This window comes from Oceanobacillus limi (assembly GCF_900111445.1).
Lineage (GTDB): Bacteria > Bacillota > Bacilli > Bacillales > Amphibacillaceae > Ornithinibacillus > Ornithinibacillus limi.
Map to the genome: position 1 here is coordinate 1 of NZ_FOHE01000001.1, position 57,671 is coordinate 57,671.

General features: G+C 37.7%; 52 protein-coding genes, 22 tRNA genes, 1 rRNA gene and 1 other annotated feature (1 of these 76 running past the window's edge). Of the genes, 58 read left to right on the top strand and 17 right to left on the bottom strand.

Features of this window, described 5'->3' with window-relative positions:
• The 23 genes from rrf to BMX40_RS00115 form a co-directional block, all read left to right on the top strand.
• Positions 1-94 (top strand): 5S ribosomal RNA (gene rrf, locus BMX40_RS00005); the annotation flags it as partial.
• Positions 95-104: 10 nt separating this feature from the next.
• Positions 105-179, top strand: a tRNA-Glu gene (locus BMX40_RS00010).
• A 4-nt stretch (positions 180-183) separates the two neighbouring features.
• Positions 184-259, top strand: a tRNA-Val gene (locus BMX40_RS00015).
• Between the two features lie 20 nt (positions 260-279).
• Positions 280-356, top strand: a tRNA-Asp gene (locus BMX40_RS00020).
• Between the two features lie 189 nt (positions 357-545).
• A tRNA-Thr gene (locus BMX40_RS00025) sits at positions 546-621 on the top strand.
• 53 nt (positions 622-674) lie between these two features.
• Positions 675-747, top strand: a tRNA-Lys gene (locus tag BMX40_RS00030).
• A 7-nt stretch (positions 748-754) separates the two neighbouring features.
• Positions 755-839, top strand: a tRNA-Leu gene (locus BMX40_RS00035).
• Between the two features lie 27 nt (positions 840-866).
• Positions 867-941, top strand: a tRNA-Gly gene (locus tag BMX40_RS00040).
• 6 nt (positions 942-947) lie between these two features.
• A tRNA-Leu gene (locus BMX40_RS00045) sits at positions 948-1,036 on the top strand.
• Positions 1,037-1,039: 3 nt separating this feature from the next.
• Positions 1,040-1,116, top strand: a tRNA-Arg gene (locus BMX40_RS00050).
• Between the two features lie 4 nt (positions 1,117-1,120).
• Positions 1,121-1,197 (top strand) — tRNA-Pro (locus tag BMX40_RS00055).
• A gap of 13 nt (positions 1,198-1,210) precedes the next feature.
• Positions 1,211-1,283 (top strand) — tRNA-Ala (locus tag BMX40_RS00060).
• 19 nt (positions 1,284-1,302) lie between these two features.
• A tRNA-Met gene (locus BMX40_RS00065) sits at positions 1,303-1,379 on the top strand.
• A 19-nt stretch (positions 1,380-1,398) separates the two neighbouring features.
• Positions 1,399-1,474, top strand: a tRNA-His gene (locus tag BMX40_RS00070).
• A gap of 9 nt (positions 1,475-1,483) precedes the next feature.
• Positions 1,484-1,557, top strand: a tRNA-Ile gene (locus tag BMX40_RS00075).
• Between the two features lie 25 nt (positions 1,558-1,582).
• Positions 1,583-1,675 (top strand) — tRNA-Ser (locus BMX40_RS00080).
• A gap of 96 nt (positions 1,676-1,771) precedes the next feature.
• Positions 1,772-1,847, top strand: a tRNA-Phe gene (locus BMX40_RS00085).
• Between the two features lie 18 nt (positions 1,848-1,865).
• A tRNA-Tyr gene (locus BMX40_RS00090) sits at positions 1,866-1,948 on the top strand.
• A 28-nt stretch (positions 1,949-1,976) separates the two neighbouring features.
• Positions 1,977-2,050 (top strand) — tRNA-Gly (locus tag BMX40_RS00095).
• Positions 2,051-2,060: 10 nt separating this feature from the next.
• Positions 2,061-2,134: transfer RNA gene (locus tag BMX40_RS00100), tRNA-Ile, on the top strand.
• 123 nt (positions 2,135-2,257) lie between these two features.
• Positions 2,258-2,348: transfer RNA gene (locus BMX40_RS00105), tRNA-Ser, on the top strand.
• Between the two features lie 5 nt (positions 2,349-2,353).
• A tRNA-Gln gene (locus tag BMX40_RS00110) sits at positions 2,354-2,428 on the top strand.
• An 18-nt stretch (positions 2,429-2,446) separates the two neighbouring features.
• Positions 2,447-2,519 (top strand) — tRNA-Ala (locus BMX40_RS00115).
• Positions 2,520-2,604: 85 nt separating this feature from the next.
• Here the strand turns inward: BMX40_RS00115 and BMX40_RS00120 are convergent.
• The 4 genes from BMX40_RS00120 to BMX40_RS00135 form a co-directional block, all read right to left on the bottom strand.
• Complete coding sequence (locus tag BMX40_RS00120) at positions 2,605-3,162, bottom strand: nucleoside/nucleotide kinase family protein (RefSeq protein WP_090865565.1); 558 nt, start codon at positions 3,160-3,162, stop codon at positions 2,605-2,607.
• A gap of 158 nt (positions 3,163-3,320) precedes the next feature.
• The gene (locus BMX40_RS00125) at positions 3,321-3,857 is read right to left on the bottom strand and encodes a GNAT family N-acetyltransferase (RefSeq protein WP_090865567.1); all 537 of its coding nucleotides are present in this window, start codon (positions 3,855-3,857) and stop codon (positions 3,321-3,323) included.
• A gap of 227 nt (positions 3,858-4,084) precedes the next feature.
• Positions 4,085-4,795 carry an RluA family pseudouridine synthase gene (locus BMX40_RS00130; RefSeq protein ID WP_090865569.1) on the bottom strand — a complete coding sequence of 237 codons (711 nt, stop codon included), beginning with the start codon at positions 4,793-4,795 and terminating at the stop codon, positions 4,085-4,087.
• Positions 4,796-5,057: 262 nt separating this feature from the next.
• A complete protein-coding gene (locus BMX40_RS00135) occupies positions 5,058-5,378 on the bottom strand; it encodes a YciI family protein (RefSeq protein WP_090865571.1) in 321 nt (106 codons plus the stop codon).
• A gap of 245 nt (positions 5,379-5,623) precedes the next feature.
• Here BMX40_RS00135 and BMX40_RS00140 point away from each other — a divergent pair, with 245 nt between their 5' ends.
• The 6 genes from BMX40_RS00140 to BMX40_RS00165 all read left to right on the top strand — a co-directional run bounded on the left by BMX40_RS00140 (position 5,624) and on the right by BMX40_RS00165 (position 12,324).
• A complete protein-coding gene (locus BMX40_RS00140) occupies positions 5,624-6,853 on the top strand; it encodes a hypothetical protein (protein ID WP_090865574.1) in 1,230 nt (409 codons plus the stop codon).
• 66 nt (positions 6,854-6,919) lie between these two features.
• Positions 6,920-8,080, top strand: a complete 1,161-nt coding sequence (locus BMX40_RS00145; protein ID WP_090865576.1) for a hypothetical protein — start codon at positions 6,920-6,922, stop codon at positions 8,078-8,080.
• 81 nt (positions 8,081-8,161) lie between these two features.
• Positions 8,162-9,058, top strand: coding sequence for an ABC transporter ATP-binding protein (locus BMX40_RS00150; RefSeq protein ID WP_090866416.1), 897 nt, complete (start codon positions 8,162-8,164; stop codon positions 9,056-9,058).
• Between the two features lie 25 nt (positions 9,059-9,083).
• Positions 9,084-9,764, top strand: a complete 681-nt coding sequence (locus tag BMX40_RS00155) for a hypothetical protein (protein ID WP_139177891.1) — start codon at positions 9,084-9,086, stop codon at positions 9,762-9,764.
• A 332-nt stretch (positions 9,765-10,096) separates the two neighbouring features.
• Entirely contained in the window at positions 10,097-10,819 is a 723-nt protein-coding gene (locus tag BMX40_RS00160; protein WP_090865580.1) for a cytochrome c biogenesis CcdA family protein, read from the top strand.
• Between the two features lie 236 nt (positions 10,820-11,055).
• Positions 11,056-12,324, top strand: coding sequence for a hypothetical protein (locus BMX40_RS00165; RefSeq protein ID WP_090865582.1), 1,269 nt, complete (start codon positions 11,056-11,058; stop codon positions 12,322-12,324).
• Between the two features lie 77 nt (positions 12,325-12,401).
• Here the strand turns inward: BMX40_RS00165 and BMX40_RS00170 are convergent, their stop codons facing one another.
• On the bottom strand, positions 12,402-12,986 hold the full coding sequence (locus BMX40_RS00170; protein WP_090865584.1) for a TetR/AcrR family transcriptional regulator: 585 nt from the start codon (positions 12,984-12,986) through the stop codon (positions 12,402-12,404).
• Between the two features lie 175 nt (positions 12,987-13,161).
• On the opposite strand from BMX40_RS00170, the gene BMX40_RS00175 reads away from it, so the two are divergent.
• On the top strand, positions 13,162-13,923 hold the full coding sequence (locus BMX40_RS00175; RefSeq protein WP_090865586.1) for an SDR family oxidoreductase: 762 nt from the start codon (positions 13,162-13,164) through the stop codon (positions 13,921-13,923).
• Between the two features lie 364 nt (positions 13,924-14,287).
• Here BMX40_RS00175 and BMX40_RS00180 read toward each other — a convergent pair whose 3' ends face one another.
• The 3 genes from BMX40_RS00180 to BMX40_RS00190 form a co-directional block, all read right to left on the bottom strand.
• Positions 14,288-14,644 (bottom strand): hypothetical protein, encoded by a 357-nt coding sequence (locus BMX40_RS00180; RefSeq protein ID WP_090865588.1) that lies wholly within the window; start codon positions 14,642-14,644, stop codon positions 14,288-14,290.
• Positions 14,645-14,847: 203 nt separating this feature from the next.
• Positions 14,848-15,111 (bottom strand): hypothetical protein, encoded by a 264-nt coding sequence (locus tag BMX40_RS00185; protein WP_090865590.1) that lies wholly within the window; start codon positions 15,109-15,111, stop codon positions 14,848-14,850.
• Positions 15,112-15,346: 235 nt separating this feature from the next.
• Entirely contained in the window at positions 15,347-15,802 is a 456-nt protein-coding gene (locus BMX40_RS00190; protein WP_090865592.1) for an SRPBCC family protein, read from the bottom strand.
• 390 nt (positions 15,803-16,192) lie between these two features.
• Between BMX40_RS00190 and BMX40_RS00195 the strand changes: the two genes are divergently transcribed.
• The 5 genes from BMX40_RS00195 to BMX40_RS00210 all read left to right on the top strand — a co-directional run bounded on the left by BMX40_RS00195 (position 16,193) and on the right by BMX40_RS00210 (position 19,037).
• Entirely contained in the window at positions 16,193-16,390 is a 198-nt protein-coding gene (locus tag BMX40_RS00195) for a hypothetical protein (protein WP_139177892.1), read from the top strand.
• A gap of 143 nt (positions 16,391-16,533) precedes the next feature.
• Positions 16,534-17,544, top strand: coding sequence for a DUF1646 family protein (locus tag BMX40_RS00200; RefSeq protein ID WP_090865596.1), 1,011 nt, complete (start codon positions 16,534-16,536; stop codon positions 17,542-17,544).
• A gap of 145 nt (positions 17,545-17,689) precedes the next feature.
• Positions 17,690-17,863 carry a hypothetical protein gene (locus BMX40_RS19995; protein ID WP_170840606.1) on the top strand — a complete coding sequence of 58 codons (174 nt, stop codon included), beginning with the start codon at positions 17,690-17,692 and terminating at the stop codon, positions 17,861-17,863.
• A gap of 126 nt (positions 17,864-17,989) precedes the next feature.
• Positions 17,990-18,418 (top strand): hypothetical protein, encoded by a 429-nt coding sequence (locus BMX40_RS00205; protein ID WP_090865598.1) that lies wholly within the window; start codon positions 17,990-17,992, stop codon positions 18,416-18,418.
• A gap of 52 nt (positions 18,419-18,470) precedes the next feature.
• On the top strand, positions 18,471-19,037 hold the full coding sequence (locus BMX40_RS00210) for a DUF4256 domain-containing protein (protein WP_090865601.1): 567 nt from the start codon (positions 18,471-18,473) through the stop codon (positions 19,035-19,037).
• Between the two features lie 108 nt (positions 19,038-19,145).
• Here BMX40_RS00210 and BMX40_RS20000 read toward each other — a convergent pair whose 3' ends face one another.
• Positions 19,146-19,286 carry a hypothetical protein gene (locus BMX40_RS20000; protein ID WP_170840607.1) on the bottom strand — a complete coding sequence of 47 codons (141 nt, stop codon included), beginning with the start codon at positions 19,284-19,286 and terminating at the stop codon, positions 19,146-19,148.
• 241 nt (positions 19,287-19,527) lie between these two features.
• On the opposite strand from BMX40_RS20000, the gene BMX40_RS00215 reads away from it, so the two are divergent.
• On the top strand, positions 19,528-20,127 hold the full coding sequence (locus BMX40_RS00215; protein ID WP_090865603.1) for a hypothetical protein: 600 nt from the start codon (positions 19,528-19,530) through the stop codon (positions 20,125-20,127).
• A gap of 196 nt (positions 20,128-20,323) precedes the next feature.
• Here the strand turns inward: BMX40_RS00215 and BMX40_RS00220 are convergent, their stop codons facing one another.
• Entirely contained in the window at positions 20,324-21,397 is a 1,074-nt protein-coding gene (locus BMX40_RS00220) for a DUF4097 family beta strand repeat-containing protein (protein ID WP_170840608.1), read from the bottom strand.
• 396 nt (positions 21,398-21,793) lie between these two features.
• Here BMX40_RS00220 and BMX40_RS00225 point away from each other — a divergent pair, with 396 nt between their 5' ends.
• Both BMX40_RS00225 and BMX40_RS00230 read left to right on the top strand, forming a co-directional pair.
• On the top strand, positions 21,794-23,035 hold the full coding sequence (locus BMX40_RS00225) for a DUF418 domain-containing protein (protein ID WP_090865607.1): 1,242 nt from the start codon (positions 21,794-21,796) through the stop codon (positions 23,033-23,035).
• A 166-nt stretch (positions 23,036-23,201) separates the two neighbouring features.
• A complete protein-coding gene (locus BMX40_RS00230; RefSeq protein ID WP_090865610.1) occupies positions 23,202-23,660 on the top strand; it encodes a hemerythrin domain-containing protein in 459 nt (152 codons plus the stop codon).
• Positions 23,661-23,931: 271 nt separating this feature from the next.
• Here the strand turns inward: BMX40_RS00230 and BMX40_RS20575 are convergent, their stop codons facing one another.
• Both BMX40_RS20575 and BMX40_RS00240 read right to left on the bottom strand, forming a co-directional pair.
• Positions 23,932-24,039 carry a putative holin-like toxin gene (locus BMX40_RS20575; RefSeq protein WP_244513288.1) on the bottom strand — a complete coding sequence of 36 codons (108 nt, stop codon included), beginning with the start codon at positions 24,037-24,039 and terminating at the stop codon, positions 23,932-23,934.
• 220 nt (positions 24,040-24,259) lie between these two features.
• On the bottom strand, positions 24,260-24,973 hold the full coding sequence (locus tag BMX40_RS00240) for a DUF2161 domain-containing phosphodiesterase (RefSeq protein WP_090866418.1): 714 nt from the start codon (positions 24,971-24,973) through the stop codon (positions 24,260-24,262).
• A gap of 368 nt (positions 24,974-25,341) precedes the next feature.
• Between BMX40_RS00240 and BMX40_RS00245 the strand changes: the two genes are divergently transcribed.
• From BMX40_RS00245 to BMX40_RS00270, 6 genes are all read left to right on the top strand, one after another.
• A complete protein-coding gene (locus BMX40_RS00245) occupies positions 25,342-27,876 on the top strand; it encodes a ThiF family adenylyltransferase (protein WP_090865614.1) in 2,535 nt (844 codons plus the stop codon).
• Between the two features lies 1 nt (position 27,877).
• Entirely contained in the window at positions 27,878-29,134 is a 1,257-nt protein-coding gene (locus BMX40_RS00250) for an MFS transporter (protein ID WP_090865616.1), read from the top strand.
• Between the two features lie 119 nt (positions 29,135-29,253).
• Positions 29,254-29,505 (top strand) — a binding site (T-box leader).
• Positions 29,506-29,557: 52 nt separating this feature from the next.
• Entirely contained in the window at positions 29,558-32,653 is a 3,096-nt protein-coding gene (gene ileS / locus BMX40_RS00255) for an isoleucine--tRNA ligase (protein WP_090865618.1), read from the top strand.
• A gap of 574 nt (positions 32,654-33,227) precedes the next feature.
• Complete coding sequence (locus BMX40_RS00260; protein ID WP_090866419.1) at positions 33,228-34,469, top strand: MFS transporter; 1,242 nt, start codon at positions 33,228-33,230, stop codon at positions 34,467-34,469.
• Positions 34,470-34,656: 187 nt separating this feature from the next.
• Positions 34,657-34,839 carry a hypothetical protein gene (locus tag BMX40_RS00265; protein WP_090865620.1) on the top strand — a complete coding sequence of 61 codons (183 nt, stop codon included), beginning with the start codon at positions 34,657-34,659 and terminating at the stop codon, positions 34,837-34,839.
• A 208-nt stretch (positions 34,840-35,047) separates the two neighbouring features.
• On the top strand, positions 35,048-35,314 hold the full coding sequence (locus tag BMX40_RS00270; RefSeq protein WP_244513289.1) for a hypothetical protein: 267 nt from the start codon (positions 35,048-35,050) through the stop codon (positions 35,312-35,314).
• Between the two features lie 321 nt (positions 35,315-35,635).
• On the opposite strand, the gene BMX40_RS00275 is transcribed toward BMX40_RS00270, so the two are convergent.
• Complete coding sequence (locus tag BMX40_RS00275) at positions 35,636-36,739, bottom strand: branched-chain amino acid aminotransferase (protein ID WP_090865623.1); 1,104 nt, start codon at positions 36,737-36,739, stop codon at positions 35,636-35,638.
• A 276-nt stretch (positions 36,740-37,015) separates the two neighbouring features.
• On the opposite strand from BMX40_RS00275, the gene BMX40_RS00280 reads away from it, so the two are divergent.
• The 3 genes from BMX40_RS00280 (at position 37,016) to BMX40_RS00295 (ending at position 41,022) form a co-directional block, all read left to right on the top strand.
• Positions 37,016-38,461 (top strand): carbon starvation CstA family protein, encoded by a 1,446-nt coding sequence (locus BMX40_RS00280; RefSeq protein ID WP_090865625.1) that lies wholly within the window; start codon positions 37,016-37,018, stop codon positions 38,459-38,461.
• 755 nt (positions 38,462-39,216) lie between these two features.
• The gene (locus BMX40_RS00285) at positions 39,217-39,648 is read left to right on the top strand and encodes a VOC family protein (protein WP_244513290.1); all 432 of its coding nucleotides are present in this window, start codon (positions 39,217-39,219) and stop codon (positions 39,646-39,648) included.
• 438 nt (positions 39,649-40,086) lie between these two features.
• Entirely contained in the window at positions 40,087-41,022 is a 936-nt protein-coding gene (locus BMX40_RS00295) for an NADP-dependent oxidoreductase (protein WP_090865631.1), read from the top strand.
• Positions 41,023-41,253: 231 nt separating this feature from the next.
• Here BMX40_RS00295 and BMX40_RS20580 read toward each other — a convergent pair whose 3' ends face one another.
• The 3 genes from BMX40_RS20580 to BMX40_RS20585 all read right to left on the bottom strand — a co-directional run bounded on the left by BMX40_RS20580 (position 41,254) and on the right by BMX40_RS20585 (position 42,825).
• Positions 41,254-41,361, bottom strand: a complete 108-nt coding sequence (locus BMX40_RS20580) for a putative holin-like toxin (RefSeq protein ID WP_244513291.1) — start codon at positions 41,359-41,361, stop codon at positions 41,254-41,256.
• Between the two features lie 199 nt (positions 41,362-41,560).
• On the bottom strand, positions 41,561-42,412 hold the full coding sequence (locus tag BMX40_RS00300) for a DegV family protein (protein ID WP_090865633.1): 852 nt from the start codon (positions 42,410-42,412) through the stop codon (positions 41,561-41,563).
• Positions 42,413-42,717: 305 nt separating this feature from the next.
• On the bottom strand, positions 42,718-42,825 hold the full coding sequence (locus tag BMX40_RS20585; protein ID WP_244513292.1) for a putative holin-like toxin: 108 nt from the start codon (positions 42,823-42,825) through the stop codon (positions 42,718-42,720).
• A 581-nt stretch (positions 42,826-43,406) separates the two neighbouring features.
• Here BMX40_RS20585 and yiaA point away from each other — a divergent pair.
• From yiaA to BMX40_RS00330, 6 genes are all read left to right on the top strand, one after another.
• The gene (gene yiaA, locus BMX40_RS00305) at positions 43,407-43,817 is read left to right on the top strand and encodes an inner membrane protein YiaA (RefSeq protein WP_425287837.1); all 411 of its coding nucleotides are present in this window, start codon (positions 43,407-43,409) and stop codon (positions 43,815-43,817) included.
• Between the two features lie 219 nt (positions 43,818-44,036).
• On the top strand, positions 44,037-45,047 hold the full coding sequence (locus BMX40_RS00310) for a helix-turn-helix transcriptional regulator (protein WP_090865637.1): 1,011 nt from the start codon (positions 44,037-44,039) through the stop codon (positions 45,045-45,047).
• Between the two features lie 74 nt (positions 45,048-45,121).
• Positions 45,122-45,796, top strand: coding sequence for a DUF4352 domain-containing protein (locus BMX40_RS00315; RefSeq protein WP_090865640.1), 675 nt, complete (start codon positions 45,122-45,124; stop codon positions 45,794-45,796).
• Positions 45,797-46,133: 337 nt separating this feature from the next.
• Positions 46,134-47,333: a DUF6361 family protein gene (locus BMX40_RS00320; protein WP_170840609.1), complete on the top strand. Its 1,200-nt coding sequence runs from the start codon at positions 46,134-46,136 to the stop codon at positions 47,331-47,333.
• On the top strand, positions 47,326-49,107 hold the full coding sequence (locus BMX40_RS00325) for a phospholipase D family protein (protein ID WP_090865642.1): 1,782 nt from the start codon (positions 47,326-47,328) through the stop codon (positions 49,105-49,107). Before BMX40_RS00320 ends, BMX40_RS00325 begins: the two co-directional genes overlap by 8 nt.
• Positions 49,104-52,373, top strand: coding sequence for a helicase-related protein (locus BMX40_RS00330; protein WP_090865644.1), 3,270 nt, complete (start codon positions 49,104-49,106; stop codon positions 52,371-52,373). The genes BMX40_RS00325 and BMX40_RS00330 overlap by 4 nt, the downstream gene beginning before the upstream one ends.
• Positions 52,374-52,564: 191 nt before the next feature.
• Here the strand turns inward: BMX40_RS00330 and BMX40_RS00335 are convergent, their stop codons facing one another.
• On the bottom strand, positions 52,565-53,122 hold the full coding sequence (locus tag BMX40_RS00335; RefSeq protein WP_244513293.1) for a restriction endonuclease: 558 nt from the start codon (positions 53,120-53,122) through the stop codon (positions 52,565-52,567).
• A 239-nt stretch (positions 53,123-53,361) separates the two neighbouring features.
• On the opposite strand from BMX40_RS00335, the gene BMX40_RS00340 reads away from it, so the two are divergent.
• The 5 genes from BMX40_RS00340 to BMX40_RS00360 all read left to right on the top strand — a co-directional run.
• On the top strand, positions 53,362-53,883 hold the full coding sequence (locus BMX40_RS00340; RefSeq protein ID WP_244513294.1) for a restriction endonuclease: 522 nt from the start codon (positions 53,362-53,364) through the stop codon (positions 53,881-53,883).
• A gap of 32 nt (positions 53,884-53,915) precedes the next feature.
• Positions 53,916-54,245, top strand: coding sequence for a nucleoside triphosphate pyrophosphohydrolase (locus BMX40_RS00345; protein WP_090865646.1), 330 nt, complete (start codon positions 53,916-53,918; stop codon positions 54,243-54,245).
• Positions 54,246-54,264: 19 nt separating this feature from the next.
• Complete coding sequence (locus tag BMX40_RS00350) at positions 54,265-55,251, top strand: HNH endonuclease (RefSeq protein ID WP_090865648.1); 987 nt, start codon at positions 54,265-54,267, stop codon at positions 55,249-55,251.
• Positions 55,252-55,486: 235 nt separating this feature from the next.
• On the top strand, positions 55,487-56,734 hold the full coding sequence (locus BMX40_RS00355) for a DNA cytosine methyltransferase (RefSeq protein WP_211753603.1): 1,248 nt from the start codon (positions 55,487-55,489) through the stop codon (positions 56,732-56,734).
• Positions 56,715-57,671: the 5' portion of a DNA cytosine methyltransferase gene (locus tag BMX40_RS00360; RefSeq protein ID WP_090865652.1), read on the top strand. It continues 597 nt past the right edge of the window; only the first 957 of its 1,554 coding nucleotides appear in the window; it begins with the start codon at positions 56,715-56,717; its stop codon lies off the right edge, out of view. Before BMX40_RS00355 ends, BMX40_RS00360 begins: the two co-directional genes overlap by 20 nt.

Consider the following 57,671-nt stretch of genomic DNA (forward strand, 5'->3'; position numbering starts at 1 on the left):
TCACACCTGTTCCCATGCCGAACACAGAAGTTAAGCTTCTCAGCGCCGATGGTAGTTGGGGCTTTGCCCCTGCGAGAGTAGGACGCCGCCAGGCATTTTATATTGGCCCGTTGGTCAAGTGGTTAAGACACCGCCCTTTCACGGCGGTAACACGGGTTCGAATCCCGTACGGGTCACCACTGTGGAGGATTAGCTCAGCTGGGAGAGCACCTGCCTTACAAGCAGGGGGTCGCAGGTTCGAGCCCTGCATCCTCCACCATAATGATTAAAACTAAATATGGTCCGGTAGTTCAGTTGGTTAGAATGCCTGCCTGTCACGCAGGAGGTCGCGGGTTCGAGTCCCGTCCGGACCGCCAGATTTATTCCTTGTAGAATATCTTAAGTCTTTTTATTACATGCCGGCCTAGCTCAATTGGTAGAGCAACGAGCATCACATCTACCGAATAAGCTACGAGTAACCCCGAAGCACGAAACATCTTGAATATGCTAGTAGATGTAGGGGTAGCCAAATGTAAAAACTTAATTTTAAATTACCTTTTAATTATGCCGGCCTAGCTCAATTGGTAGAGCAACTGACTTGTAATCAGTAGGTTGGGGGTTCAAGTCCTCTGGCCGGCACCACTTATTCTTAAACATTTATTTAAGATATAGGGGTCATCTTAAACGATACACATGAGCCATTAGCTCAGTTGGTAGAGCATCTGACTTTTAATCAGAGGGTCGAAGGTTCGAATCCTTCATGGCTCATCTTTTTGCGGGTGTGGCGGAATTGGCAGACGCGCTAGACTTAGGATCTAGTATCTTCGGATGTGGGGGTTCGACTCCCTTCACCCGCACCACACATATTAAAAAACTTCTGTTCAAGTGCGGAAGTAGTTCAGTGGTAGAACACCACCTTGCCAAGGTGGGGGTCGCGGGTTCGAATCCCGTCTTCCGCTCCATTATTTGCCGGGGTGGCGGAATTGGCAGACGCACAGGACTTAAAATCCTGCGATAGGTAACTACCGTACCGGTTCGACTCCGGTCCTCGGCACCATATGCGCCCGTAGCTCAATTGGATAGAGCGTTTGACTACGGATCAAGAGGTTAGGGGTTCGACTCCTCTCGGGCGCGCCATGTACGGGAAGTAGCTCAGCTTGGTAGAGCACATGGTTTGGGACCATGGGGTCGCAGGTTCGAATCCTGTCTTCCCGACCATCTTAATAATTACGGGGCCTTAGCTCAGCTGGGAGAGCGCCTGCCTTGCACGCAGGAGGTCAGCGGTTCGATCCCGCTAGGCTCCACTTATCTTCATTTAATTTTGGCGGTGTAGCTCAGCTGGCGAGAGCGTACGGTTCATACCCGTGAGGTCGGGGGTTCGATCCCCTCCGCCGCCACCAATATTTTTGTCATTAGATGGCGGTCGTGGCGAAGTGGTTAACGCACCGGATTGTGGCTCCGGCATACGTGGGTTCGATCCCCACCGGTCGCCCCATTTAAATCTGGACCCTTAGCTCAGTTGGTTAGAGCTATCGGCTCATAACCGATCGGTCGCAGGTTCGAATCCTGCAGGGTCCATCTGAAGGATTTAATTTGATATTATGGAGGTATACCCAAGTCTGGCTGAAGGGATCGGTCTTGAAAACCGACAGGGGTGTCAAAGCCCGCGGGGGTTCGAATCCCTCTACCTCCTCCATATAATACTTAGTAACATTCGGTAGAGTAACAAGCAAACCATCCACCGAATTAGTTAGTAGATTTAAGGTTCAGAACAAAAACTATTATACAATAAGGCTCGGTAGCTCAGTCGGTAGAGCAAAGGACTGAAAATCCTTGTGTCGGCGGTTCGATTCCGTCCCGAGCCACCATTTATTTTACAACTAAGTGGAGGGATAGCGAAGTTGGCCAAACGCGGCGGACTGTAAATCCGCTCCCATCGGGTTCGTAGGTTCGAGTCCTACTCCCTCCATCATTATATTTCTTCTTATAAACAAAATGCGGGTGTAGTTTAGTGGTAAAACCTCAGCCTTCCAAGCTGATGTCGAGGGTTCGATTCCCTTCACCCGCTCCATTTATTATGTGGGCCTGTAGCTCAGCTGGTTAGAGCGCACGCCTGATAAGCGTGAGGTCGGTGGTTCGAGTCCACTCAGGCCCATTACTACATTAATATCTTCAATGTTTCAAATTCCATACAAGAGTATGTTATAATATAGTAGTAAATTAAAAACATTCTACAATTAAGTTGAATGTTATTTTCAATTCTATTTTGAAACCATGTGGAGAAGTACTCAAGTGGCTGAAGAGGCGCCCCTGCTAAGGGTGTAGGTCGCGTAAGCGGCGCGAGGGTTCAAATCCCTCCTTCTCCGCCATTCATTGGGCTATAGCCAAGCGGTAAGGCATCGGGTTTTGATCCCGTGATTCCCAGGTTCGAATCCTGGTAGCCCAGCCATTATTTTATATATTTCAAGGGGCCTTAGCTCAGCTGGGAGAGCGCCTGCCTTGCACGCAGGAGGTCAGCGGTTCGATCCCGCTAGGCTCCATCTTAAAAAGCTCACAAGTAGATTGTTACTACTTGTGAGCTTTTTGTAGTAGATGGAAAATGATCATATTTAACTTATTAATCAATTAAAGGTTGCTGCATTTCCATGTTTGTATTTTCTCATAAATGAGTTCTGCTATTTCAGGAATTGGTAATGTACCGTCAACGATAATGTCAGAATTTGGTTTGATGGTATTTATCATTTCAAGATAACCACGTCTGCCAAAGGAAACATAGTTTTGAATATTTGTGAAGATTTTTTCTTTAGAGCTATTCTTATAGTCTCTAGTTATTCGACGTGCCATTGCAATATCCAGTGGTGTATCAATATAAACGGCAAGGTTAATGTAATGGATAGCTTTAGTATGTTTGTAGGCAAACGGGTAATCAATCAATATGTATTCTAAAGGTTTTTTCAGTAGTAATTCTACATCGTTAAGCAGCGGGGATAAATTCCATTCGTCATAATCTGCACCACGATCCACCCAATCAATAATGTTCAAAGGACCATCAAAATCGTAATCATCAAAATAAAGTGCTTTTGAATTCTGAAGTCTTTCTTTTAAATATTTCGTAATAGTAGTTTTTCCTCCACCAGAGATTGCAGCAATTGTAACAACGAGTGGAGGGGTTGCTGTTTGCATGATATTGAATTCTCCTTATAAATAGTTATTGTTAAATTCCTTTCTATCCCCTTATCAAGATAATAGCGATTTAATCTTGAATAGGGATGTAACTGGAAGAGGACAATACATATGAACACCTCAATTAATTGTACTGTGATTATTGTTGTATTAGTTTTTTATTCTTTCTTCCGATATTCTTCTGCTAACATCCCCATATGGATAATGTCATGCCATTGACCATTTCGATATAATGCTTGACGGCTAGTCCCTTCTTTTTGAAAACCAAGTTTTTGATATAGATGAATGGCCTTTTCATTGAAGGCAAATACTCTAAGCGATATGCGGTGCAAATGTAGTTCTTGAAATGCGTAGTGGATTAATATGTGTAGGGCTTCGGTTGCGTAACCCTGTCCCCAATATTCTGTTTCACCGATATCAATAATACATTCGGCATTTCTATTTTTGTAATCAATATTTATTAATGAGGTAATTCCAATTGGTGTGTCTTTCTCGGTTTCCATGATGATGTAGCTTTTAGATGAAGTGGAATTGATGAGTACCTCTTCAACAAATTCTCTCGTATCTTCAAGGGAATATTGATCTAATGATGGATTGGTAGATACCATCACCTCCGTATTGTTTCTCCAGGAATGATATTGTTCGATATCTTTCTTTTCTACTTTACGTAAGGCAATTCTATTAGATGAAAACATAAAGTAACCTCCAATCTATTATTTTTCAATTCTTCTTAAGAATTATTATCCTAATATACGAATATGGAAGGAATCGGTTTCACATAGATAAATAGAAAAACGCTGCAACAGTTTTTTCCAATGTGAATTAGTCGTATTAGTAGATATATTGGGACAGTGAACCTGTCCCCTTGTCCCACGCAGTAGCAAAATGAATAGTAGATTGAAATAAAAAATACACAGTAGAATTACTGTGCATTTTTTTGTTGGGACGATGAACCTGTCCCCCTGTCCCAAAGGTTCCATGGGTATTGGTTTGGTGGTTTGGATTTGATTTTTATTTCTTCTTTTTTGGTTGGGTGTTCTACTGCTAGTGTTTGTGACCATAGGGCGATTTGTTGTCCAGTTTGGTTAACTTTCTTTCCGTATTTTTGGTCGCCATACAAGGGCAGATTACGAGAAGAAAGTTGGACTCGTATTTGGTGTGGTCTTCCGGTGTGTAGGTCGATGGAAAGGAGGCTTAAGCCTTTCTTTTGTCCGAGGACCTCGTATTCCAGAACGGCCTTTTTCGCTGCTTTTGTATTTGGATCGGCGGTATATACTTTGTTTTCTTTTTTATCCTTCACCAAGTAATCCTCAAGTACACCGTGACTTTTCTTTGGTTTACCTCGCACAATGGCCAAGTATTTTTTATCAACGGCTTTTCTTCTTATCGCATCCGATAGGCGAGAGGCAGCTTTGGAAGTCTTGGAAAATACCATAACACCACCAACTGGACGATCTAACCGGTGGGTAAGTGCGAGGTAAGCATCACCTGGTTTTTGATAACGGACTTTCAAATCCTCTTTTAAGATAGAGAGTAAATCGTCATCCTTGGAGCGATCCTCTTGAACTGGTACATTAACTGGTTTCTCGACAAATAGTAAATGATTGTCCTCATATAAAATCGGGACGTTCATCAATTGAAAAACTCCTTTAATTTAAAGAATCTATTATCATGATAACATAGTCATTTGGTGTATCAAGGGGCAATCATGTTGATAGATTTTTAGAATGGAAAAACAAAAACGCACATGGTAGTGATTGTACTATCATGTGCGCAGTTGATCTATCTTGTTAAAGAGGTGTATAACCAGCAACTGTATAAGTGGTAGTACCTGTAATACGTAAGTATAGTTTTAACTTTCATCTATGTTATTAAGAAAATAGATTCAGCATCGTTTATTCCATTAAATTACTTTTCGTTTGAGGTATATCAATTAACCAATTATTCGCTTCGTTTGCTTCAAAAAATTCCTTTATCTCGTAGGATTGATAGTATGCCTCTTCCATGAAGGGATCCTTACTAACTAATGCTGTTACTTCTTCGAGACTATGGGACTGAAAAATCATCATGGCACGATCATTCTCCGTAAAGGGACCACATAACTTTAAAGAACCACTTTTACTGAGCAGCTTCAAATAGTCCACGTGTCTATTTAACAAATCCTCACTTAGCTCGCCTTTGGTTTTATCCTTGTATGTCACTAAGTAATTCTTCATAAAAAATCCCCCCTAACAGAATATACGTTCCCATCCATTATATAAGATAATTCCGATTATTGTCAAACCAATCCGGTGCCAGGCACCGACAATAATCGACAAATTATGACGGGTGCCTGGCACCGTTCTTGTTTTATTTACATTTTTTGTTTTATTATTTATACTAGATTAAATTGGTATAATTTTTTGTAAGTTTCAACTTGCTTTATATATATAAGAGAAGGTAGACCTAAAGGGGAGTCAAGATGAATCGAGCGATGTTTGTACATGAATTCAAAATGATGAGTAAAAGCAGGAAAAATGTCCTGTTTATTATTGCATTAATAAGTTTAATTTTAAGTTATTGCTTTTTAGTTCTTCCGTCAAAAGAAACCTCTGACTCTTTTCAACCAGAAGAGATGAAGAAAGAAATCAGTAATCTTGAGGCAGTTCAACAAGGCATGATTAATCGAGGAGGAACAGGCTTCGTTCAAATGGCAGGTCGGGGGCCGTATGCAGAGAGCGTGTATGAGCAAAAAATAAAATCACGATTGGTTACTGCATTTGAAGATGGGGATATGAGTCGTTTTGTCCAATTAAGGATGAAAGGAAATGTCTTTAATGAGATGCAGCAATCAAGGGATTGGATGTTAATTTCCGGTGCTCCTTTTCCAGCACATGATCAAAGTCGTAATATTAGTCTTCGAAATCTTCGCTATCAAGGGTATTTAGATGCGGATGTTCCAATTACATATGAAATGATTGAACAAAAGACAGCATTACAAACGATCCAAAATTTTCTTATTGGAACGACTGCGTTCATGGTATTATTTTGTGCCATTTACTTTAGTAGCGATATGATTTCCAAGGACAGGCAGCATCGGTCTGTTTTACAGGGGGCTCCGATTGGCTGGTACCGAGTCATTAATATAAAATCATTTGTAGCATTTATGTATACACTTTTGGTATTAATTGGGATATTTGTACTTGCCTTGGCTATTATATCGATTCAAAACGGCTTGGGATCTTTCAAGCTATCCATACCAATAACTATACCGAGTACGGAACCAGATGACTATTTTGGTTACCGATTTAGCGAATATGAAACCATAACGATGTTGAAATTCTTCCTTCTAGTTCTTGGAATAATACCAATACTTGTTTATCTATTCATTCGGTTGAATGCTATTTTAAGCCTATTATTTAAGAATTCCTGGTTGGTCCTTATGATTAGTTCAGCAATTTTGTTTTCCGAGCGAATCTATTATTCTAGGACACTAACGGAGCTGTTTGGGTTCGAAATTAGTAATTTTCCACAGACATATTTTGACTTTGGAAGGATTATATCGGGTGAAAAATATTACTTGGTTCACCTAGAGTCGATTTCGTATCAACAAGGGATTCTCGTTTTATTGATTACGGTATTCATTCTAGAAATTATTCTTTTGATCGTTTCAAGAATCATGAATAAGCGTCGTTTTTATCAAGGTGCTTGATTTCACTTTAAGAAACTACGTGTACTTGCTAGGAATTCTTAGCGATCTACAGAAAGGAAAGTCGATATGTTTTGGAAATATACGCGCTTTGAAGCAAAATTAGTAACCCATAATCGGAAAATTTGGTTTGTCTCTGCGTTCCTAATGCTCTTTTTCCTCTTGTTTTTTATGTACTATCAACAAGATGAGCCGCCTTCTTTAGTGGAACAAAAACGCGTGGAGAAGGGGACAGTTTACTCTACCTTTGATTATCTCGATAATTTACGTCACGATGTACCTGAAGTTGCCGAGGTTTATGATCACATGACGGAGATATCATCATTGGTCAATTTCCAGGTTTGGTATATCGGACAAGGAGATGATAGTGAGCAATATATCGAAAACGGACTGGAAGCAAATGAGCTACGACTTAAAGTTCACGAGTTAGGAAACGAAGGGATCCCTGACCACCTAATTATGTCTAGGGAAGACATTTTAAAGGACACGGCCTTATTGCAATATATTAAGGATAAGGATTTACCAATCGAGTCGGACTCTTTTGCCACCAATCATTACTATACAAAAGCTATCCATGCCATTTCTGGATTACTATTTCTCGTGATCGTTTTAATTGCAGGAAATGAGCTGCTTGTATATGAACAACGACATCGAACGATTATGAGAGGTTTTCCAATAGCCTTTTTGAAAAAAGTTTCAAGCAAGGTTTCCATTCATTTTGTGCTCGTGTATACCTTTTTACTTCTGGGATTTGTCATTGGCAGTATGTATGTTGCCGAAAAGTTTAACGCAGGTGAATTTTCATTCCCGGTATTAATTTATAAAAATGAGGGATATGTTGCGGTTTCAACCCAGGAATACCTTCTCTATATCTTTTTAGGTTTTGCGCTGGTTACGGTTTTTCTTTTGTTTTTATCAATTTTATTAAACATGCTATTTAAGAATGCTTTTGCAAATATATTAGTCGGCCTATCTATCTATTTGCTGCCAGATTTATTTATGGCAGCTGGCTTTAAAGCGACTTTCTTTCATCCGTTAAAATATATCGATATAGCAAATGTCTTATCTGGTGATCTTGCTGTGGAATTGGGGAACCGATCGATTGATTACGGGAATGCGATGATTTCTTTAGGGGGGATGACGATTCTGTTAATTGGGGTAATCTATGCGATTAACCGGTTCACTTATATTCGAGTTCCAAAGGATGCCCCTTTAGAGAAAGCTTTTTAACAGACGTCATGCAATTAACGTTCGTTGATCATTCATGAGGAATGATACACCTAGGAGACTATAATAGAAATGAGGATTGAGATGCTTAAATTAGAAAATATCTCGGTTAGCTATAAGGACAAGGTCGTTTTAGATAATCTATCTTTTTCTGCGAGTGATGGGGAAATTATCGGGGTAGTCGCCCCAAACGGGACAGGGAAAACGACATTATTTAATGTAATGGCAAATTTTTTAAAACCGAATAAAGGGACTGTTACGATTAACGATCGCTTGCAATACAAAAAGGAGAAAAATGAACTAGAAATTCATAAACTACTAGCAACATTTCCAGAACAGAGTGATTTATTTGAGGAATTATCTGGTGTCGATCATATGAAGCTTTATGCCAATATGTGGAAGGGCTCCACCAAACATGTGAAAGAGATATACAAGCAACTACAAATGGAGAGCTATGTAAAGAAAAAAGTAAAGACGTATTCGTTAGGGATGCGACAACGACTATGCTTTGCAATGATTGCTGCAGCAGATACGCCTATTATGCTGATGGATGAGGTGATGAATGGGCTTGATGTTGCCAATGTTTCGCTCCTGTCCAATCATTTAATGCAAATGAAAAAAGACGGCAAACTAATTTTCGTTGCTTCCCATTTATTAGAAAATCTCGATTTATATGCAGATCGTGTGATTTATTTAAGGGATGGGAATATTGTTCATGAACAAAAACTAAATGATACGGATCAAGAATATATCAAAGTAGAGTTGACTCCAGAAAAGTATGAAACGTTTAGCAAAAAGTATGCCTTACCAAATCACCACCTCTATATTGCGGAGCGTTTATGCTGCCTCCCAATAGCAGATATGGATGCTGCAGAACTAGAGGAGTGGATTCAACGGTTATTGCCCTTCAAGGAAAAGGAGATAACCATTGGGCCGCTTGGTACGGTGGAGAATTATGAAAAATATTATCATGAAAGCTGAAAAACCAGTTCGAGGAGGGGAAAAAATGAAACGAATGATAATCACTATCTTTATAATTAGTTTATTCGTTTTAGTTGGCTGTCAGCAAAATCCCTCGGAAAAGGTATTACACTACGAAGCGAACAATGAAATCATCGGAACGGAAAAGGATGAAATTATTGGCGATGTGAGTGATACCATTTACGAATCAATCGACCGCAGTAACTCGGAGGCAGAAGAAATGATGGTTGGGCCAGTTGAAAGAGAAGGTGAGGAGGTCACCCCTTCAAAAGGTAGGTATACAATTAGTGGTGGTTTGTCAGGACGCGTAGTCATTTCAGATGAACAGGGAAATCTGTTATTAGAAGAAATCCTCGATCAAGCTTACGGAGTACAAAGTGTTACCGTTGATCTCAATGGTTCACACAGCGTCTATTTTGATGGAGTCGAAGAAGCGATGATATCTCCTGCTCAAACGAATTTTTCGAATGAGCTATCCGCAGGAATATGGGAAGTTGGAAAGGATATAGAAGCAGGGGACTATTCCGTCATGGCCGCCTCTGAGCAGGCTTTTGGGGATTTAATGATTTTTGAAGAAGGGGAGTCAACAAGACTATACGAAATCATTGATACCTCACCTGAATCAATGATTGAAGTTAGCTTAGAGGATGGACAGAAAGTAAAGATTAGTGGGTTAGCTTTTCTTGAGTTTAAGCCTAAATCTTAGGGAATTGGATACGCTAGGAAGTTTTGGTGGATAAATACATATGAAATCGAAGACCAAATCGAATCTGATTTGGTCTTTTCGTTAACCATCTATCCAATCATTGAATCCTTAACAAGGAAACTCAACTAATAGTTTTGTGAGCTATGAATATCCTTTCGATTCCTTTAATTATTCGTAGCTTTCAAGAAATACGTAGCTGTGTTGCTCAATTTATCCTGCATATAATTGGCTGTAATACTCCCACTGATTGAAGATTACCTTTATAATAGGAAATGACCTAGTGGATAAGCAGCATACGTTTATTTATACTTGAACGATTTGGGGGATTAGTTGTGGAGACGGATATTTCTATATTACTTGCATTTGGTGCAGGTGCATTAACTTTTGTTTCACCATGCGTGTTTCCGTTGTATCCAGCATTTTTATCCTATATCACTGGATTGAGTGTATCAGATATACAGAGTGGAAAAATAAGAGAACAGCGGAAAGCTATTATTCATACAATTTTCTTTTTACTAGGATTTTCAATAATCTATTTCGTTCTGGGATTTGGATCAGCAGGAAGTGCAACTTTCATAGAGACTTGGTATGTTCAATATGGTGATTTGATACGACAATTAGGCGCTATTTTAATCGTTTTCTTTGGTTTGGTAACTGTCGGAGTGCTTCAACCGAAGTTCTTGTTGAAGGACCATAAACTAAACATTCCAAATAAACCATCTGGTTATCTTGGTACAATGTTAATTGGCCTTGCTTTTGCAGTAGGATGGACTCCTTGTATGGGCCCAATATTGGCAGCTACACTAGCGCTTGTTGGCACAAATCCATCACAAGGTTTATGGTACATGTCGTCGTATATTTTAGGATTTAGTATTCCGTTTTTCTTAATGGCATTTTTTATTACTAAATTTACTTGGATAAAGAAATATAGTGGCATGTTCATGAAATTTGGTGGCGTCATTATGATCGTGATGGGAATTATTTTGTTTTTTGATAAATTTTCCATCATCAATTCATTATTGTCACCGATTTTTGGAGATTTCCAAGGGTTTTAAGGCGAGAGTTTCGTTGAATAGGATAATAATTTGGACTGCGCATTTACCTATATGCGTGGTCCTTATTAATTTCGAAATGCTACATTTGTTATATTTTAGACAGATGTTAGCTATAGAAGCATGGCACCAATATAGCAGGTAAACAAAAATAGGTAAACAAAGAGGAGGGAACTGAATAACATCGTTGCTTTTTTGGTATGTTATAAAAGATTTCAAGCCGAAAGAGAGCGATACCTATGCCGCATCAGAAGTTTCAATCCTCTACGATAGTACCTCGCTATGCCAAGGGAGCCATATCTACATTCGGAACCAACTCTTTCTATCCCCGTATACCATGGGTTGCAGCGTGGTGGTCGTTTACTTTCCCGGGGTTTGGTCATATCTATTTAGGTAGGTACCTGCCTGGCTTTGTTTTAATTATTTGGGAGCTTGTCGTAAACACGCAAGCTAACTTAAACATGGGGATCGCCTTATCGATGCTTGGAAGGTTTGAGGAAGCAAAGACTATCATAAACGAGGAATGGGTTTTGCTTTATATAGCTGTTTACATATTTAGTATTTGGGATAGTTACCGCTCTGCAGTTGAAATTAGTAAAAGTCACGTTCTCTCAGAAGTGGAAGATGCTCCGGTTGTTCCTTCTAATGTTAGTGCTGTGGACATTGTTATGATGGACAAGAGAAAACCATGGCTAGCAGCGGTATGGTCGACGTTATCACCTGGATTAGGTCAATTATATAGTGGACATACAATTGCAGGCACATTTATTTTGGCGTGGTGGATTAGTGTTACATACAAAGCGAAGACAATTGGTACCTGGTTTCAATCGTCCATTGGGAATTTTAGCAGTGCAACCGATTTAGCGGACTGGCAGTGGTTTCTTTTCTTACCTTCTATGTACGCGTTCGCAATCTATCAAGCATATACTGCTGTGATTGAAAATAATACATTGTACGATATTGAACAAATACGCTACCTTAGAGTGAGGGATGAAAAATTGGCACAACAAAGGCAAAACAATCTAGAAAACGATACGGTACAAATCTTTGCCACGTTTGAACATTCCCCCTTTGTCGAGATGGCTATTCATGACATGGAAACGATCGGAGTACAATCGAAAGATATTGTGGCATTGCCTTTTGAAAACTTAGAATCCCAAACCTATGTTATTGATACGATTCATCGCGTCGATGGCAGAAGTGTTTTGGACGGTGCGATGGTAAGTGGGACGATTTTTATGCTTCTCGGAACAATTTATGGATTTGTGTTGCACTGGGGACCTGTCATTTGGGGATTGATTGGCTTAGTGGTTGGTTTCTTCTTGGGCTTGATCATCGAACTCGCTTTTCATAAAAAGAAAATAAAACTTTTTGCGAATCGTAAAGATGAAGTTTTTATGCAGATAACTTGTCATACTTCTATGGAGGAGCGCCTCATAAACGTGCTGAAAGCAAGAAAGGCGAATAGTTACGTGGTTATGCCACAGCGGGTTGTGTCTGATACATGAATGAAGGTGTTCGCATTACGGTAAGAAAAACCGACTGTATTGGAAAATCGGTTTTTCTTTTTCTAATGCTAAAAAAATTATCCCTGCTTCAGCTTAACGTCGGCACCTGGAAACGTGACGATCGCTATCAGCTGTTCTGCCATATAGGCCGGAGTGTATTTAAAACCACTATTGATCCACTCTAGTATTAAGCCAAGTAGTGCATGGGCATAATAGCTGGATACAAAGTCACGATCAACATTACTCGTTGTACCAAGGATTTCCATATCATCCCGTGACAGTTGTTTAAAGACATCCGAGATTTTATGCTGGATGCCAGGGACAGCATTGGAGGACACGATCGCACGGTAAAATTTTGAATAAGAATAGACATGCTCAAAAATTTTAATTTTAGAAGCGGTTAGCTCTTTGATAACCAGTGCATCGGAATGAAGATAAGGGGCTCGATAAGATTCTATTAAATCACACATCACATCATCAATTAGTTCCTCTAGTAACGCTTCTTTTGTGTCGTAATGTTTATAGAAGGTCCCTCGATTGAGGTTCGCGTGTTGAACAATTTCTGTAATGGTAATTTTTTTGAAATCAGATGTTTCCATCCGTAAAATTAATGCATCCTTTAATGCTTGTTTTGACTTATTAATTCTTCGATCGGTTGCCATCAACAAACCACCACCAATTTGTTCATTTCTATCTACTAATTGTACAAAACTATCAAATCTATTGATTTATCAACATTTCTACTCATTTTGATGATTGCTCTCTTTAAGTATAATCGATTAAACTTAAGGTGTAAAAGGTAAGGAAATAATGAAGAGAATAGAGGAGGTTGTTTACATGAGATTAGAAGGAAAAGTAGCAGTGGTTACGGGAGCAGCTTCTGGAATGGGAAAAGAAATTGCTGAACTCTATGCAAAAGAGGGAGCAAAAGTTGTTCTAGCTGATTTAAATCGTGATGGTGTCGAGAGTGTATCCGAAGCAATTACGAAAAACGGTGGAACAGCGACAGCAGTTAAGGTCAACGTAGCGGAATTAGCTGATGTGGAAAATATGATTGATACGGCAATCAAGCAATATGGAACGTTAGATATTTTAGTAAATAATGCTGGGATTATGGATAGCTTTGAACCAATTGGAGATATTTCCGATGAAAAATGGGATCTTCTTTTTGATGTTAATACAAAAGGTGTTATGCGTGCGATGAGAAAAGCGATTCCGATCTTCTTGGAAAAGGGAAGAGGAGTTATTATTAATACGGCATCCACTGGTGGTTTTAGTGGAGCGCACGCCGGTGTTGCTTATGGTGCATCCAAGCACGCGGTGATCGGAATGACAAAAAATACTGGCTATATGTATGCCAAAGAAGGAATTCGCTGTAATGCGATTGCACCAGGTGCCGTTGAAACCAACATCGGTTCAAGCATGAAAGGTGTCAATGAATTCGGAATGGGACGAGCAGGCTTAGCCCATGCAGTATCACCTCGTACAGGTCAGCCAGAAGAAATCGCACAAGCAGCATTGTTCTTAGCATCTGATGAGTCTAGCTTTGTGAATGGGACTGTACTTACTGTTGATGGTGGGTGGACTGCTGCGTTTTAGGTGTAAAGTCAACTAGTACAAAGCTTTAGGTATCTGTTCCGAAGTGGAAATATAAATTCTTATTAGTATTTAAGTTGGTCAAGTTTCTAGCAGCTTTATAGAGAAATTATAGAAAAACGCTTTGAGTTGAATTCAGAGCGTTTTTAAGTTTTTATTGTTGAATTAGAGGAGCTGTTAGCTTACTAAATAGCAGGATTATTAAATGGTTCGCCATCAGGAGTTAGTTGAATCCGTTATCCCCTAGAAAAAGTATGAGTACATTAGTGCTTTTTCATCAACACAGGATAGTTGCCCCCTGTTATTCAAGTATCGGTGAAGCATTTTCTTATTGCGCTAACCTGTTAATTTTGAAGTAATGCCATCGTTAATGCAATAAGGTTATTTCCTTTGCTTCTACTGTTCGACTATTAAAATCCTTTCGCAAAAAGCTTCTTTTTGTAAGCGTTACTGAGACAGAATCTCCTATTTCAATATTACTTAAAGATAGAACCTTTCCATTATCATTAGTTATTACCGTATTGTCAGTTAAATGAACTTTACACTGATATGCTATAGCATCGCGTGCACCAAAATCTGGTACTGGACAATCAACTATTATGTGTCCATTTTTATTTATTTCAGATACGCTTCCTTCAAATGAATTTGTACTTAGCGTAAAATAAAAAAGAAGCGCTACAAGTACAATAAGCAAAATAATAAATGAAATGATTAGTTTTTTCATATCATCTTCCTATTCGGTTCATTTTTGTTAGTTATGTTCATTCCCTTTTGTTAAACAATCCTGCTTGTTACTTTAAGTACAATTGCTAAGGATTAAAGTCGACGCATTATTCGAATAACTTGATTTAATCTTTGTAAGACATCACCAATAAATTTACTCTCTTCTTGTTGTATTAAACCCCCCGTTAATGCAAAAGAGAAGGTTTAGTTTTTAGCTTGAAAATATATAAATGTTTTTCTTACCAAAAATACAGCTAATATCGGAATAAGTATATAAACCCCTAATCTAAAAACGTCTAAATATGCCATTGTAAACCCTATAATCATTACAATTAGTGATACTAAAAATAAAGCCTTAACAATCGGTCTGGACACATTCTTGAACCCTTTATTTTTCTTCTCTAAATTCCATACTACTAATCCTAAAACCACTCCTATTGAAAATAGAAATAAATAAGTTAAAAACACCAAACCCCTCCATAAATAAGTTGTCTTTCTTACAAACTAGCATATAATACTCTATGCTAAAGACAATCGTTGTTAAACTAAACTGCTTCGTTTGTTCAACAAGATAAACGCACCCGATCGATTTGTTTAAGACGTTTAATATTGTTAGGTTTATTTCCATTTATCACCGCAATTTCTATATCAATCTCTCCTTCTGCATCTGTTGAATTATCTCTCCCAAGATAGTTCAACAATGCTATTTTGCACTTTCTGCAATCTTTTTAAGTGCTTTTGCACGAGAAATGATAAAGTCTGTCATATACTTTTCCAAAAATATTTTGTCCGCAATAATTCCAAATGGTCCAAAAGGTGACTTATACTCAAACGTATCCATCATTAAAGTCCCGCTTTTTTCTTCTTTGAATTGATGGGTATGTGTAAAAGAACTAAAAGCTCCTTTCACCATAACATCAACAAACACAAGGGGCTTTTCCATATGGATTACTTTTGCTGTTAGCCTTTGCTTAATACCAAAGTGAGTAGCTTGCCAAGTAACAGTATCGCCCTTTTCTAACAGTCCATGTGTAACTCCACCAATCGCTTTTTCCTTAGTCTGAGCAGTTGTTTTCGTATGTATATCTACGTTTCTAGCAAGGTCAAAACACACTTTAACAGGTGCTTGAATAAATTGCTGATGCTTAATAATCGGCATATGCTATCTCCTTTGTATGTACAATTCTTATTCAATATTATTCTGTTTCTTGTTGCACATACCTGCTACTATGTTTTAAAAACAATCCTCTACTTTAGTATATCAAGTTTTACCAATTCGCAGCACCTTTTTGGTGCCAGGCACCAAAATAATGGTTTCGCAAACCTAGTAATACTGGGGGTTCGACAAGCACTACGGGGTGCCTGGCACCGAATTTAGATCGGAAGCTGGATTGTGTGAAAATGATTCATTAGACAACCTATGATGAGCATAGTTTTTAGGGCGAAGCTTCTTTGAGGGTGGCATCTCTCTTGGAGTAGTAGGTTGTGTCCTAATATAGATAAAGGAATGGGACTTGAGTTTACAATTTATTTGATGGAGGGGAATGTAATGTACGAGATAGGTGAGCAACGAATAAGATCTGGTGTGTTCCAATTTAGCAGGACGGTTCATGGTAAACTGGAATATCAAGAATTAATTCGAAATGTAGAACAAGCAGGAGCTCGTATTATTAATGAAACACCTCTAGACAATCAAAAGCGAGTTAACGTTTTACTAGAAGTAGATAGGAGAAAGCGGCAATACTAACATACAATTGGACAGTTGGAATGATATAAAAATCGACAGGTGCCTGGCACCTGTTATTTTTATTTTCCTTGAATAATAGGGGGTTAAATAAAATAAGTATAGGTAGACAAGTTCTTTAAACCAACTATAAAGGAGACTTCACGTTGACACTTGCTTTAGTACTTATTTTATTACTTGTATTGTTCTTGCCTTTTATGGTCAAGCTGATTGAACGAAATTTAGAGGCTTTTTTATTTTTGATGGGATTAATTGCCGCTACCCTTAGTGGCGTATTAGATAGTACGTTATGGATGAAAGCACTTAAAAATCCAATCCATATTACGATTGTCGTATTCATAGCGAGTTTGTTGTTTAAATGGCTAAGAAACCCAATCCGAATGTTGATTCAAAAAGCTACTCGAATCCTTGATATCAAAGTATTTCTAACATTGATGATTGTATCATTAGGACTATTATCCAGTGTGATTACAGCAATTGTTGCTGCTATTATTTTAGTATTTATGATAAGCATGCTTCGGATCGATCGAGAAACAGAGGTCCGTGCTGTAATTTTGTCCTGTTTTGCTATTGGATTTGGTTCTGTACTTACACCAGTTGGAGAGCCATTGGCCACCATAACAACAACGAAATTAAATCAGGATTTTTCCTTTCTATTTCATTTAATTGGCTTAGAAGCCATCGTTGGGGTTTTATCGATTGGCATCTTCGCGATATTTTTTCTAAAGCCGAAGCAATTAGAGGAAGCAGAGGGAGGAAAAGCCTACGAAAGTTACTCCCATATTCTTTCACGCGCCATAAAGATCTATTTATTTGTGATGGGGTTAACCATGCTTGGTTCTAGTTATGAAAGTCTTGTAAATCAGTATTTGCTAGATCTTAATACGGGCATTCTATTTTGGGTAAACATGTCGTCGGCTGTTCTGGATAATGCGACGTTGGCAGCAGCAGAAATAAGTCCAGCGATGGAAGTCGGAACAATTCGATTTATTTTGCTTAGCTTAATTATTAGTGGTGGAATGCTTATTCCGGGTAATATCCCAAACATCATTGCAGCAAATAAACTAGGAATCACGAGTAGGGAATGGGTGAAATATGGGGTTCCTTTAGGTTTGGTAATGATGAGTTTCATGTTTGTATATCTGACATTTAACTAGTTGAAGCTATGTTAATTTTGGTACACTAAGAATAAAGGTATCTCGACATGATTTAGGGAAGATGTCGATATTTCCCGGGAAATGTTAACAGTGATTTCGATGAATAACGAGGGAATTTGCTTTGGAGTTGTGGAGGCGAACACGTATGAAACGACAAACAAAGATTCATATAATTGGATGGATTTTAGGCAGCATTCTAGGGTTTCTTAAATGGCAATATCCTGAGGAATCCTCTATAATAACATCTGGTTTAGGTGGACTTATTGCTGTGATGATCGTTTGCTATTTGATTATTTATGAGCCAAAAAAGAAGAGTTGAGTTTCTCTATAAATAATGAGAAGGGATGTGATCTGTGGAAGGTCACATTTTTCTTTTTGAGGGCAATTATCAAGAAAAATTATGGTAGTATTGTTTTATAAGAGATATTTGGTGGGTGGGATGACAATGAAACGATTTGTAACAGCGTTACTAGCAACGGTTGTATTTGCAGCTATATTTTCAGGCTTTTCATATGTACCTACTTCTCAACGTGAACCGAACGTTTACTATTTTGGATTTTTTGAAACAATGGTATTTGTCATCATTTATGCGTCACCAGTCTATTTTCTCGTTGGATTACCCTCTTCCATCTTAATTGACAAGATCGTTATCAAAGTATACGGAAAATCAAAATGGAATCGTTATTTCTGGAGATTAGGCTTTTATTCATTGGCTGGGATCCTAATTAGTGTTATATTGCTAGTTTTTATACAAAATAACGATCTATTAGAAGCTATTCCATTTACGATTTGCTGCATGATTGCATCGAATATTTACTTTCATCTGTACCTGTTGGTCTCCAAAGTAATGAAGAAAAACACCCTAGTATGGTAGGGAACAAAGCTAGCAAAACGATGATAATGACACGAATGAGGAGGAAAAGTTTATGAGAGTAACCAAAAAGGAATTGTCAACTGAACAACGTGAAGAATTAATCCAAACCTTGAAAGCCCGTTTTGAGAAAAACATGAATCGACATGAAGAACAGGATTGGAAAAAGGTCCAAGCGAAGTTGGAAGCGAATACAGAGAAACTGTGGTCGCTTCATGAAATGGAAGTAACCGGCGGCGAACCGGATGTAGTTGGTCATGATGAAAAAACAGATGAGTACATATTTTACGATTGTTCAACTGAAAGCCCTAAAGGTCGCAGAAGTGTATGCTTTGATCGCGAGGGGCTAGAGTCTAGGAAAAAACATAAACCAGAAAACAATGCAATAGATATGGCAAATTCCATGGGGATCGAACTTCTAACGGAAGAAGAGTATCGCGCGTTGCAGAAGCTGGGGAAATTTGATATGAAAACGTCGAGCTGGGTGCAAACTCCCTCTGATATAAGAGAACTCGGCGGTGCCCTTTTTTGCGATTATCGCTTCGGGCACGTCTTCGTGTATCACAATGGTGCCTCCTCTTACTATAGCTCCAGAGGGTTTCGTGGCTCGTTAAGCGTGTAAAACTAAATTTTCGATCGGATTCATTCGGAAAAGCTTTGGGATATTCATTTAGCCAATCATTGTTGTTGGAATGAATATCCCTGTTTTCGTTACAATGGTTGGTCAAGTCTACTTATTTTTCTTTCGCTCTCTTGCCGCTCTTTTTCGAGCCTTTTTACTTTGGGGAACTTCTGTACCAAATTCTGTGTCAGCCGCGTTATTGGTTACTTCTGCTTGAGCCTGGTTTTGGTTTTTCTTCCGTTTTGCCATCATATTACCTCCCTTCTTTTTTTACTACTCATGAACTATCCTTCCACAAATTAACAATTTTATGTGGAAATCTTTAAACATTTTTACATAAATTGGTTTTTGGAACGCAACAAGAGGGAGGGATAGTATTGTTTCAGGTCTGACAACTGGAATTGGAGGCTTCCAACTTTTCCTCCCTTCGTTTAAACTGGATGTATGGATATTATTGGGAAAATAGATGAAATGGTGGAGGAGAATTAATATGAAGATAATTATAGGAATCGTATTTTTCTTGGTGATTGCTTATCATCTAGTAAACTTTATTCAATTATTAATGAAGATGAATGAAAAAATCATATTCCCAGCTAATGATACGGAAGCTGCCGCAATACGGAAACATCCGGAGAGGGCATTAGACCCCCCAACGTATAAGGCGCAGAAAGTCGGAATTATCATCTATGTATTTATGTTACTGTTTTTGCTGGGCGTGTTCTTTGTTGGGGCTTCTGTCCATCAATTCGACAATTGGGCCATCTTTCTTTTTATGTTGTTGCCATTTTCCTATTCGCACGACATGTTGAATATGTTTGGCGTATTAGAGGGCGGTCTCCTCGTTGGAAGTCGATTTATTCCTTGGAACAAGGTTACGTCTGTTCAGTTTAAACGCATTGACATCAACCATAAATATTATGGCTTTTCGAAAGAGGTCAATGACAGTGGATACGAACTGATTATAAAGCAGCGATTTTTTTCTAGGAATTGTATTGTTACTTCTATTGAAATGAAGGAAACGTTAACAGAAATTTTTCGGGAGCGTGTTGATTTGCAAGAGGAGGAGTTGGTTGAAGAGAAGGGAAGGTAGTACTGATTATTAACGTAAGAAAATGGAACTTTTTCTACTTCAAAAGATGTTCAAATAAATGAAGGGTTTATCTTTGACAAAGGAGTAAAAAGTATATAACTAATAATTAGGTGGGGGAAAGAATCTGGACTTTTAGAGTTCGTATTAGTAGGGACAGACCCTGCACCTCTGCTGAAGGATCTGTCCTTTAAAGAGATTATCCTATATCTTGTAGTCTAATCGTTCCCGAGTTGGTTTGTAGTTGTAAGTTATTCTCTCTGTTTCCAATATAACCAGAGACTCCTCGAGCGGATTTATGTTCGACCTCGAAAGGGATGTTTGTGATTATATGACCTGATCCTGATTGAATATCAAGTGCAGTATTCAAGTGCTTGCTTGGAGCATGTACGGTGATATTTCCACTATGTGCTTTTAAATCTACTGAATTTCTATTTGTTAACGTAAGGTATATATTACCTGAAGTTGTGGAACCTCTTACGTCTCCTAAACATTCTTTGATTTTTAAATTTCCCGACGAAGTATTGCTTTCGAGGTTATTGATTCGACATTTTGTTAATTCGACATTTCCGGATGTCGCTTTTGTTTTGGATTGATTTACATGAACTTCCTGTAAACGAATCTTCCCTGAAGATGCTCTCACGTCTAGCGCATCACCATGGATGTTTTTCAATTGAATGGATCCCGACGTAGCCCCACCATGTAAATTACCATAAACCGTATCTATTTTTACCTTACCTGACGAAGCAGAAAATCTAAACTGGTCTACATTGAAATTAGTTGCGTCAATTGTTCCAGATGATGCCTTTATATCTATTCTGTTCGCTTCCATATCTTTTACTTGGATAGAACCAGAGTTTGTCCGTAAATCGATTTCATCAGCAATTAAGTCATTGGCAGTAACCTTTGCTGATGTAGTTTTTATTCTCCAGTGATTTGCAACTGCACGTGGAACCTTTACTTTGAGATGACACGAAGGTAAACTTCTAAAAAAATGAATGCTATCCTTACCGAATTTTTGGACGCTGATCTCAACGGAATCATCCCTACGATTAATTGAAAGAACTGGTCCGCGTTCATAGGTTTTTAACGTTATGTCGATTTTTGGTTCTGCATGAGTAAGAATTTCTACTTGCACGCTTGATGATTGGATGGAAAGTTCGTTAATGGTACGTAGATCAAGAGATTCTTTTTGGATTACCTCTTTATACTGAATAGCTTTTTTTACCGATGTCCATATTCTTGAAATAAAGGAGTTCTTCGTCTTCTTCATTATCGCATTCCCCATTATCATTTATTTAAACTTAATTTCATTCTAAATAATCCATGAAGTCGATACAACCTGCTGTCGGTTGAAATTTTCTCCGTCTATAGATGGAGGGTAAACGGGAGACAAAAGATCGCTTCATCCTGATCGTTACTCAATATCCCAAAGTATAGTTATATGAGAGAGGGAGCTGTGCTCCTAGTCCTTGCTTAGTAAGTTATAAAATTAGTGTTGAAGGTTATAAAAGCAGGACTTGAGTCCAGTAGGATCACTCTAACACTAAATAATTGAATCGTTCATAGGTTTTATAGTTCCAAATATATGTATAGATATTTAGAATACGAATCAACTAGAATATAATAATATTATAGAAAGGAATTTATAGAACTGGAGGAGAAGATAATGGGGAATGCACCAATTTCAGAGAAAGACCGGATTCATACGATTGATATCATCCGGGGGTTTGCCTTGTTTGGTATTTTTTTAGTAAATATGCCGTCCTTTCATTCACCCGTTTTTATGAAAACAATGTATGGCGTTGAAATGGAGTATACGGGCCTGGATTACTGGATCGACGTGTTTTTTACACTTTTTATAGATAGTAAGTTTTTCACGATGTTTTCTTTTCTTTTTGGGCTTGGTTTTTATATTTTTATGAGTCGAGCAGAAAAGAAGGGGCTAGGTATGAAAAGGCTTTATGTTAGAAGAATCTTAGCCTTGCTATTGTTTGGAGTTATTCATCTTATTGCTTTGTGGTATGGTGATATTTTACATACCTATGCGATTGCTGGTCTATTTTTACTATTTTTTTATAAAAGAAAGATCAGAACGATGGTCATATGGGCAGGTAGTTTGTTGATTGTATATAATGCCTTCATGAGTCTGACGTTATTGGTTCCAAGTGGAGTGCTGGAAGAGATAGAATCTGCGTCTGTTGGAATGACGGCTGGTTTGGAGAAATATGTAGAAGTCTATGAAAACGCGGGATATTTGGAATGGGTTTCTTATCGTCTTGGTACTGAATTACCGATTATATTGGTAAATCTTTTGCCAGCGATGGTGCCAGTGTTTGCGATGTTTCTAATTGGGTTGGCTGTCGGAAAGGCTGGTATATTCCAGAATTTGCAGGAGCATACATCCTTTCTTAAAAAAGTGCGTACGATTACACTTTCCATTAGCATTCCACTAGTTGGGGCGTTAGCGTTATTTACATTGGGAATTATCGACTGGGGGATAAAACAAACATATGTCATCGAAGTATTGACTAGTGTTAGTAGTATTTCGTTATGTTTATTTTATATTGTCGCTTTGACTTTGTTGCTTCGAAACGAAAGTTGGCAGAAAAAATTACGCCCTCTTGGAGCTATGGGGCGGATGGCTTTGACGAATTATCTCATGCAAACGATTATTTCCGTTGCGATTTTTGTTGGGCTTGGCTGGTATGGAGATGTTGGATTGTTTATGGGAACGCTGATCTGTTTCGTCATACTTGTGATTCAAATGGTGGCAAGTACATTCTGGTTGAAGAAATTCCAATTTGGACCGTTTGAGTGGTTGTGGCGAAGTCTGACGTATTGGAGGCTTCAGCCAATACGCAAGCAGGAGATTGTTTCAAATGCTGTCGAGGAAAAGGGGCAGGTGTAGTGAGTGAAGGAAGGTGTTGGAAGGATGGCTGCTGGAATAGAGGATAGCAGTGGCAACATTTGGGTTCCTAGTGCGCTATCTCATAGGGGCATCAAAAAAAGTATGTTAAGGTAAGTGTGAGTAGACTTAACGATTTGTTTATACTAACAAAAAAGGATGTGTTCGCATGGCAAAGCGAAAAGGAATTATACGCCATGAATCACTGAAGCCCCTGTCTCGTCATCACATGGTTGGCCTGCATATAGCGTTAAAATTAAAGCGAGCCGGTACGGAAGAAAGCCGATTAACATTGGAAGAAATTATGCAGGATGTAACTGATTTTTGGAATCCTAACGGTCAAAATCACTTTAGGGAAGAAGAAGAAATATTATTGCCTGCTTATGCACAATATGCATCTGTTGAACAGTCGGAAATTATCGAGATGCTGTTGGAGCATGTGCAAATTCGATCCCAAATGACGCGTCTTCTGGAGGCGGAGGAATATGATATTCCAAGCATGCAGGAGTTAGGTGTTCTACTAGAAAGTCATATTCGGAAAGAAGAACGTGTCATTTTCCCGATGATCGAAAAAGCATTACCTGAAGAAAAACTTAAGGAACTAACCCCGTACTTGCATGAAGGTTGATGGAAGGGGGATTGGGTGTTGACATAATACAATTATTAGGTGCCAGGCACCTAATGATTGTTCTCGGTTCCTGGATACCCGTGGGAGGAAGCGGGAGAACCGTCCCTACGCTTCCTATTGACAGTATAATTAATAAAATTTATACTAAAAATAAGAAAAAGGTACTGAGTAGCTCCAATTACTCAGTACCTACAACTACAGCCGCATGAAGAGCGGTTGACCATATGTTTGTTTCACAAAGGAAGTAACCACTACCATGGTCGGCGGGCGGTTACTTCTTTTTGTTTACAATGACGACAATGGTTAAGATAAGTGTTATTCCTGCTGTCAAAAAAATACTGAATTGAACTAGTAAACTTAAAGCCTCATAAGTCGTCATCTTTACCACCTCCCTTCACAGGAAGTGGTCAACCGCCCACGATACTATGTAGTTGTTACCATTATTTTATCATAAAATATATAAGATTCACACGAATAACAGAATATATGCTCGTTTTTTTGATTGGTCAGGTGCCAGGTACCTAACGATCTTATATATGGTTCCTGGATATCCCTGAACGGAAGCGGGAGAACCGTCCCCGCGCTTCCCCGCGCTTCCTTCACTGCCGGTAATATTTGACGAGGTCTGGGTATTCTTTTATTTCTTGTTTGCCTTTGTCGCTTAGGACGTATACGCCTCTTTTGATGCGAGTAAACCACTTGTAATAGTTTTTGCTTAATATGGATTGTGTTTTCTTGCCGGTTCCCATTTGTATTAATTCTTTCGGTGATAGTTCACCGTGCTGATCGAGATAGCTAGCAATTTGCACGCAGTTTTCGCGATAAGCGGTCATAATCTGTTTTCTGCTAGAACCGCCTACATTATAATCCCCACTACGTCCTTCGATCTCCTTAATAATCGCTTGTCTAAGATATTTTGCTTTCCCCATGCTGATGGGACGGTGAAAAGGAGTCGGCTCCAGGACAACCTCTACTCTTTTTCTTTTCTCTGTAAACGAAACGAAGATCAGACCTAATTCCAGTCTCTTTAAGAGGTGACAGGTATCTCTCCATTTCTTGGAACGAGGATTATGCTTTTTGGGTTTTGGGATAGCAATATATACATGCTCAGACAACCGCTGCCGTTTTGTTGCTTGAATGAGCAATTCCACCGTTAAGTTTAACTTCAGTTCCACGATAATTAAGAGATCCTCTTTCATAACAGCAATATCACAATCTTTTACCTCACCATAAACTTCATATCCCTTTCGTTTGAAATAATTATGGATAGGTTGATACAAATCCACCTCTTTTAATTTTACACTTTCTCTCATCCTAGCACCGTCCATTTCAAGAATACTAGAGTACATTTTATCACATTTGAGGAAGCAGTGGGACGGTTCTCGCGCTTCCAATGATCGTGGAAGGAAGCAGCAGAACCGTCCCCACGCTTCCACCCCGCCCTTTTTCCTAATTTCTGAATGGGGGGTGATATTGTTTCGGGTTTTGACATAAGTTCATAGGGGAGGTGATCATAGTGAACATAAAGATTAAGATTAAGAAAAGTACACAAAACAAGGCGGTTTGCGGGTGTGTCTATACTTGTTAGTGACTGCTTAGTGACTGTGAAATGAAGGAATGTCCCTAGGGATATCCCTTCATTTTTACATTGATTTATTAAGCGTAGAATAGGAGGGAGATCATGACTAAATTACGAACAAGCCTTAGTTTTCGAGGGTATCCAGATCAATCACTTGTAACGTATTATGATGGTGAACAAAAGGATATTTTTGTTGATCAATTCCATCTGTTTTGGGATCTTTTAGAGGCATTAAGTTCCAATCAGAATACAGACATGATCCAAAAATGGAAGGACAAGCATGGGGTATCAGACACGGAATATGCGCTCATTATGGAATTGTTAGACGAACATAATCTGTTGGAAGAGGAATCGGTACAAGCAGGACAAGATACGGAGTTTTTGAAACGGAATTTAAATTTTTTTCGTACATACGGTTGGAATTCCGATGCTATTTTAAACAAGTTATCTCATCTTACTATTGCGGTCATTGGGGCTGGAACAGTGGGGGCGAGTATCGCTTACAGCTATGCAAAAATGGGAGTTGGAAAAATAATTATCTATGATTCAGATGATGTTGAAGCAAAAAATGTGCCTGCCCAATTTGTTTATGACCGTAACGACATCGGTAACGCAAAGGTTGATGCGTTAAAACAGAAGATCTATGAAACAAACCCACATACAGATGTCGTTCGTTACAATAAAAAAGTAGAGGACATTCAAAACATCGAAGAGTCATTGTCAGATCATCAAGTAGATTACATATTTTCCTGTTTTGACGATGGTTCGATAGCGCTATACCGAGATTTAATTAACAAAAGCGCGGAATTAGGTAGTACCTGTGTTGTACTCGGCTATGCGTATGACATGACGGTGGCATATGTTTTAGATGAAAGTAATATAGATTATTTCCTAAATAACAGCATCATTAGTTTTGATAAGGATTTTCTCATTACAGAGAACAGGGGCATGATGTTACAAAGCTTAATCGGTTCGTTTCTTGGAACGAGAATACTGTTAGGTGAAGCGGGATTCATGTCACATGAACGAAAAGAGGCTTATACGTTCAACGTAAAAACGATGGAATTTCAAATGTTGGATCGGATCGATGAAATTGCTGTCGATGATTTTACAAAACAATTAAACGCTATTTATCCGGTTGAAGAAATTCCTAATATGGTAGCTGCGTATCGGGAAGTTATCCGAAACCTTGGGGGAGATATCCCTGGCGCACTGGAGGTGGAATTACTTTCCCTCCAACAATTTTTCACCCTCCTAATTAATATCGATGGATTAGAAGCGCTTGGTTTGGAAAAGGTATATCAAGATTATGTCGAGCTTCTCGGTTCCATTGATGAGGCAGAGGAATCCCAATCCACTCAAACCGACGATCATTACGTTACATATATGTCCTTGATTCAAAATATGAGCATATCTGTGGGGGATGAAAATGAAGGGATATACAGCATCTTTAATCGGATTAATCAAATCAGCGATGAACAAGAGAGAAAGGTGTTGCAAGAGAAATGTTTCACCACCATTAAAGAATATGCTGACGTCTTATTAGGTTACTTCGTAGAGGCGAAAAAGCCTTATATCGAACCAATGAATACGAAGCAATATGTTGAAAACGTGTTTGGTTGTTCCGTCCATCACATAGACATTTTCAATCAAATCTATCAAGAACAATTTGAAAGTCTTACAAAACGTATCTATGAAGTTATTTTTCCAAATCAACCATCCAATCAAGTTGATTTCTTATATTTTCAAGAAGAACATACAGAATTACCCGACTTAGAACTAGAGGAAGGCTTCAAAATCATACGGCAGGCGTTCCAGGAAAATAATCAAGCCTTTGCTAGACATAATACCGAGCTTGAAAAAAAGAATGCGATCAAGCAGAATCATGCGAATTTAAATCGGACCTTTTATTTTCCTCAGGCAAAAGAAAATAGAATCATTATCGACTTCAATGGAAGCTACAATTCCTTGTTTACACTCGCTCACGAAATTGGGCATTCCTATTTTAACAAAGCGTATAATGATAGTTTCTTCGACGATAGTTATAAATTAGTGAATGAAAGCCTTGCGAATTATAAAGAGATTCGTTTTCTCTATGCTTTACTGAACGATAAAGAAGAACACGTTGATAAAAATGGAGTTTCCATGGAATATCTACACCGACTCAATAAGACACTCCTATCCTCCTATTCCATTTATGTACTCGAAAACCAAATGATTCATCATATCCGATCCAAAAATACATTATCGGTAGAGGATTTTTTACAAATTCAAGAGGTAAGTCCAGGTTTGCTATTAAAAGAGATTCGTTTTATGAACAGGAAACATGCGAACTTAAATGTGCTCTTAAACCCGGGATTTGTATTTGATTACCAAGACCATATTCAAGAGCCGGTTTCATTCCTTCTAGGGATGTATCTACATGCGTATTCCATGAAACATGGGGTGGATTATACCGATTATAAAATAAAAACAGCATTGGCTAACAAATGCACCCAGCTCGATTCCTTTTGTAAGTTCGTATTTGGTATGCCTTTTCATTCAGATATCATTCGTGATTCGTTAGCGTTGACCGATCAACTCATTCAAACGTTGACAGAACATCTAAATAATCAATCGATGAGAATGGGGCAGTAATATGTTTCAACTATTATTGAAGAGAAATTTCACCTTGTTGTTTACCGGTAGATTAATTACGAATATTGGTGATAGTTTATATGCTGTGGCAGCGATGTGGCTGGTTTATGAGTTAACTAGCAATTCGATCTTCACTGGAATTGCAGGTGCATTAACGATGGGACCGATGGCTCTTAACTTTTTAATTGGGCCACTTGTCGATCATCTTCCATTAAAAAATTTATTAGTCTATTCTCAATTGATCCAAGTTGTACTGATTTTGATCATTCCCATTACGTTTTATCTGGATATCTTAAATGTTTGGATTGTGTTAACAATCATGCCAATTGCTGTGTTCATTGAACAATTTGCGTATCCCGCGCAACAGACCGCACTACCGAAAATTTTGGAGAAAGAAGAGCTGGTCAAAGGGAATTCAATGATGGCTTTTGCTTACCAAGGAACCGATATTATTTTTATTGGGCTCTCTGGACTAATCATTGCCTATATCGGTGCTATTCAAGTTTTTGTGATCGATGCATTTACGTTTTTAGTCGCTGGACTTCTCTTTCATTTTCTCGCTTTACCAAAACGAGCAAATGAGGTAGCGCAACAAGGGATGAAGGACACGATTAAGTCGGCGAAATCGTCATACACCAAAGACTTAAAAGAAGGGATATCCTACGTAAAGAACTCCTTTATTCCGAAGTTCCTCGTTGCAGTAGTAGGTGCAAATTTTCTGTTTGGAGCAGTCAATGCGATTCTGCCTGTTTACGCGGATTTGCGTGGGGGAGAAGTATTTTACGGATACTATTTAGCAGCTTTGTCCGTTGGAATGTTAGTTGGGTCCTTATCCGCCTCAGCTTTGAATCGATTTAGCATCAGTACGATTATGATTGTCGGATCTGTAGCTGCAGGTTGTTCATGGTTGGCTTCTTTTATGGTAACAAATAGCTATCTTTCCGTTATAATGTATGGGCTAGCGATGATCCCAATTGGTAGCATTAATGTAATGACGCAATCCATGCTCCAAGCAATTGTATCGGAGGCACTATTAGGCAGAGTCGTGACCATCGTTTCAAGCATGGCCTCCATTGCCCTTCCAGTTGGGGCCCTGTTTGGCGGCATAGCTGCAAACTTCATCGGAAGTGAATATGTCTTCTTTTTAGGCAGCATCGCAAACATATTAATAGGTGCTTACTGGCTAATAAATGCCGATCTGCGGAAAATCCCTACCCTAGAAAAAATGAACCCAGAAAACTATGGCCTATCTGCATAAGGGAGTGGAAGCGGACGGTTCTTCTGCTTCCTTTTGGAAGCATGAGAACCGTCCCCACGCTTCCCTTGACATTTTTATGGTTCGTTATATAATCTTATTTAAATAAGTGTCGAGATAATTTAAATTTGATGACGAGAACGAGTAGGTGTGTTATCTGTTCTACAGAGAGTTGACGTTTGGTGAAAGTCAATGTTCAGAACGTATCGAAAATCCTCTCCGAGAAGCAAAGCTGAAGATTTTTAAGCTTTGACGGGATTCCGCCGTTAAAAGGAACACGTATGATGGTACGTAGATGAGTGCTATGAATGAATTTTATAGAAGATTTATTGATAGAATCAGGGTGGTATCGCGGGTTTAAACTCGTCCCTAACATTAGTTAGGGGCGAGTTTTTTTATATCTAAAAATAATAAAGGAGTGACGAGATGCAAAAGGTGGATGGAAACGAAAAAACGTTCGAGAGGGAAAAGCGAATTCAAGATTACTGGAATTCTACTAACATTTTTCAAAAGTCAGTGACCAATCGTGAAGGTCAACCTTCATTTGTATTTTATGAAGGTCCCCCAACTGCTAATGGACTTCCGCATGCTGGGCATGTATTGGGGCGTGTAATAAAAGACTTTATTGCTCGATACCAAACAATGCGGGGGTATCAAGTGATACGAAAAGCTGGTTGGGATACGCATGGCCTTCCCGTTGAATTAGAAGTGGAGAAGAAAATTGGGGTTTCTGGTAAACAAGAAATTGAGAAATATGGTGTTGAGAAATTTATAGAAGCATGCAAAAAAAGTGTCTTCGATTATGAGAAACAGTGGCGGAGATTTACGGAGGCAATTGGGTATTGGGTTGATATGGATGACCCGTATGTAACACTTCATAATGACTATATCGAAAGTGTTTGGAACATTCTTTCCAACATTCATGCAAAAGGATTATTGGACCGTGGTCATCGAGTAACTCCATATTGCCCTAATTGTCAAACCTCCCTAAGCTCTCACGAAGTAGCCCAAGGGTATAAGGATGTAAAAGACTTATCGGTTACCGCAAAATTCAAGGTGGATGGAAAAGACCGAGAATACTTTTTAGGCTGGACGACAACTCCATGGACCCTTCCCTCCAATGTTGCATTAGCCGTACAGGAGGACTTAGATTATGTCAAAGTTCAACAAGATGATGAGGTTTATATTCTTGCGAAAAACCTGGTAGAAAAAGTCTTGGGAAGTGAATATAACGTAATAAGTGAACATAAAGGGCATGAGCTAGTTGGTCTTACGTATCAACCTCCTTTTGACTACCTGACGCTGGAACGAGGGCATGAAGTTATTTCCGCAAATTTTGTAACAGATGATAGTGGAACGGGGATTGTTCATTTAGCTCCAGCACATGGTGAAGATGATTACAACGCGATTAAAGATAGTGGTCTAGATTTTGTAAACGTGGTGGACGAAAAAGGGTGCTATACGAATGAAATTACCCCGCTTGCTGGAGAATTTACCAAGGATTGTGACGTTAAAATCATCAAGTTACTCGCAGACCAAGGTCTTCTATATGCAAAAGCGAAGTATGAACACAGCTATCCACATTGCTGGCGTTGTGATTCACCTCTTATCTACTATGCAATGGAAGGGTGGTTTATCAAAACGACAGCAATAAAAGAAACGATCCTAGACAACAATCAAACCGTACAATGGCATCCACATCATATGAAGGATGGACGTTTTGGCAAGTTTCTTGAAAACATGGTCGACTGGAACTTAGGAAGGAATCGTTACTGGGGGACTCCATTGAATGTTTGGCTCTGTGAAGCATGTGAGCATCAATTTGTACCTGGGAGTATTCAAGAATTAAAAGATCATGCCAAAAGTGGAATGACGGAGAATTTAGAACTTCACAACCCATATGTTGATGAAGTAATCGTGGAATGTCCTGCTTGTTCTCATGATATGAAAAGGACGAAAGAGGTTATCGATGTTTGGTTTGATAGTGGATCAATGCCATTTGCACAGTATCATTATCCATTTGAAAATAAGGAATTATTTGAGAAGCAATTTCCTGCAGATGTCATTGTAGAAGGTGTAGATCAAACAAGGGGTTGGTTCTACAGCTTATTAACGGTTTCCACCTTATTCACTGGAAAAGCTCCATATAAGCGCGTGTTATCACTCGGACATATCCTAGATGAAAATGGACGTAAAATGTCCAAGAGTAAAGGGAATGTCATTGACCCAATGGAATTAGTTGAGAAATATGGGGCGGATGCTTTACGTTGGGCATTACTTGCTGATAGTGCACCATGGAATAATAAACGCTTTTCAGAAAACGTAGTCAGTCAGGCAAAATCTAAGCTTGTCGATACGCTTAACAATGTTCATTCCTTTTACACGCTATATGCTGATATTGATGGATTTGACCCGAATATACACAGCCAGCAGGGAGAAGCCTCTCTTTTAGATAAGTGGGTTTTATCCCGAGTAAATACGGTAACTCAAAACGTTATAAAGTATCTAGATACCTATGATTTTACTGCAGGTGCAAGAGAGTTATCGATATTAGTAGATCAAGTGAGTAATTGGTATATCCGTAGGTCGCGCGAACGTTTTTGGAGCAAAGGGTTAAATGAAGATAAATTAGCAGCTTATCATACGTTATATACGGTATTAGTAAGGGTAAGTCGATTACTGGCACCTTTTACGCCATTTATTGCAGAAGCTATTCATGTGGATGTAACTGGGGATAGTGTACACCTTTCTGATTTCCCTTCTGTAGTCAATGATGAGGTGCAGCCAACGTTAGAAATGGAAATGGATCACGTATTACAAGTTGTTGAACTAGCCCGTTCTGCGCGTAACATGACGAATATAAAAACGAAGCAACCTTTATCGATGCTTACTGTAGTAGGTTCGAAAAACGATACCGAATTCCTTCATAAATATGCATCGATCATTAAGGAGGAAATCAATGTAAAGAACGTTCATATGCAAGATCATGCAGGGGATTCGGTTAACTATGAACTGAAGTTGAACTTTCCAACTGCTGGTCCGAAACTCGGCAAGCTAGTTGGAGTTGTACAAAAGTCATTGCAATCCTTATCACCGGAGGAGGCCAAGCTAGTTGTTGAACAAGGTTATTTTAAAACTACTTCTCCAACTGGTGAAACGGTTCGTGTAGAGCAAGAGGATCTACTAGTGAATCAAAAAACGAATCACGGTTTAGAAATGGCTTCAAACACGACATTTCAAGTATTCTTAAATACAAACCTGACAGACGACTTACGTAAAGAAGGAAAGGCACGGGAACTCATTCGTGCTGTGCAGCAATATAGAAAAGAATTGGACCTTCCTGTGGAACAACGTGTGCATCTAGTCGTTGATGTAGATCGATCAATGAAGGAAGTAATTGAGCAGTTTAGAGAGCTATTGGAAAGCAACCTTCTATTAAAGAGTTTGGAATATAATAAAAGAGAAGGTATGAAGTTCGTGGTGATTGATGGAGTTGAAATTGGCATTGATGTGAGGGTATGATGAGAAAGGGAATTTTACATTCCTTTTTCCAAGATGTCTGTTCCTTTCTCGCTCGTTATAAAAGGCTTTAGAGGACGTGGACACATCATTTTTCAGTATAATGCATAGTATTTATCATATTAATACGTTAAAGGTACCGAGTAACGTTAACTACTTGTTCTAAAAAGAAGTAATCGCACTGATCCTGGGGCGATTACTTCTTTTTTTAGGGAAGTTATTTTGATAAGGAGAACGTTTTAGTTGGTTAGATACTAGACAGAGTGGATTCACCGCTGGGGGTTGGTGAAATTATATGCTTAATTTGGGTTGAAAAGTCCTTTATTAAGCTATAGTGTACATTAGTAAAACAAGGTGAACAAAAATGAATGATCGCCTAATTCTATTAAAAAATCGAATAATATTTTTGGAATATTGTGTTAGTATTTAGTTATAGTGAAACTCAATTAACGGGCAGTGCCATTTAAATTAAATGGAAATTATTCTTACGGAATGTTGGCTGATAGGGTTGCTACTTATTAAGAGTTAAATTTTGGGAAGAAGGTGTTTTATCATAGTAGGTGAATCAAATGATCCAATGCAAGAGTATATAGATAATCAAGACAAACAAAAACAATTATATAAACGCACGTTAATCATAGTCGTTATCTCGCAAATGTTTGGTGGGGCCGGATTAGCAGCTGGGATAACAGTTGGAGCATTACTTGCAGAACAGATGCTTGGTACAGATGCATTTGCAGGTCTTCCTGCTGCTTTATTTACTTTAGGATCAGCAGGAGCTGCATTAGCAGTAGGAAGACTATCAAATCGTTATGGAAGACGCATGGGGCTAGCGACAGGATTTATTACAGGTGGACTAGGGGCGATAGGTGTTGTGATTGCAGCACTTATAAACAGTATATTTTTATTATTCGTATCTCTGCTCATATATGGTGCAGGTACTGCGACTAATTTACAAGCCCGATATGCTGGTACAGACTTAGCAACGAACAGACAGCGAGGTACTGCTGTAAGTATAGCGATGGTCTCTACTACATTTGGTGCAGTTGCAGGTCCAAATTTAGTGGATGTGATGGGGGATTTCGCCCTTTCTATTGGTATTCCAGAACTCGCTGGACCATTTCTCTTATCCGCAGCAGCATTTATATTAGCAGGTCTTGTGCTATTTGCCTTTTTACGTCCCGATCCATTCATTGTCGCATTAAAAATAAATGCAAATAAGCAAGATACAGAATCTAGTGTTAATCAAGGTAAAAATCCAATAAATAAAAAAGCAATTACAGCAGGTGCAATTATTATGGTACTGACTCAAATTGTGATGCTTGCCATAATGACAATGACACCAGTTCACATGGGGGATCATGGTCATAGTTTACGTGCAATCGGACTTGTTATCGGATTTCATATCGGTGCCATGTACCTTCCTTCACTATTTACAGGAATTCTTGTTGATAAGATTGGACGACCTGCCATGGCGATTGCTTCTGGAGTTACATTGCTTGCTTCGGGTGTCATAGCAGCGATTGCACCGGGAGATTCCTTATTTCTAATGATTATTTCTCTTTCCTTGCTTGGTATTGGATGGAACTTTGGCTTGATAAGTGGTACATCTTTAATTGTCGATTCAACGGAACCTTCCATTCGTGCTAAAACTCAAGGAACAGTGGATGTTTTTATTGCGTTAGGAGGAGTTTCCGGTGGCGCCTTATCCGGAATGGTTGTTGCTGGTTCTAGTTTTGAAATGTTATCAATTGCTGGAGGTGTTTTATCCTTAATACTCATTCCAGTGGTGATATGGGCTCGTAGTAGTAAAGATTGATGAAACTAATCGAATTCATTTTTTTTCAACAAAGTGTGCCATCTGTAAGAGGAAGATACGCTCTTTCACTATTAGGGCAAATTAAGCAAGTATAAGTTTAGGATAATACCACAATTGTTAACCAAACGAATAATTGTGTTAACATTACAATGGATACAATAAATTTAGTTATTTGGGAGGATTCAGAATGAACAATAGAACAGTTGTTGCACTAATAGGTAGTTTTCTTATTTTTGCTGCGGGGTTATTAAGATTATATACTGAATCGCTTTCCTCAACACCTTTATTTGTAGCCTATTTATTCGTTATTACTGGGTTAATTGGGGTTGTTGCTAATGGATTAAAGTTGGGTAAATCCAAAAACACCTAAATATCAAAGAGAATTTAGTAATTTTTGTACCACTAACGGGGGCAAGGGTTAAACAAAAGATCATCAAATCGATGGTCTTTATTTTTATGAAAAATGGTTGGAATATTATGCTGATATAGTAAAATCGATTTAGCCTCAGTTATGATCCCGCACGAGTGGTTATTAGAATTAGATTGTTTGGATAAATTTCGCTAAAGGAGAGGAATAGTTGAACTACCTAAATGTAGTTCAAAGCGATGATGTGAATAAAATTTCTAAACTCATTTCGCAAAAGAGCTTTAATAATGTCTCTATAGGAGTATCAAGGAATATTCTTGAGTATTTTCAAGATAATAATGGGATTAAATTTCCTTATCGTATTCACTATATTGGTAATTTAGATGAATTTATAGTCAGTTTAAAGCAACAACAAAAAATGATTGTTTATTGTATCTATTCAAGGATTGTGACGGTTATGTACGACAAAAACATCTGAATTCATTGCTTTTAATGGAATAAGAGGATTGGGCTATTCCTTACATCGTAAAAATATGTGGTGAATATGTCGTAGAAATATTAGAAATGACTAACTAAGAACTACAGGATTTTTCACTTTAGTTGGCGTAGCTTCTGTTTTTATTCGCTTGCCAGGGGCCATTATATAAATTATGAATCCATCTCTACGTATTTACTTGCATTTTAAATCCAAGAGTTTTAATGAAATATTTTAAAAAGTTATCCCTACAACTGTTTGTGAGAATGGATGATATAAATACCCTCGACATTACAACTCATGCAGAGGGTATTTAGCAACTATTTATACAGAAGCTTTTAGATGAATGTTACTATCATCTACTTTTACGACCCAACCAAATGGATCGTCTCGTCTACCATATTGAATTCCTGTTAGTGTGTCATATAGTCTTTTTGATAGATCGCCTGTTTCTCCGTTGTTAATTACAAGGTCTTCATCGTTCCAGGCTAATTGACCAATTGGAGAAATAACCGCTGCTGTTCCTGCGCCAAATGCTTCTTCTAGCGTACCGTTTTTATAGGCTTCGTATACTTCTTCCATGGAAATGGCACGCTCCTCAACCGGAATGTTCCAATGTTTTAGCAATTGGTTCACAGAATTTCGTGTAACACCTTCTAAGATACTTCCATTTAGAGCTGGTGTGACCACTTCACCGTTGATTTTGAAGAACACATTCATACTGCCAACTTCTTCAATATATTTCCGCTCGACGCCATCTAACCATAATACTTGGGCAAATCCTTTTTTTGCAACGTCTTCCTGAGCTTTTAGGCTAGAAGCATAGTTTCCTCCAGTTTTTGCTTCACCAGTCCCACCTACAACGGTACGGACATATTGGTTTTCCACGGCAATTTTTATTGGATTGATTCCCTCTTTATAATAAGCTCCTACTGGGGATAGAATGACAATAAATTTATAATGACGAGAAGGAGCTACACCAAGATAAGGCTCGGTGGAAATAATGAATGGGCGAATATACAGAGACGTCCCTTCTGCTGTCGGAATCCAATCTTTTTCTAATGCAATAAGTTGTTGGATCGCTTTTATTCCAAATTCCTCATCAATTGGTGGAATACAAAGTCGTTGGTTCGAACGATTTAATCTATGAAAGTTTTTTTCCGGACGAAATAATTGAGCATCTCCTTCTGGTGTGATATATGCTTTCAATCCTTCAAATACAGATTGACCATAATGAAATACCATTGCGGAAGGATCTATGCTTAGTGGTTGATATGGTACAATGCGTGGATCGTGCCACCCTAACTCATCCGAATAATCCATTATAAACATATGATCGGTAAATACTTTTCCAAATTCTAGCTGACTTGACTCTGGCTTTTGCTTTCGCGAAGAACAAAGCTCCATATGAATTGTTCGTTCTTCCATGACACCATCCCCTTGTTGTTAAATATTGCTATCAATCTTAAGATATTTTTCAGGCTTAGGCAAGACCTATTTTTGAACAAATTTAAATGTAAACGCTTTATCAAAATAATTAGAAAATTTAAGCGAAAACCTCTTGATTTAATGTATAAACAAGTTTAGAATCTTCCTTATTATCTTTTTTTTACTTTTTCAGAAAGTGGAAATTTAAAAAAATAAAAGTAAAAGAATTATTTGCTTTGATAGGAGAATTGATTTTTTTAAAAGGGAGGCTTAGCGATGATTACATTTGTTGCATCAATCATGTTACTAGTAGTAGGTTATCTTGTTTATGGGAAGGTGGTTGATCGAATTTTTGGTATAAACGATCAACAGAAAACACCAGCTTATGCAAAAAATGATGGTTTTGATTATACGCCGATGAGTTGGTGGAGAGCGAGCTTAATACAGCTATTGAATATCGCTGGGCTTGGTCCTATATTTGGTGCAGTGATGGGTGCTTTGTATGGTCCGGTTGCATTTATATGGATTGTAGTTGGTTCCATTTTTGCAGGGGCTGTGCATGATTATTTTTCGGGAATGTTATCACTAAGACACAATGGGGCACAGTATCCGGAACTTGTAGGGAAATATTTAGGGAGACATGTGAAATTATTAATTAATATTTTAACGATTCTATTGATGATTCTTGTTGCTGCGGCTTTTACGGCAGGTCCAGCAGAACTAGTGGCCCAAATTACACCACTTGGTTTCACAGCTGCTATTGTAGTTGTTTTTGCTTACTTGTTAATTGCATCTGTATTGCCAATTAATAAAGTGATCGGAAAGATTTATCCGATATTTGGAGCAATTTTAATATTTATGGCTGTTTCTATTGGCATTGGGATGTTCTTTTTTGATAATCCCATACCTAATTTAACCTTTAGCAATTTACATCCAGGTAACTTGCCGTTGTGGCCGCTATTAATGGTTACCATTTCTTGTGGGGCAATATCTGGGTTCCATTGTACGCAGAGCCCAATTCTAGCTCGAACACTAAAAAAAGAAAGTGATGGTAGAAAAGTCTTTTACGGGGCGATGATCGCTGAAGGAGTGATTACGTTAGTTTGGGCAGCTGCAGGTATGACGTTTTTTGGTGGGACCGAAGCGCTTCAAGGTGCACTAAGTGCAGGGGGGCCTGCTGGAGTGGTTAATGAAATTAGTATTTCAACCCTTGGGGCTTTTGGTGGCATTCTAGCCGTATTAGGTGTTATTATTCTTCCAATCACCACTGGCGATACGGCCCTTCGTTCATCTAGAATGATGCTTGCAGATTTGTTGAAACAATTTACGAAAAAGGATTTTAAAGGTAAAAAATCATTGATGTTCTTAATGATTCCTGTAGCAGTGCCAGCATTTTTATTAACACAGATTGATTATAGTTTTCTTTGGCGTTATGTTGGTTGGTCCAATCAAGTTGTTGCAACGGTCATGCTTTGGACGGCTGCTATGTATTTATTAAAACATCATAAATTCCATTGGATTTGCAGCATACCCGCAATATTTATGACGGCAGTTGTTAGTACCTATATTTTTTATGCACCAGAAGGTTTTAATTTAGCTTATTCAACTTCTATGATTATTGGAGCTATCATTTGGCTTGTCGTTGTTATGTGGTTTGTATGGCAGGTTATTCGACATAAGGATTGGCCAACAAATAAAGTTGTAAGAACAGAAGCAGGATAAATCGATTTCTAATTAAGCTTAATTGGTAATTAAGTCGTTTCGATCAATTGGGGAAATAGTAGAAAACAGCGATTAGCAAATGAAATAGTCAAACAATTAAAAATAATATTAACGCACAAAAAAGCTTGAGGGAACTTTACAATCCTCAAGCTTTTATTTTTCATGTAGTAGATTATTTCTTCCATGTAGGTGTTTAGAGAGAAAGTTATGAAGCTAACGAGGTAGGTTTATTGAAGAAGTTAAAACTGTGGTTAAATATCCTTTCATTGTTTATCCTCCTCGCTAAGTAAAGAAGTAAGATCTATAAATAATTGTTCAAGCTCTTCGTATGTTTTTTCGACTGGAGAATCTATTTGTAACATTCCTTTGCACTTTAATTAAATCACTTTTACGAATAATATTTGTTTTTGCCAATTCGTCACCACAAGGGGAATACGTCAAATTAAATTATGCGTTTCCCTAAATTTGAGAGGGGAAAATCAATTGTAAGAAATGCAGAAAAAGAGTTATTCTATCCAACGAATAATTCATTTAGGTAATAATTGATTTGTAAAGCAATATCTCCATTCTTTAGTCTGATATTAGAAATTCGGATATTATTCTTTGGTATTACTTATTAGATAGAATGAAAAATAAAATATTATGCTGATCCGTATGTAAAATATTATACTTAAGGTAACGGGGGCATTACCTCAAGAAGGGATCATGTTTTTCTTATTGATCAAACGGAGTAGGGTAGTGGAAGAAGGAATATATTGAATAAACTAAATAAAAATTCAAGTGAAGTTTGGAGTGGTTGTATGAATTTTAGAGAGTTTGGATTGATATTATTTGTTGAAGAATACGAAAAATGTATCCGTTTTTACAGAGATAGTTTACAATTACCTGTTAGGAATATTAAAGAAACATTAGTAGCTTTCGATTTACCAAATGGGTATTTAATGGTAGAACAAGGTGGAATTGGTTCAGTGCATGAAAAACAGAGAGAGCAAAATCCCACTGTTCTACGATTTGATGTAGACTCGTTAACCACTGAAGTGGAAAAGTTAGAGGAAAACGGTGTTGTCTTTATACATAAAAGTTTAAAGTTTGATTGGGGGACTATTGCGGTTTTAAATGACCCTGATGGAAATAGAATTGAAATAGGAGAAATTAATACTTCAAGTGGTTCATATATCCCAAAATAAGTGTATTAGGGCTATTGCATGTAAGCGGAATAGTTTTTATTGTTTTGAGGAGAGTCAGTATGGTTGGAATAGGAATTGTTGTACACGACCCCTCAAATTGGAATAAAGGGCTTATGGCAGCAGAATACCAAGTAAGGCAAATAATTAACGGTTCGTATCTTTGTAGGAACCGTTTTTCTATGTGTAATGTACGTAACGTTATAAATCATTTTTTGATGCCCCCTATCAAAGAGAAGTTCTATGATCTACAATTTACACCCTCTAAGCAATTTATTTTGATTTCATGCAAATAGAATTTAAGATAGATTTTGTATCAAATGGATACATGCATGGAAAAATCTTATTGATTATTATCAGGCTCTATCTAGAAGGTATGACTTCTTAGGAAGAAACGAATACTAGAGCTGGCAACTATATTTCGTAAAAGGGGTGCGATGAATGCGTGCAGTTGTTATCAATGAATATGGTAGTAAAAATGTGTTAGTGGAGCAGGAGCTTCCGAAACCAGAAATAAAAGAGAACCAAGTACTTGTTGAGGTATATGCGACTTCTGTTAATCCGATTGATTGGAAGCTTCGTGCGGGTTATTTGAAGCAGATGCTTGATTGGACTTTCCCAATTATCCTAGGTTGGGATGTTGCTGGTAAGATCGTTGAAGTAGGTAGTGAAGTGAAGGACTTTCAGGTCGGGGATGAAGTTTTTGCGCGACCGGATACTACCAATAAAGGTACGTATGCGGAATTTACGACGGTGGATGAGGAATTGTTGGCGAAGAAGCCGAGTAATCTGACCTTTGAGGAAGCAGCATCAATCCCATTAGCAGGGTTAACCGCGTGGCAGTGCCTAGTGGATCATACAAAAGTCAAACAAGGTGATAAAGTACTTATCCATGCTGGTGCTGGTGGTGTAGGAAGTTTGGCGATTCAAATGGCAAAACATTTGGGTGCCTATGTCGCGACAACAGCGAGTGAAAAAAATGAAGCATATGTAAAAGAGCTAGGCGCGGATGAATTCATTAATTACCGCACACAACAATTTGAGGAAGAACTGAGTAATTATGATGTGGTAATAGACACAATGGGTGGAGAGATCTTAAATAAAAGCTTCCAAATAGTAAAGCCTGGGGGCAGGTTAGTAACGATCGCCGGACAACCTGATTCAGCATTAGCAGAAAAGCATCAAGTAACAGCGAGCTCCTATTGGTTAACCCCAAACGGTAAACAGCTAAGTGAAATCGGCGACTTATTGGAGAAAGGAATCCTGAAACCACAAGTCGGACATGAATTCAGCTTTTCAGCAGAAGAACTGCAAAAAGCACACGAATTAAGCGAAACACACCACGCCAAAGGGAAGATCGTCATAAAAGTTAAGTAATTGGGAGGAAGCGAGGGGACGGTTCTTTTGCTTCCTTCTAGCTTTTGGAAGCGCGAGAACCGTCCCCTCGCTTCATTTGACAGTATATCTAATAAAAATTATACTAATACTAAGAAAAAGGTACCGAGTAGCTCGAACTACCCAGTACCTACAACTACAGCCGCATAAAGAGCGGTTGACCATATGTTTGTTTGTACAAAAGAGGTAACCACTACCATGGTCTGGGGGCGGTTACTTCTTTTTGTATAGGAAAACGACGATAGTTACAATAAGTGTTATTCCTGCTGTCAATGAGATGCTAAATTGAACTAGTAAACTTAATGCCTCGTAAGTCGTCATCCAAACCACCTCCCTTCACAGGAAGTGGCCAACCGCCCACTATACTATGTAGTTGTTATTATTAGTTTACCATATTAGTTAATAGATTTGTGTAAAAAAGGAACATTCGTTCGTCGATGTGTTCTTTCTTATTATGACTTCTCTTGAAAGGATTTAACGCTATATAGGGACAAGGGTCCTGTCCCTAAACTTCCTGTCCCTAAACTTCAAGCCCCGCAATCCCAAATCCTCCAGGGCCTGAATGGGTTGAGATCATGGCACCTGCTTGCATCCACTGGATTTTTTGGAAACCATGTTCCCTTGCAATTTCTTCTGCCCGTTGTTTAATCCCATCGTCAAGACCAATCGAGTAGATTAAATAAAGTTGATCCCGATCAATATTGTATTGATTAAAATAGTCGCGCATAAGTTTTTCTGAAACAACACTCATTTTCCCGCGGTATTTCTTATTGGAAACAAGATGTCCATCAATTAATTCAATTCGAGGTTTTATTTTTAACAAAGCCCCACCAAGATAAGCAACATTACTTACACGGCCACCAGCCCTTAAAAATTCTAAGCTACCAGGTACAAAAGCAAGTTTTGACTTAGGAACGATGGCTTTTATTATTTCTACCAATCGAGCAGGTTCGATCGTTGGTTCTTGTTCTAGGAGACTAACAGCATACATCACGATAGCCGTTAATCCGCCGGTCACATTCAACGCGTCAATGAGGAATAGATTTTCAAATTCCTCTGATGCAAGCACTGCATGTTGAAAAGATGAAGAGGCTTTAGAAGTGTAGCCAATATGAATAATTGTGCAATTGGGAAAATCTTTGTTGATCTTTGTGAAGAATTCTTGATACTCATGTGAATTTGTTGACGTTGTAGAGGGAATCTTTTTTGTGCGGTCATAGTAGTCATAAATTTCTTGTACAGGTAATGAACCATCCTCATAATCTTTTTCATCCATAATGATATGCATTGGTACAACTTGAACATCATGCTTTACAGCTAAATCCTCTGGTAAATCTGCTCCACTCTCTGTTGTTAAAATGATTTTTTTCATCGTACTCCTCCAATTGTTCGTGCATCAGTTTATTATAAGTGTGAGCTAACAGAGCCCATAAATGGGTACCTGCTTCATAATAACTATATTATCACAATTGTCTTAACTAATCGAAAAAGCAAAATCGGAAGGGGTATGATCTGTTAATGGTAATTGACAGTATATCTAATAAAAATTATACTAATACTAAGAAAAAGTACCGAGTAGCTCCAACTACCCAGTACCTACAACTACAGCCGCATAAAGAGCGGTTGACCGTTTGTTGTTTGAGTCAAAAAGAAGTAATCGCACTGGTCAGAGGGCGGTTACTTCTTTTTGTTTAGAAAGACGACGATAGTTACAATAAGTGTTATTCCTGCTGTCATAGAAATACTGAATTGAACTAGTAAACTTAATGCCTCGTAAGTCGTCATCCGTACCACCTCCCTTCACAGGAAGTGGCCAACCGCCCACTATACTATGTAGTTGTTCGTATTATTTTATCATAATAGTAAATAAAATAGTATAAAAATAGAACAAACGTTTCTGTTCGGTTGAACACTTGGAAAATAGGATCTCTAGGCTTATGTGTCTTGTTTAACTAACTTCAAAATATCTTCACCAAATTCCTCAGCTTTCTTCGGTCCAATTCCTTCTACTCTTAATATCCAAGAAACACTGATCGAGTATAGAGATAGATTAAACCGTTCCCAAGAAAATCCTCTTCATTAGAAGGGTTTATTCTTGTATGTAGTCAATAATCCCTTGGTTTTTAGCATAGGGAATACGTTTAGAAGGTTGAGTTTGATATCTTTTGTTATATAGAAAAAATCCCTTTCGTATCGATTGTTACAAAAGAACCGTCCCTACGCATCATTTTTTGTGGTATGATGGGATTGTTAAAATGTGTGAATTTTTCTAATAAAGGAAGAAATTTTTTAAAGGGGGTAATGTAATGTCTGAACCAAAGGAAGTTATTTTTGAAAAAGATGAACATGAGAATCCCAAACCTGAAATGAAGAGGGTGGAGGGGAAGCCAACTTCTGCTTTTAAAGGGGCATCTTGGTCCGCGTTATTAATCGGTGTTGTAGCATATTTGATCGGTTTATATAATGCAACGATGGAGTTAAATGAAAAAGGTTATTACTTCGCACTTTTAGTCTTTGGGTTATATGCTGCTATTTCCTTACAAAAAACAGTTAGGGATAAAGAAGAAGGAATCCCTGTTACAAACATCTATTATGGCGTTAGTTGGGTTGCGATAATCATTGTTCTCATTCTAATGGCAGTTGGCTTGTATAACGCTGGAAGTATTACATTAAGTGAGAAGGGTTTCTATGCTATGGCATATGTTCTTAGCATATTTGCCGCAATCACCGTTCAGAAAAATATTAGAGATTCGCATCGAGCGCGGGAGAAAGAATAAACGTGAGTTGTTATTATCATAAAAATGATCATCTATTGATCATTTTTTATTTTTGTTAGGATATAGTACGGTCCGGTTCTACTGCTCTTTTTGAGAAGTAGCGTTTCGACAAGTGCCTGGCACTTGTCGAATGAAATTCTAATGGGTTAAAATTCGGAGGAAGCTGGAAGGAAGCGCGAGAACCGTCCCCACGCTTCCTTTTGGGAGAGGAGTGGTTTGGTGGGGGATTTGAGGAAGTCGGAGCGGATTTTGGGTTTGATTGATGTGTTGCATAAGTATACGGATGAGGATCATGAGCTGACGGCTCGTGAAATTTTGGATTTGCTGCATGAAGAGCTGGAGGATAAGGTCGAAATTCATGAGAGTGCGATTAAGCGGGATTTGAAGGAGCTAGAGGATTCTAGTTATATCGAACTCATGGTCCATAATGAGAAGGATGGTTTGCCAAAATATTATAGCTATCAGGATCGTCTGTTTGAGATACAGGAGCTGCGGTTGTTAATGGATGCCATCTCATCGGCGCGCTTTATCACCAAAAAGGATAAGGAAAACCTGCTCGGAAAAATAAAGCAACTCACGAGTAAATCGTTAGCTAGTCATCTAGAAAACCAGATTCATATTGAGGAATACGCGATTCATGAAGCAAAGCGCGTGAAGTACACGGTGTTCACATTGCACCATGCTATTCACGAGAAACGGGTTATTCGGTTCAACTATGGCCGATATAACATCGATAAAGAATTTGTTCTTAGTAATGATGGCGAGCCAAGGGAGCTCGAACCGTATGCTTTGGTTTGGAATAATGATTACTATTACTTAATTGGCAAGTTCGAGGATATGCAAAATTTGCTTCATCTACGTGTCGATCGCATGCTAGATGTTGAGCTTACCGATCAGACCTTTAGGTTGGAAGAGCATTTTGATATCTCCGCCTATGTGAAGCGTGTATTCCAAATGTTTACTGGAGTAGAAAAGGATTTAAAGGTTCGCTTTAAAAATGGGTTAATCAATGTCATCATTGATCGATTTGGAAAAGATGTCTCCATTGAAAAGGATGGAGAAGATCGGTTTATTTTGCGTACCAAGGCAATCATTAGTGACGGCCTCGTGGGATGGATGTTGAATTGGGGAAGTGATGCTGAGGTCATTGACCCACCAGAACTACGGGATCAAATCAAGGAAGCAAGTAAAAAATTGTATGAGCTATATCACGGCGAAGAAGGACCTTAACAAATTTTGTTCAGGTTCTTCTTTTTCGTCGTACTATACTTTCATGGAAAGCAAACATGAAAGGGGAAAGTTACATGAAAAAATTAATGATGGTATTCGTTGCGGTGATTTTAGCAGGAGTATTGGTGGCTTGTAGTGAGGATGACAATGGGGCAGAAGAAACCAATACAGCCGATAATACAGGAAATGAAGTAGAAGAAAATAACGATGGTGAAGCGGATCAGGATACAGATTCCGAAGCAGAAGCGGAAGAAGAAAATGATACGGAAGGCTCTGCTGAAGCAGGGGATGTTTTAGAAGATGAAGTTGGCAAGTTAAGCATTGTTAAGAAAAATGCGGACATGGAGGAAGTCTTCACAAGTGGACCAATGGAAATTACAATTACAGGCGTACAAACAGCTGAGTTAGAGCCAAGTGAATCCTATGGTGATTTCTTTGACAACAAAGAAAAAGTCACAATTGTAACCGTCGGAATGAAAGCAGAAAATACATCCGAGGATACAATTTCCATCTATCCGGACCAATCTACCTTAACAACAAATGCTGGTGATCAGGTAGAAGCGGACCTATGGTTATCCGACAGTATTGGCGGAGAATTCTTCGGAACCACGAATAAAGAAGGAGAAGTCATTTTCCAACTCGACACACCCGCAGAAGAAATTGAGTCAATTAAAGTAATCATGGATGGCGCACATGATGATAATTATGAATCGGTTGGGGAAGAGCTGCAGATTGAATTGGAGGTTTAGGAGGGAGAGTGCGTTTGAATGCGCACCTTCGTCTATTTAGATATAAATAAAATTAAAAAGCTGATGAAAAGATTGTTTGGATCAATTTACGAAGCAATATATTGACACTTTTTATGACAATCTTCAGAATACTAGTATGCTGATATAATAGGAATGAATTATCTAATCTTTTTATAAAACGATGGTGCTCTGTATAGAAATGTGAGCTCAGAAAAAAACTATATAAAGCATTTATGACAGGTGTAACTTAGGAGTACGTGACATTGGAAATTTGAATACATAGAAGCAAAAGGAAGCAAAAGAACCGTCCCCTTGCTTCCTAAAGGAGGGAATGTGGATGGTGAGTCCTCTTCGTTTGGGGTGGATAGATTATTCGAGTGAGCATAGAAATAAAGTTATGACTGTTCTTGATTTGTTAACGCAAAAAGGGGCAGTTGATGAGTTGGGAATTGGTCAAATTAGAGATGGTTTTTCAGATATGTTTTTCCCGGGTACTTCAACTTTACAAACTAGGGCGAAGTATTTTTTTATTGTACCTTATTTACTCATGGAATTAGAAAAGGAATCAATTTCAAATCATAGTACATTTATGTATAAGCTATCGCAAGAAGAAATCAATCTCATAGAAATTTTAAAACAGGGTGATGATCTTGACGGAATTATCGGGGGTAGATCAGGAAATAAATTAAAGAGAAAACCGTCTAGCATCTATTGGAATGGCCTTAGAAAATTCGAGATATTTAAGTATGAAAAACTTTCATTGGATAACTATGCTAAATCGGTGATTAATTTAAAAAAGAATAAACAGTCTCTGAAAACACTTGGTGACGAAGAAGTTGATGATTCAGAAGTAGCTAATGAGCATGTTGGTACCTTTTGGCATTGTCTTTTGCCAGAGAAAAATTGGAAAGGAAATTTAACCATTCATCTAACCAAAGAGGAAGCTGAGTTCCTTAAAAAGCGCATTACGTTATCTTCTAAAACGGAACATTCCCTATTTGCCTATTTGCTCCAACAGTATCCACAAAAGGTGGGGCAAATTGAAAGCTTTGAAATGATTGGGGATGTAGTTGAACTTCCAGATCATATCAGGGAAGTGTACAAACTGGCTAAAGACTTTAGTAAATTTATCTCTGGTGCAAATATCCGATATAATGTCATCCTATCTCATTATGAAAATGAAGTAGCTCTTGAGGAATGGGAAAAATGGAAAAACAGTTCCTTTGTTAAAGAAGCTTTTTCAAGTTTTTCCTATTTAGCAGTGACGAAATTACTTGGTATTGGTAATGTTCGCTTAAAAAACTTTTTACGAGATTGGCAGCAAGCAGTGATAAATGAAAATGAAGAAGTTATCGATCAGCTAATTATAAAGAGAGAAATAGAATTGAAATCAAAGGATCGAGCCAAATTAAATAACTCAAAAGCCTATTCATATGACGAAGGGTGGATAGGTTCTAAATTGTTAGGATATCGTTTCAAAGACGCACAAGCGATTATGAAAGATATTTTTGATGGACTGGGGGATGACCGTGCTTAAACCTGATAAAGACAGATTGAATTATAGTGACATGTTAAAGCCACCAGTAGATTACGAAGTTGAATTTGCGGTTGGAACAACGTATTCGCTTGATTTAGAAGCATTAATTGGTGTTCCGTTAGCATTTAGTTTATCGGAAGAGATGAATCATGCCGTCCAGGATGACCCCATTTATATGTTAGAGGGTATTCGTAGGGCAACCGATAAATTTCTAGTCTTCTGTGAGGCTGGTCAAATTAAGGTTCCACAAAATCAGAACAATGTCTTTGCGTTAATGGAAGGTAGTATTCATGAAATCGTTATGGATAATGACTATTCTTTCCATCCAAAGATTTGGTTTGTTAAATATATAAACAATGAAGGAAAACCGTTGTACCGATTACTTGTTTTAACTCGAAATTTAACCTTTGATCGTAGTTGGGACATTGCCCTCTCTTTGGAAGGAGAACTGAAAGACACAAGAAATCCTAAATCTCAACCACTTATTGACTTTCTAACGTTTTTACAAGCTTATGATATTGATCCAAACAAAGATATGAAAATGAGAAGTTTAATTTCAGAATTACCATTTGTTCACTTTGAACCAGCAAGTAATTACGTTGATTATGAGTTTATACCACTTGGGATTAAGGGGTATGGAAAAAAAGATACTGGACTTTTTGAGACATTTCATCAGTTAATTGTGATGTCGCCATTTTTAAGTGAAAGTACCGTCAATGAATTGAAGGAGAAGTCTCTATCAAAAGAAAAGCCTGTGTTGATTACGAGAAGAACAGAATTACATAAACTTTCAAAAGATATAGTAAATTTAATCGATATCTATGTTCTACGAGAAATGGTTATAGAAGGAGAGGGGGCTATAAGTGAAGAAGTCGAAGAAGACAGGGAGATGGCGCAGCTTCAAGACATCCATGCAAAACTGTATGCAAGAAGTAAAGATAACCAGCATCATTTTTTCATAGGTTCTGCTAATTGCTCCAAGAATGCGTTCCATGGAAATGTCGAATTTCTCCTTAAATTAAAATATAAGAAATATGGATTTCGAATGGAGCATCTCTTAAAGGATATATTTGGCGAAGAGGACGAAGAGAACCCATTTGAAAAAATTGAGATACTTCCTGATTTTGAGGAAGATAAAGAAGTAGATTTAAAAGAAGCGTTACAAAGGGGCATAAAACAGTTATATAGACAGTACTCCAAAGCAATGGTCACAGAAAAACAAGGGAGTTATGATCTCGTAATTGAATATAGTGATCTTCCTGAAGATATTAACTTTTCCATTAGACCACTGCTAAGTGCCGTATCCGAAAAAATACTAACGAAGCAAACAGTGTTTTCTAAACTTAGTATGCTAGAATTAAGCGAATTTTATCGTGTGAAAGCGGAAAAAGACGGGGAATATGTTGAGAGGATTATAAAGATCGATACGGAAGGAATCCCTGTAGAGCGAGACAGTGAAATTTATAAAAGTATAATTAGCAATACAACTACTTTTCTCAAGTATGTCGCATTTTTACTTGCAGATGATTTCCTTTTAGCAGCACTAGAACAATTTGAGAAAAATAAACTTGGGAACTCGGCTTGGGACATGACTGGACTGGATTTTCCTGTACTCTATGAACATATGTTAAAGGCTGTTTCTCGTTCTCCAGATAAGTTCACTGATGTAGATTATATCATTGATGTTATAAATGATGAGGAGATCATTCCAAATGATTTTGATGAATTATATCAAACATTTAAAAGAGCGAATCAGAAAAGGTGGAACAGATGATAAATTTGGTTGAAAAGGAAGAAGAAATTCTTTCGGGACTCAAGGATTTTCAAAGAGCAACTGTGGAAAGAATACATCATTTATTTACTCATAATCAGAGTCGTGTATTAGTAGCTGATGAAGTAGGACTTGGAAAAACGCTAATCGCAAAAGGGGTTGTTGCAAAGACAGCTCGTTACCATAAAGAAGAACTAAAAGATCCTTTGTTTAAGGTTGTATATGTTTGTTCAAACCAGGGAATCGCTAGTCAAAATTTGAAGAAGCTAATGATTGACCAAAATGTACAAGTAGAAAAAGCATCGAATAACCGTCTGTCGATGCAGCATCTTCGGATTTTTGAAGATGAGGTGGATCAGGAGCTAAAAGAGAAATATATACAATTAATCCCTCTAACTCCGATGACATCATTCGAAATGACATCAGGTTGTGGAAGTGCAAGTGAGCGAGCACTAATTTTTGTATTGTTAAAAAGAATTTCTTTATTTCAAGATCACATTGCTGAATTAGATTGGTTATTGATGGATAAGGCAACAACAAGTTGGAATACAGTAAAGGATCATTATGAAAGCAAGGTATTAGCGGTTGATAGAAAAAGTAACGGTGAATATATTTCGGCGATGCTTAGAAAAATGGATCAAGCCTTTGAAAAAACTCCATTATTATTAAGTGAATTAAAAGAAGTGTGTAAGCGTATTGACCTGGAAAATCCCCCTAAAGAAAGGGTTAAAGGGGCAAGAGCCGTCATATTATCTTTGCGTAAAATCATGGCCGAGATTAGTGTAAAAATGATGGAACCAGACCTAGTAATTATGGATGAGTTTCAGCGCTTTCCAGAACTGGTCAATACAGAAGGAGATAGTGAATCCGCTATACTTGCAAAAAAATTTTTTAATTCAAGTAAGTCTACAGAAGAAAATGTAAAAATTCTCCTTCTATCTGCAACACCGTATAAAATCTACTCCACACTAGAGGAAATTCAGGAGTCTGGAAATGATGATCATTATCAAGAGTTTTTTCAGGTAACTAATTTTCTATTTGAGAAAAACCCGTTACAGCAAGAATTATTTGAAACCGTGTGGAAGGATTATTCTCATGCTTTAAGTGAGTTCAAACATCAGGATTTTGTCGCATTAATGGCCAAAAAACAAGAGGCTGAGAATCACTTATATAAAGGAATCGCGCGAACAGAAAGGTTTCTAGCAGATGGGGCAAGTGAGCTAATTAAGGGAAAAGTTGAGAATTTAGAGGTGACGGAAGCAGACGTATTATCCTATATAAATATGGATCAACTTCTTCAAGAAGCAGAACTAAATGATAAGCTCCCGGTTGAATATGTTAAATCGGCTCCTTTCTTAATGTCTTATATGGAAAAATATAAATTAAAACAAAAAATAACTCAGTATTTCAGGCAAAACTCCGATAAAATATCCTTTTCTAATAAGGAAGGGCTTTGGGTAGATCGAAAGACGATTGATCGTTATAAACCGCTTCCGACGATGAATGCAAGACTTTCCAAGTTAAGGGAGATCGCTTTACCTGATGGAGCGGAAAGATTGTTGTGGGTTCCACCTTCACGTCCCTACTATAATTTCGGAGGAAGTTATGTAGGGAAAAGTAATTTCTCAAAAGTATTAGTTTTTTCAGCTTGGGAAATGGTACCAAGATCAATTTCAACACTATTGTCGTATGAAGCGGAACGGTTGACAGTCGGTGAAATGATACAGAACATACCTCGGAAGAAAAAACGAAAAAGCAAAAGGAACTATTTATATTCAGCAGAAAGGCGGTTTCCACAACCACGACTACGGTTTGTAATGAAGGATAATGCTCCATCAAATATGAACCATTTAACGCTATTGTATCCTTCGGTAACTCTGGCTAAATTATTTAATCCGATAAGTGTTCTTAATCGAAACATAACACTTGACCAAATTAGAGGGGAAATAAAGGAGAAAATAGAAGAGTTACTAGACGATATACCAGAAGAGGAGACTTCAAGAACCGACGATAGATGGTATTTTTTAGCTCCACTGTTATTGGATTTGAATGAGCCAATCGTTCACGAATGGCTCATGGATGAGAATTTTTTGGTTTATGATTCTGATAATACCAATAGAGATGGTGATAACCAAGGATTGACAATGCATTTTAAGGAATTAAGGAAAATCTTCTTATCAGATAAAAAACCACGGTTAGGAAAACGACCAGATGATCTAGTGGACGTACTAACAAACATGGCAATTGGTTCTCCAGCAATCTGTGCCGTTCGAATGTTAACAGAAATGACTGTAGAATCCTTTTCAAAAATTATACAATTTGCTAAAGCAATGGTAGATAGATTTAATACGCAAGAAGCGATTGCAATTGTTGACTTACAATATACAAAGAAGAACGCAGATAATAATCCTACACATTGGAAGAATGTACTTAAATACTGTGTGGATGGGAATTTTCAAGCAATGATTGATGAATATGCCCATATGCTCCTTGAGGAAGGTGGATTAAGTTATAAGCCTTCGAATGAACGTAACAAGGAATTACTACATGCGATGTGTGAGTCGTTAGAATTTAGGAGTGCTCCCTTACAAGTTGACACCTATGCTAACTTTAAGAAAAGAATAACGAAAGGAAATGCTAAAGTAGGTACAGATGGGTTCAGAATGCGAACGAATTATGCAGTTGGCTTTTCTGATAAAAGAAACGAAGATCGAGCACACGATAGAAAACAAAATGTTAGAAAATCCTTTAATTCACCATTTCGCCCATTTGTATTAGCATCAACTTCAATAGGACAAGAAGGCCTCGATTTCCATTACTATTGTCGACGAATCATGCACTGGAATTTACCTTCTAATCCTATAGATCTCGAGCAACGAGAAGGAAGGATTAATCGATATAAATCCTTTGCGATCCGTCAAAATATAGCAAGTAAATATGGTGATATTACGTTTAACACCACTATTTGGGATGAGATGTTTAAAGCCGCTAATAAAACAGAACGGGATGAAAATACATCTGAACTCGTCCCGTATTGGTCGTTAACAGATAATAACGGTATTCATATAGAACGGATTGTGCCGATTTATCCTTTTAGCAAGGACGGGTATAAATTTAATCGTTTAATGAAAATACTTCAACTTTACCGAATAAGTTTAGGACAAGCAAAGCAAGAAGAATTATTGGAATACTTGTTTCAAAATGATGTTGATGAGACTCAATTGAAGGAAATGTTTATGAATTTAAGCCCGTTTTATAGAGAGGGATAGGATAGAGATATTTTCAAAGAAGAGAGGTAATTCCGAAACAAAGTGATACTGAAGTTGCCTGATAGAAGGCATTGTATAGTGAAAGTAACAGTGTATTCTAATAGACAAGTGCTAAACAGCCACTTGTCTATTAAAAAACATTAATCAGTTATACTCAGGAATTATCTTCTTAATCTCTTTCTCAACATCTTCTAATCCTCTAACCATAAATCTACTAATTTAATTCCATCTATTAATTCTATATCTAATCCATCTGCATATTCTCGTGCTGCTTTTGTATAAGAACTTGTGGTAATAACATAACCTCCTGCTGCCCCATTTTTGATAATATTTGAGTGAAGAATGGCGATTGGTTCGTAATCCATATCATTTTTTTTACACTTAACTTGGCCTAAAAATGTCCCATTCTCCGTATTATGTTCAAAGTCTACTCCGAAATCTCCAGACCGAGGCGAAACCCAAGTATCACCACCTTTTGAAGTTTTGAAAACATCTGCAACGAAGTCTTCAAATAAATAAGGGTCGTCCTTTATAAAGGTGGAGTTTTCACCAATATTTGGGTAATATTCATCCTTTTCCTCTCTAAACCTTAAATATAAACCCATTGCCAATGTTCTTTTCAATTCTTCACTAGAATCTATATGTCCAGACAATAATGCTGTTTTATACTGATTCTTTCGTTTGTTTATTATAAAGTGCATATAAGAACCCAGTAAGTAAATTGAAATAGCAATTTCTATATAAATCATGCAATAACCTCCTTATTCAATTAATTACCATATTATGAGGTTCATAATCCAAAAAATGTAATTTTGTTTGGAACCATGTATACAAGATTGTAATAAATATGAAAGAATCTGACATTAGTATGTTAAAATTAGGAAAACTGTACGATGGCTTAAGTAAAAGCTAAGAACTGTATCTGATACTAGAATCTTTCAATTAGAATAGTAGATGAAAATTATAAAGAATGTTTAGGGGGAGTATGATGAGTTTTTTAGATAGTAGCAAGATGTGGATAGATACAATATGGTCAATTTTAACAGCAGAACCTTTATTAACAATTTTTTTGGTAGTGTTCTTTGGAGGCTCGGTTTTACTTGCATTAATTGTAAATATGATTAAGCAGTATCGACTTAAAAAATCTGGAATTTTGGAAGTTGACAAAATGACCGGAAAAAATTTTGAAGAATATCTCCAGGTGTTGTTCAAATCAAGAGGATATCATGTGAAGTTAACGCCTACAACAGGGGATTATGGTGCTGATCTAATTCTTACTTCTAAAGGTGAAAAAATAGTAGTACAAGCAAAGAGGTATAAAAATAACGTTGGAATTAAGGCAGTTCAAGAAGTGGTTTCTGCTAGAAGTCACTTTAGTGCAGATAAGTGTTGGGTTATTACCAATAGTTATTTTACAAATCCAGCAAAAGAGTTAGCTGGTTCGAATTCAGTTGAGTTAATTAACAGGGATCAATTATTGAGTTGGATGTTAAAGATGAATAAACAATAATGTAAGAAATATCCTATCAGAGGAGGAATTACATGCCAGTATACAAAAAACTCGTCCGAGACTTAATCCCACAAATCATAGAAAAATCAGGGAAACAATTCAAAACAAAAACCTTAAACGAACACGAATACGAAACTGCGCTAAAAGAAAAACTGCAGGAAGAGGTAACGGAATACGTGGATGCAGAAACAGACCACGATCGTTTAGAAGAACTAGCTGATATATTGGAGTTGATCCATGCACTTGCTTATTCACATGGTGCTTCCTTTGAACAGATTGAAAGCATTCGTAAGGACAAAGTAGAAAAACGTGGTGCTTATCATGATAGAATATATCTAATTGAGGTGCAAGACGACGAGTGAACATTAAGGGGAATGTCTGATGAGTCATAAACTTAAAGTAGGTGAATTGAACGAAGCTTACTTAACTGAAGAAGAAATTTGGAGGATTTTCACGGTTGTCTTATCCAGTAAATCGGTTAAGTCATCTACGTATAAATTTGCTCTAATTAAAGCATTGATTGAAAACTTGTATCAAGTAAATGACAGGTTTGAATTAACCTATGATCAATTGGCTTATTCTTTTACGAAAGTGTACTGGAATCTGATCGTAAAACATAATTTGGTCAAACAGAATAGAGGTAAAAATGCTAGAGTAGTAACGGTGATTAAGGATGCTCAACAAAAGCACCAAATCCCCTCTGACTTCAGTTTTGATAAGTTGAATGGCCAGCTGCAAATCAAATTAGTATCTGAAATTAAAACGACGATGAAACAAAATGTATTTGGTGCATTATATGGGGATACAGGAGGGAAGTTTTACGCTTTCGAACACAAGTCAGAGTACTTTAAGTTAAACCCTGCCGTACATAATTTCATGTTGAAATATCAGCGATTAGTAGTTAACCTAACCAATTATCACATGGCAGTAATGATTGAATCGCTGAATGAGGTTCCAAGTATTAATTACCTACTGGGTAAAGTCGAAAGTATTGCCAAGCGTTCATCACTCCGTCCATTTGAGAAGATCTTGTTAAATCACTTTGAACATACCTGTTTCTACTGCGGAAAACCTTTGTCATCTGCTAAGGGAAAAACACATGTAGACCATTTTATTCCGTGGTCATTTGTTCAGTCTGATCAGCTTTGGAATCTCGTGTTGTCCTGTCAGGTGTGTAATAACTCTAAAAGTGATAAGTTACCGAAAAAATATTATTTAGAGAATATTATTAGTCGAAATCACGTGCTAGTATTAAATGAAAAGGATGAAAAAGTGTCTAGCTTGATGACGAATTATACGGATAAAAAGATTAGTTTGCTTTATGATTATTCGATTAAGAATGGATTTGATGTGGTATGGGGGCAGTGACTAAAAGTCCCTCTTTTTTAAATTTGTTACTTCAATATTTTTGGGTAGAGAAGACTGACTACCTCAAGTTCTGCCAATGAAATTATTAATATATATAATATCCCACAATTTAAAAGATTATTTTGAGCTCTCCCCTTTAACGAACGTGCGTTTTGTATTATAATTAAGTATATTTAATTATGATTTGATAACTTTGATGACTCAATTCTACAAATTAGAATTGGAGGGGATTTTATTGGATAGAGGTTTTACTTTCATAGATCTATTCGCAGGTTGTGGAGGATTTAGTGAAGGCTTTTATATGAAAGGTTTTAAAGCATTAGCACATATAGAGATAGATAAGCATGCATGTGAAACATTGAAAGAACGGATGCGTTATTACAACTATAGTGAGGAAGAAGTCGAAAATGCAGTTCTCTGCGAGGACATGACAGATCCAAAAGTACTGACTAAATTACTTAACGTGGTTGATGATAGAGAGGTAGATTTGGTAGTCGGAGGACCGCCTTGTCAATCGTTTTCTTCACTTGGACGAGCAAAAGATCCAAACTCCATGCGAGAAGATCCAAGAAATTTCTTGTTTGAAAACTATATTGATATCCTAAATGCGACAATGCCAAAAATGTTTGTTTTTGAGAATGTAAAAGGAATTTTAAATGCAACTATAAATGGTAGATTAGTAATTGATATGATTTTTGACCGAATGAGTGAAAATTATGATATCGTTACGGATTTTGACCGAATTTTGTTAAACTCTGCACATTATGGCGTGCCACAAACTAGAGAACGTGTCATTATTATAGGGGTTCGTAGGGACTTAAATATACAACCCAACCTAATCTATGATGCAATAGGAAAAACGCATTATCACCCAGAAGAAGAGGGAACTCCAAGTCAACAAAAGTATGTGACAGTTGCTGAGGCGATTTCTGATTTGCCGAAATTACTTCCTGGAGAAGGAAATGAAGAGAGCGAGTTCCAGCCAGAGAAATGGAATCGGTATTTAGTTGAAGTTAGAAAGAAGGATTTTACAAAGCTTTATAATCATCGTGCTAGAGGTCACAATGAAAAAGACATGGAACGGTATCGTTTGATGAGTTTAAATAACTGGACCTTAGGTGAACTCTATGAACAGGTTCCTGAGCTCGTTCATGAAAAGAAGAGGCTATTTAATAATAGTTATGTTGTACAGCGTTGGGATTACCCAGGAAAAACAATCATTGCTCATCTTTATAAAGATGGAAACCAATTCATCCATCCAGATCATACGCAAGCACGTACCTTTACTGTTCGAGAAGCAGCACGGATTCAATCGTTTCCAGATGATTTTTGGTTTATGGGATCCAGAACACAACAATATAAGCAAGTTGGAAATGCTGTTCCTCCGTTAATGGCAAGACAAATTGCAAGCACGTTAAAAGAGTATTTAATAGATATTGAAAAAAGCAAGGAGAAGGGCAAACATGTTATTTCAGCACATTGATCAACTTGAAAATAAGTCAATGAAGAAGAGCCTCCTTGAGAAAGTGAATCTGATGATTCGTACCATGGAAGAGTACTGTTCTTTTGCTAACTTAGATTTGGCAAATCATCTATATGATCAAACAACTGCCGTTCAAGAAATCATTGATATTGGTTTGATATCCTCAGAAAGTGATTTACCAAAATTAAAAAAAATATTAGGAGCAGATTTTGAACGTTTTCTCCAGATTGTTGATTTTTATCAACAGCATAGAGAAGAGACAGACTTTATTTTAGAAAATTTTTACAATCATTACCGACAACAACTACAAAAACAGGTAGAACTAGACAACGAGTCTCCTCGTATTGCAGATTTCTTTGCTGGAGCAGGAGGCTTAAGCCTTGGATTTGTTCAAGAGGGATTTCAAATTCAGCTGGCTAATGAAATTGAGGAAGTTGCGGTTGAAACGTATAAATTTAATCATCCTGAAGTGCAGGAAGAACGTATTCTTCAAAAGGATATTAAAGAGATTCTAGATCAGATAGATGATTATGTGGATCGTGAGGTAGATGTAATCATTGGTGGGCCACCATGTCAATCGTTTAGTAATGCGAATCGTCAACGGATTATCGATGATCCACGAAATATACTCTATAAATACTTTGTCCAAGCTGTTGAAATTATCAAACCTAGGTTTGTTGTGATGGAGAATGTTAAAGGTATGCGTAGCGTTGCGGATCAGGTTGTAGAGGACTTCCATCAAATTAGCGTTGATATAAATGGGGAGAAGGTAGATTATGAAGTAGATTACCATGTGTTCAATTCGCATGATTTCTCTGTTGCCCAAAATCGGGAGCGTTTAATTTATATTGGGGTACGTAGGGATGTGAAAGAAACCTTAAATCTTTCTGCATCGCAAATCATTGATGATATTCTAGTTGGAACAATGAACAATCCG

Bases quoted from the DNA above. Each gene is read 5' to 3' on its own strand.
- BMX40_RS00190 (WP_090865592.1), bottom strand. From the start codon at position 15,802: ATGCCGATTATTAAGCATCAGCAATTTATTCAAGCACCTGTTAAAGTG.
- BMX40_RS20575 (WP_244513288.1), bottom strand. From the start codon at position 24,039: ATGACGACTTATGAGGCTTTAAGTTTACTAGTTCAATTCAGTATTTTT.
- BMX40_RS00145 (WP_090865576.1), top strand. From the start codon at position 6,920: ATGTTTTGGAAATATACGCGCTTTGAAGCAAAATTAGTAACCCATAAT.
- BMX40_RS00250 (WP_090865616.1), top strand. From the start codon at position 27,878: ATGTTTCAACTATTATTGAAGAGAAATTTCACCTTGTTGTTTACCGGT.
- BMX40_RS00175 (WP_090865586.1), top strand. From the start codon at position 13,162: ATGAGATTAGAAGGAAAAGTAGCAGTGGTTACGGGAGCAGCTTCTGGA.
- BMX40_RS00225 (WP_090865607.1), top strand. From the start codon at position 21,794: ATGGGGAATGCACCAATTTCAGAGAAAGACCGGATTCATACGATTGAT.
- BMX40_RS00260 (WP_090866419.1), top strand. From the start codon at position 33,228: ATGCAAGAGTATATAGATAATCAAGACAAACAAAAACAATTATATAAA.
- BMX40_RS00275 (WP_090865623.1), bottom strand. From the start codon at position 36,739: ATGGAAGAACGAACAATTCATATGGAGCTTTGTTCTTCGCGAAAGCAA.
- BMX40_RS00350 (WP_090865648.1), top strand. From the start codon at position 54,265: ATGAGTCATAAACTTAAAGTAGGTGAATTGAACGAAGCTTACTTAACT.
- BMX40_RS00195 (WP_139177892.1), top strand. From the start codon at position 16,193: ATGTACGAGATAGGTGAGCAACGAATAAGATCTGGTGTGTTCCAATTT.
- BMX40_RS00245 (WP_090865614.1), top strand. From the start codon at position 25,342: ATGACTAAATTACGAACAAGCCTTAGTTTTCGAGGGTATCCAGATCAA.
- BMX40_RS00165 (WP_090865582.1), top strand. From the start codon at position 11,056: ATGCCGCATCAGAAGTTTCAATCCTCTACGATAGTACCTCGCTATGCC.
- BMX40_RS00210 (WP_090865601.1), top strand. From the start codon at position 18,471: ATGAGAGTAACCAAAAAGGAATTGTCAACTGAACAACGTGAAGAATTA.
- ileS (WP_090865618.1), top strand. From the start codon at position 29,558: ATGCAAAAGGTGGATGGAAACGAAAAAACGTTCGAGAGGGAAAAGCGA.
- BMX40_RS00130 (WP_090865569.1), bottom strand. From the start codon at position 4,795: ATGAACGTCCCGATTTTATATGAGGACAATCATTTACTATTTGTCGAG.
- BMX40_RS00330 (WP_090865644.1), top strand. From the start codon at position 49,104: ATGATAAATTTGGTTGAAAAGGAAGAAGAAATTCTTTCGGGACTCAAG.
- BMX40_RS00215 (WP_090865603.1), top strand. From the start codon at position 19,528: ATGAAGATAATTATAGGAATCGTATTTTTCTTGGTGATTGCTTATCAT.
- BMX40_RS00205 (WP_090865598.1), top strand. From the start codon at position 17,990: ATGAAACGATTTGTAACAGCGTTACTAGCAACGGTTGTATTTGCAGCT.
- BMX40_RS00320 (WP_170840609.1), top strand. From the start codon at position 46,134: ATGGTGAGTCCTCTTCGTTTGGGGTGGATAGATTATTCGAGTGAGCAT.
- BMX40_RS00230 (WP_090865610.1), top strand. From the start codon at position 23,202: ATGGCAAAGCGAAAAGGAATTATACGCCATGAATCACTGAAGCCCCTG.
- BMX40_RS20000 (WP_170840607.1), bottom strand. From the start codon at position 19,286: ATGGCAAAACGGAAGAAAAACCAAAACCAGGCTCAAGCAGAAGTAACC.
- BMX40_RS00335 (WP_244513293.1), bottom strand. From the start codon at position 53,122: ATGATTTATATAGAAATTGCTATTTCAATTTACTTACTGGGTTCTTAT.
- BMX40_RS19995 (WP_170840606.1), top strand. From the start codon at position 17,690: ATGAAACGACAAACAAAGATTCATATAATTGGATGGATTTTAGGCAGC.
- BMX40_RS00300 (WP_090865633.1), bottom strand. From the start codon at position 42,412: ATGAAAAAAATCATTTTAACAACAGAGAGTGGAGCAGATTTACCAGAG.
- BMX40_RS00120 (WP_090865565.1), bottom strand. From the start codon at position 3,162: ATGCAAACAGCAACCCCTCCACTCGTTGTTACAATTGCTGCAATCTCT.
- BMX40_RS00340 (WP_244513294.1), top strand. From the start codon at position 53,362: ATGAGTTTTTTAGATAGTAGCAAGATGTGGATAGATACAATATGGTCA.
- BMX40_RS20580 (WP_244513291.1), bottom strand. From the start codon at position 41,361: ATGACGACTTACGAGGCATTAAGTTTACTAGTTCAATTTAGCATCTCA.
- BMX40_RS00240 (WP_090866418.1), bottom strand. From the start codon at position 24,973: ATGAGAGAAAGTGTAAAATTAAAAGAGGTGGATTTGTATCAACCTATC.
- BMX40_RS00140 (WP_090865574.1), top strand. From the start codon at position 5,624: ATGAATCGAGCGATGTTTGTACATGAATTCAAAATGATGAGTAAAAGC.
- BMX40_RS00220 (WP_170840608.1), bottom strand. From the start codon at position 21,397: ATGAAGAAGACGAAGAACTCCTTTATTTCAAGAATATGGACATCGGTA.
- BMX40_RS00280 (WP_090865625.1), top strand. From the start codon at position 37,016: ATGATTACATTTGTTGCATCAATCATGTTACTAGTAGTAGGTTATCTT.
- yiaA (WP_425287837.1), top strand. From the start codon at position 43,407: ATGAAGAGGGTGGAGGGGAAGCCAACTTCTGCTTTTAAAGGGGCATCT.
- BMX40_RS00155 (WP_139177891.1), top strand. From the start codon at position 9,084: ATGAAACGAATGATAATCACTATCTTTATAATTAGTTTATTCGTTTTA.
- BMX40_RS00295 (WP_090865631.1), top strand. From the start codon at position 40,087: ATGCGTGCAGTTGTTATCAATGAATATGGTAGTAAAAATGTGTTAGTG.
- BMX40_RS00150 (WP_090866416.1), top strand. From the start codon at position 8,162: ATGCTTAAATTAGAAAATATCTCGGTTAGCTATAAGGACAAGGTCGTT.
- BMX40_RS00135 (WP_090865571.1), bottom strand. From the start codon at position 5,378: ATGAAGAATTACTTAGTGACATACAAGGATAAAACCAAAGGCGAGCTA.
- BMX40_RS00125 (WP_090865567.1), bottom strand. From the start codon at position 3,857: ATGTTTTCATCTAATAGAATTGCCTTACGTAAAGTAGAAAAGAAAGAT.
- BMX40_RS00180 (WP_090865588.1), bottom strand. From the start codon at position 14,644: ATGAAAAAACTAATCATTTCATTTATTATTTTGCTTATTGTACTTGTA.
- BMX40_RS00265 (WP_090865620.1), top strand. From the start codon at position 34,657: ATGAACAATAGAACAGTTGTTGCACTAATAGGTAGTTTTCTTATTTTT.
- BMX40_RS00315 (WP_090865640.1), top strand. From the start codon at position 45,122: ATGAAAAAATTAATGATGGTATTCGTTGCGGTGATTTTAGCAGGAGTA.
- BMX40_RS00345 (WP_090865646.1), top strand. From the start codon at position 53,916: ATGCCAGTATACAAAAAACTCGTCCGAGACTTAATCCCACAAATCATA.
- BMX40_RS20585 (WP_244513292.1), bottom strand. From the start codon at position 42,825: ATGACGACTTACGAGGCATTAAGTTTACTAGTTCAATTCAGTATTTCT.
- BMX40_RS00170 (WP_090865584.1), bottom strand. From the start codon at position 12,986: ATGGCAACCGATCGAAGAATTAATAAGTCAAAACAAGCATTAAAGGAT.